At 71.5% G+C, this 52,167-nt stretch carries 64 protein-coding genes (2 of these 64 cut by a window edge); 15 read left to right on the top strand and 49 right to left on the bottom strand.

Translation table 11 applies throughout. The annotated features are described in order from the left end of the window. Positions 1–217, bottom strand: the 5' end (the start) of a protein-coding gene (gene cydC, locus VQH23_RS21230) for a thiol reductant ABC exporter subunit CydC (protein WP_338662661.1). It extends 1,439 nt beyond the left edge of the window; the window shows 217 of its 1,656 coding nt (coding positions 1–217); its start codon is at positions 215–217; its stop codon lies beyond the left edge, outside the window. Further along, complete coding sequence (gene cydD, locus VQH23_RS21225; RefSeq protein WP_338662660.1) at positions 214–1,896, bottom strand: thiol reductant ABC exporter subunit CydD; 1,683 nt, start codon at positions 1,894–1,896, stop codon at positions 214–216. The genes cydC and cydD overlap by 4 nt, the downstream gene beginning before the upstream one ends. A 148-nt stretch (positions 1,897–2,044) precedes the next feature. On the opposite strand from cydD, the gene VQH23_RS21220 reads away from it, so the two are divergent. Next, positions 2,045–2,950 carry a polysaccharide deacetylase family protein gene (locus VQH23_RS21220; RefSeq protein WP_338662659.1) on the top strand — a complete coding sequence of 302 codons (906 nt, stop codon included), beginning with the start codon at positions 2,045–2,047 and terminating at the stop codon, positions 2,948–2,950. On the opposite strand, the gene VQH23_RS21215 is transcribed toward VQH23_RS21220, so the two are convergent. Together VQH23_RS21215 and VQH23_RS21210 are read right to left on the bottom strand one after the other, a co-directional pair. Beyond that, on the bottom strand, positions 2,951–4,102 hold the full coding sequence (locus VQH23_RS21215; RefSeq protein ID WP_338662658.1) for a PrpF domain-containing protein: 1,152 nt from the start codon (positions 4,100–4,102) through the stop codon (positions 2,951–2,953). It abuts the gene before it with no gap. A gap of 4 nt (positions 4,103–4,106) precedes the next feature. Continuing rightward, on the bottom strand, positions 4,107–5,240 hold the full coding sequence (locus tag VQH23_RS21210) for an S-(hydroxymethyl)glutathione dehydrogenase/class III alcohol dehydrogenase (RefSeq protein WP_338662657.1): 1,134 nt from the start codon (positions 5,238–5,240) through the stop codon (positions 4,107–4,109). Positions 5,241–5,314: 74 nt separating this feature from the next. On the opposite strand from VQH23_RS21210, the gene VQH23_RS21205 reads away from it, so the two are divergent. Next, on the top strand, positions 5,315–5,725 hold the full coding sequence (locus VQH23_RS21205) for a PaaI family thioesterase (protein WP_338662656.1): 411 nt from the start codon (positions 5,315–5,317) through the stop codon (positions 5,723–5,725). Between the two features lie 243 nt (positions 5,726–5,968). Further along, positions 5,969–6,475 carry a ferritin-like domain-containing protein gene (locus tag VQH23_RS21200; RefSeq protein WP_338662655.1) on the top strand — a complete coding sequence of 169 codons (507 nt, stop codon included), beginning with the start codon at positions 5,969–5,971 and terminating at the stop codon, positions 6,473–6,475. Between the two features lie 164 nt (positions 6,476–6,639). Here VQH23_RS21200 and VQH23_RS21195 read toward each other — a convergent pair whose 3' ends face one another. Together VQH23_RS21195 and VQH23_RS21190 are read right to left on the bottom strand one after the other, a co-directional pair. After that, positions 6,640–7,902 carry a Y-family DNA polymerase gene (locus VQH23_RS21195; protein ID WP_338662654.1) on the bottom strand — a complete coding sequence of 421 codons (1,263 nt, stop codon included), beginning with the start codon at positions 7,900–7,902 and terminating at the stop codon, positions 6,640–6,642. Next, the gene (locus tag VQH23_RS21190; protein ID WP_338662653.1) at positions 7,902–8,348 is read right to left on the bottom strand and encodes a S24 family peptidase; all 447 of its coding nucleotides are present in this window, start codon (positions 8,346–8,348) and stop codon (positions 7,902–7,904) included. The genes VQH23_RS21195 and VQH23_RS21190 overlap by 1 nt, the downstream gene beginning before the upstream one ends. A gap of 210 nt (positions 8,349–8,558) precedes the next feature. Here VQH23_RS21190 and VQH23_RS21185 point away from each other — a divergent pair, with 210 nt between their 5' ends. Then, entirely contained in the window at positions 8,559–8,849 is a 291-nt protein-coding gene (locus tag VQH23_RS21185; RefSeq protein ID WP_338662652.1) for a hypothetical protein, read from the top strand. 744 nt (positions 8,850–9,593) lie between these two features. On the opposite strand, the gene VQH23_RS21180 is transcribed toward VQH23_RS21185, so the two are convergent. Next, a complete protein-coding gene (locus VQH23_RS21180; protein ID WP_338662651.1) occupies positions 9,594–10,406 on the bottom strand; it encodes a DNA adenine methylase in 813 nt (270 codons plus the stop codon). Positions 10,407–10,712: 306 nt separating this feature from the next. On the opposite strand from VQH23_RS21180, the gene VQH23_RS21175 reads away from it, so the two are divergent. Together VQH23_RS21175 and VQH23_RS21170 are read left to right on the top strand one after the other, a co-directional pair. After that, a complete protein-coding gene (locus VQH23_RS21175) occupies positions 10,713–10,913 on the top strand; it encodes a type II toxin-antitoxin system HicA family toxin (RefSeq protein WP_338662650.1) in 201 nt (66 codons plus the stop codon). Positions 10,914–10,915: 2 nt separating this feature from the next. Next, positions 10,916–11,605 (top strand): type II toxin-antitoxin system HicB family antitoxin, encoded by a 690-nt coding sequence (locus VQH23_RS21170; protein WP_338662649.1) that lies wholly within the window; start codon positions 10,916–10,918, stop codon positions 11,603–11,605. Here VQH23_RS21170 and VQH23_RS21165 read toward each other — a convergent pair. The 36 genes from VQH23_RS21165 to VQH23_RS20990 form a co-directional block, all read right to left on the bottom strand. After that, the gene (locus VQH23_RS21165; RefSeq protein ID WP_338662648.1) at positions 11,602–12,408 is read right to left on the bottom strand and encodes an N-acetylmuramidase domain-containing protein; all 807 of its coding nucleotides are present in this window, start codon (positions 12,406–12,408) and stop codon (positions 11,602–11,604) included. The two genes, VQH23_RS21170 and VQH23_RS21165, sit on opposite strands and share 4 nt — an antisense overlap. Continuing rightward, positions 12,408–12,902, bottom strand: a complete 495-nt coding sequence (locus tag VQH23_RS21160; RefSeq protein WP_338662647.1) for a hypothetical protein — start codon at positions 12,900–12,902, stop codon at positions 12,408–12,410. The genes VQH23_RS21165 and VQH23_RS21160 overlap by 1 nt, the downstream gene beginning before the upstream one ends. An 81-nt stretch (positions 12,903–12,983) precedes the next feature. Beyond that, on the bottom strand, positions 12,984–13,484 hold the full coding sequence (locus VQH23_RS21155) for a hypothetical protein (protein ID WP_338662646.1): 501 nt from the start codon (positions 13,482–13,484) through the stop codon (positions 12,984–12,986). After that, positions 13,484–13,825, bottom strand: coding sequence for a hypothetical protein (locus VQH23_RS21150; RefSeq protein WP_338662645.1), 342 nt, complete (start codon positions 13,823–13,825; stop codon positions 13,484–13,486). The genes VQH23_RS21155 and VQH23_RS21150 overlap by 1 nt, the downstream gene beginning before the upstream one ends. Next, a complete protein-coding gene (locus VQH23_RS21145) occupies positions 13,825–14,385 on the bottom strand; it encodes a hypothetical protein (protein WP_338662644.1) in 561 nt (186 codons plus the stop codon). Before VQH23_RS21145 ends, VQH23_RS21150 begins: the two co-directional genes overlap by 1 nt. An 8-nt stretch (positions 14,386–14,393) precedes the next feature. Beyond that, positions 14,394–15,536: a carbohydrate binding domain-containing protein gene (locus VQH23_RS21140; protein WP_338662643.1), complete on the bottom strand. Its 1,143-nt coding sequence runs from the start codon at positions 15,534–15,536 to the stop codon at positions 14,394–14,396. After that, positions 15,533–15,898, bottom strand: coding sequence for a hypothetical protein (locus tag VQH23_RS21135; protein ID WP_338662642.1), 366 nt, complete (start codon positions 15,896–15,898; stop codon positions 15,533–15,535). Before VQH23_RS21135 ends, VQH23_RS21140 begins: the two co-directional genes overlap by 4 nt. Positions 15,899–16,042: 144 nt before the next feature. Continuing rightward, positions 16,043–19,222: a hypothetical protein gene (locus VQH23_RS21130; RefSeq protein WP_338662641.1), complete on the bottom strand. Its 3,180-nt coding sequence runs from the start codon at positions 19,220–19,222 to the stop codon at positions 16,043–16,045. Between the two features lie 79 nt (positions 19,223–19,301). Then, complete coding sequence (locus tag VQH23_RS21125; protein WP_338662640.1) at positions 19,302–19,754, bottom strand: hypothetical protein; 453 nt, start codon at positions 19,752–19,754, stop codon at positions 19,302–19,304. After that, positions 19,754–20,605: a hypothetical protein gene (locus VQH23_RS21120; protein WP_338662639.1), complete on the bottom strand. Its 852-nt coding sequence runs from the start codon at positions 20,603–20,605 to the stop codon at positions 19,754–19,756. The genes VQH23_RS21125 and VQH23_RS21120 overlap by 1 nt, the downstream gene beginning before the upstream one ends. A gap of 1 nt (position 20,606) precedes the next feature. Next, positions 20,607–21,209 (bottom strand): putative phage tail protein, encoded by a 603-nt coding sequence (locus VQH23_RS21115; protein ID WP_338662638.1) that lies wholly within the window; start codon positions 21,207–21,209, stop codon positions 20,607–20,609. A gap of 3 nt (positions 21,210–21,212) precedes the next feature. Continuing rightward, positions 21,213–22,310: a baseplate J/gp47 family protein gene (locus VQH23_RS21110; RefSeq protein WP_338662637.1), complete on the bottom strand. Its 1,098-nt coding sequence runs from the start codon at positions 22,308–22,310 to the stop codon at positions 21,213–21,215. 4 nt (positions 22,311–22,314) lie between these two features. Next, entirely contained in the window at positions 22,315–22,761 is a 447-nt protein-coding gene (locus VQH23_RS21105) for a phage GP46 family protein (RefSeq protein ID WP_338662636.1), read from the bottom strand. Between the two features lie 19 nt (positions 22,762–22,780). Next, positions 22,781–23,314, bottom strand: coding sequence for a phage baseplate assembly protein (locus tag VQH23_RS21100; protein ID WP_338662635.1), 534 nt, complete (start codon positions 23,312–23,314; stop codon positions 22,781–22,783). After that, on the bottom strand, positions 23,311–24,477 hold the full coding sequence (locus VQH23_RS21095) for a phage baseplate assembly protein (RefSeq protein ID WP_338662634.1): 1,167 nt from the start codon (positions 24,475–24,477) through the stop codon (positions 23,311–23,313). Before VQH23_RS21095 ends, VQH23_RS21100 begins: the two co-directional genes overlap by 4 nt. Further along, entirely contained in the window at positions 24,477–25,040 is a 564-nt protein-coding gene (locus tag VQH23_RS21090; protein ID WP_338662633.1) for a hypothetical protein, read from the bottom strand. The genes VQH23_RS21095 and VQH23_RS21090 overlap by 1 nt, the downstream gene beginning before the upstream one ends. Next, a complete protein-coding gene (locus VQH23_RS21085) occupies positions 25,037–25,807 on the bottom strand; it encodes a DNA circularization N-terminal domain-containing protein (protein WP_338662632.1) in 771 nt (256 codons plus the stop codon). The genes VQH23_RS21090 and VQH23_RS21085 overlap by 4 nt, the downstream gene beginning before the upstream one ends. Next, positions 25,804–28,092 carry a phage tail tip lysozyme gene (locus tag VQH23_RS21080; RefSeq protein WP_338662631.1) on the bottom strand — a complete coding sequence of 763 codons (2,289 nt, stop codon included), beginning with the start codon at positions 28,090–28,092 and terminating at the stop codon, positions 25,804–25,806. Before VQH23_RS21080 ends, VQH23_RS21085 begins: the two co-directional genes overlap by 4 nt. Positions 28,093–28,191: 99 nt before the next feature. Next, entirely contained in the window at positions 28,192–28,518 is a 327-nt protein-coding gene (locus tag VQH23_RS21075) for a hypothetical protein (RefSeq protein WP_338662630.1), read from the bottom strand. Positions 28,519–28,522: 4 nt separating this feature from the next. Continuing rightward, positions 28,523–28,891: a phage tail tube protein gene (locus VQH23_RS21070; RefSeq protein WP_338662629.1), complete on the bottom strand. Its 369-nt coding sequence runs from the start codon at positions 28,889–28,891 to the stop codon at positions 28,523–28,525. Positions 28,892–28,894: 3 nt separating this feature from the next. Continuing rightward, entirely contained in the window at positions 28,895–30,373 is a 1,479-nt protein-coding gene (locus VQH23_RS21065; RefSeq protein ID WP_338662628.1) for a phage tail protein, read from the bottom strand. Further along, entirely contained in the window at positions 30,373–30,633 is a 261-nt protein-coding gene (locus VQH23_RS21060) for a DUF2635 domain-containing protein (protein WP_338662627.1), read from the bottom strand. Before VQH23_RS21060 ends, VQH23_RS21065 begins: the two co-directional genes overlap by 1 nt. 8 nt (positions 30,634–30,641) lie before the next feature. After that, on the bottom strand, positions 30,642–31,181 hold the full coding sequence (locus tag VQH23_RS21055) for a hypothetical protein (RefSeq protein ID WP_338662626.1): 540 nt from the start codon (positions 31,179–31,181) through the stop codon (positions 30,642–30,644). Next, a complete protein-coding gene (locus VQH23_RS21050) occupies positions 31,178–31,507 on the bottom strand; it encodes a hypothetical protein (protein ID WP_338662625.1) in 330 nt (109 codons plus the stop codon). Before VQH23_RS21050 ends, VQH23_RS21055 begins: the two co-directional genes overlap by 4 nt. 7 nt (positions 31,508–31,514) lie before the next feature. Continuing rightward, positions 31,515–32,546 carry a major capsid protein gene (locus tag VQH23_RS21045; RefSeq protein ID WP_338662624.1) on the bottom strand — a complete coding sequence of 344 codons (1,032 nt, stop codon included), beginning with the start codon at positions 32,544–32,546 and terminating at the stop codon, positions 31,515–31,517. Between the two features lie 105 nt (positions 32,547–32,651). Next, positions 32,652–33,041: a head decoration protein gene (locus tag VQH23_RS21040; protein ID WP_338662623.1), complete on the bottom strand. Its 390-nt coding sequence runs from the start codon at positions 33,039–33,041 to the stop codon at positions 32,652–32,654. A 16-nt stretch (positions 33,042–33,057) separates the two neighbouring features. Further along, the gene (locus tag VQH23_RS21035) at positions 33,058–33,771 is read right to left on the bottom strand and encodes a hypothetical protein (RefSeq protein ID WP_338662622.1); all 714 of its coding nucleotides are present in this window, start codon (positions 33,769–33,771) and stop codon (positions 33,058–33,060) included. Between the two features lie 36 nt (positions 33,772–33,807). Further along, positions 33,808–34,695 (bottom strand): S49 family peptidase, encoded by an 888-nt coding sequence (locus VQH23_RS21030; protein ID WP_338662621.1) that lies wholly within the window; start codon positions 34,693–34,695, stop codon positions 33,808–33,810. After that, positions 34,692–34,991 (bottom strand): hypothetical protein, encoded by a 300-nt coding sequence (locus VQH23_RS21025; RefSeq protein ID WP_338662620.1) that lies wholly within the window; start codon positions 34,989–34,991, stop codon positions 34,692–34,694. The genes VQH23_RS21030 and VQH23_RS21025 overlap by 4 nt, the downstream gene beginning before the upstream one ends. Next, the gene (locus tag VQH23_RS21020; RefSeq protein ID WP_338662619.1) at positions 34,988–36,625 is read right to left on the bottom strand and encodes a phage portal protein; all 1,638 of its coding nucleotides are present in this window, start codon (positions 36,623–36,625) and stop codon (positions 34,988–34,990) included. The genes VQH23_RS21025 and VQH23_RS21020 overlap by 4 nt, the downstream gene beginning before the upstream one ends. Continuing rightward, positions 36,622–36,879 (bottom strand): gpW family head-tail joining protein, encoded by a 258-nt coding sequence (gene gpW / locus VQH23_RS21015; RefSeq protein ID WP_338662618.1) that lies wholly within the window; start codon positions 36,877–36,879, stop codon positions 36,622–36,624. Before gpW ends, VQH23_RS21020 begins: the two co-directional genes overlap by 4 nt. A 7-nt stretch (positions 36,880–36,886) precedes the next feature. Continuing rightward, the gene (locus VQH23_RS21010) at positions 36,887–39,091 is read right to left on the bottom strand and encodes a terminase gpA endonuclease subunit (RefSeq protein WP_338662617.1); all 2,205 of its coding nucleotides are present in this window, start codon (positions 39,089–39,091) and stop codon (positions 36,887–36,889) included. Continuing rightward, positions 39,021–39,749: a hypothetical protein gene (locus VQH23_RS21005; protein ID WP_338662616.1), complete on the bottom strand. Its 729-nt coding sequence runs from the start codon at positions 39,747–39,749 to the stop codon at positions 39,021–39,023. Before VQH23_RS21005 ends, VQH23_RS21010 begins: the two co-directional genes overlap by 71 nt. A gap of 222 nt (positions 39,750–39,971) precedes the next feature. After that, a complete protein-coding gene (locus VQH23_RS21000) occupies positions 39,972–40,331 on the bottom strand; it encodes a hypothetical protein (protein WP_338662615.1) in 360 nt (119 codons plus the stop codon). Between the two features lie 4 nt (positions 40,332–40,335). Further along, on the bottom strand, positions 40,336–40,632 hold the full coding sequence (locus tag VQH23_RS20995) for a hypothetical protein (protein WP_338662614.1): 297 nt from the start codon (positions 40,630–40,632) through the stop codon (positions 40,336–40,338). Positions 40,633–40,677: 45 nt separating this feature from the next. Continuing rightward, complete coding sequence (locus VQH23_RS20990; protein ID WP_338662613.1) at positions 40,678–41,304, bottom strand: hypothetical protein; 627 nt, start codon at positions 41,302–41,304, stop codon at positions 40,678–40,680. Positions 41,305–41,315: 11 nt separating this feature from the next. Here VQH23_RS20990 and VQH23_RS20985 point away from each other — a divergent pair, with 11 nt between their 5' ends. Then, positions 41,316–41,540: a hypothetical protein gene (locus VQH23_RS20985; protein ID WP_338662612.1), complete on the top strand. Its 225-nt coding sequence runs from the start codon at positions 41,316–41,318 to the stop codon at positions 41,538–41,540. On the opposite strand, the gene VQH23_RS20980 is transcribed toward VQH23_RS20985, so the two are convergent. Both VQH23_RS20980 and VQH23_RS20975 read right to left on the bottom strand, forming a co-directional pair. Further along, a complete protein-coding gene (locus VQH23_RS20980) occupies positions 41,527–41,865 on the bottom strand; it encodes a hypothetical protein (RefSeq protein WP_338662611.1) in 339 nt (112 codons plus the stop codon). The two genes, VQH23_RS20985 and VQH23_RS20980, sit on opposite strands and share 14 nt — an antisense overlap. Next, on the bottom strand, positions 41,865–42,611 hold the full coding sequence (locus VQH23_RS20975; RefSeq protein WP_338662610.1) for a recombinase family protein: 747 nt from the start codon (positions 42,609–42,611) through the stop codon (positions 41,865–41,867). Before VQH23_RS20975 ends, VQH23_RS20980 begins: the two co-directional genes overlap by 1 nt. Positions 42,612–42,706: 95 nt before the next feature. On the opposite strand from VQH23_RS20975, the gene VQH23_RS20970 reads away from it, so the two are divergent. Continuing rightward, positions 42,707–43,000: a hypothetical protein gene (locus VQH23_RS20970; RefSeq protein WP_338662609.1), complete on the top strand. Its 294-nt coding sequence runs from the start codon at positions 42,707–42,709 to the stop codon at positions 42,998–43,000. A 286-nt stretch (positions 43,001–43,286) separates the two neighbouring features. Here VQH23_RS20970 and VQH23_RS20965 read toward each other — a convergent pair whose 3' ends face one another. From VQH23_RS20965 to VQH23_RS20950, 4 genes are all read right to left on the bottom strand, one after another. Next, a complete protein-coding gene (locus VQH23_RS20965) occupies positions 43,287–44,171 on the bottom strand; it encodes a DUF6362 family protein (RefSeq protein ID WP_338662608.1) in 885 nt (294 codons plus the stop codon). A gap of 582 nt (positions 44,172–44,753) precedes the next feature. Then, positions 44,754–47,351, bottom strand: coding sequence for a DUF927 domain-containing protein (locus VQH23_RS20960; RefSeq protein ID WP_338662607.1), 2,598 nt, complete (start codon positions 47,349–47,351; stop codon positions 44,754–44,756). Beyond that, complete coding sequence (locus VQH23_RS20955; protein WP_338662606.1) at positions 47,344–47,706, bottom strand: hypothetical protein; 363 nt, start codon at positions 47,704–47,706, stop codon at positions 47,344–47,346. Before VQH23_RS20955 ends, VQH23_RS20960 begins: the two co-directional genes overlap by 8 nt. Next, positions 47,703–48,116, bottom strand: a complete 414-nt coding sequence (locus VQH23_RS20950; protein ID WP_338662605.1) for a hypothetical protein — start codon at positions 48,114–48,116, stop codon at positions 47,703–47,705. Before VQH23_RS20950 ends, VQH23_RS20955 begins: the two co-directional genes overlap by 4 nt. A 629-nt stretch (positions 48,117–48,745) precedes the next feature. Here VQH23_RS20950 and VQH23_RS20945 point away from each other — a divergent pair. The 7 genes from VQH23_RS20945 to VQH23_RS20915 form a co-directional block, all read left to right on the top strand. Further along, positions 48,746–49,513 (top strand): S24 family peptidase, encoded by a 768-nt coding sequence (locus VQH23_RS20945; protein WP_338662604.1) that lies wholly within the window; start codon positions 48,746–48,748, stop codon positions 49,511–49,513. 79 nt (positions 49,514–49,592) lie between these two features. Next, entirely contained in the window at positions 49,593–49,829 is a 237-nt protein-coding gene (locus tag VQH23_RS20940) for a hypothetical protein (RefSeq protein WP_338662603.1), read from the top strand. Then, entirely contained in the window at positions 49,829–50,353 is a 525-nt protein-coding gene (locus VQH23_RS20935) for a hypothetical protein (protein WP_338662602.1), read from the top strand. The genes VQH23_RS20940 and VQH23_RS20935 overlap by 1 nt, the downstream gene beginning before the upstream one ends. Continuing rightward, entirely contained in the window at positions 50,350–50,727 is a 378-nt protein-coding gene (locus VQH23_RS20930) for a hypothetical protein (RefSeq protein ID WP_338662601.1), read from the top strand. Before VQH23_RS20935 ends, VQH23_RS20930 begins: the two co-directional genes overlap by 4 nt. Further along, entirely contained in the window at positions 50,724–51,098 is a 375-nt protein-coding gene (locus VQH23_RS20925; protein WP_338662600.1) for a ProQ/FINO family protein, read from the top strand. Before VQH23_RS20930 ends, VQH23_RS20925 begins: the two co-directional genes overlap by 4 nt. Continuing rightward, positions 51,091–51,744, top strand: a complete 654-nt coding sequence (locus VQH23_RS20920) for an MT-A70 family methyltransferase (RefSeq protein WP_338662599.1) — start codon at positions 51,091–51,093, stop codon at positions 51,742–51,744. The genes VQH23_RS20925 and VQH23_RS20920 overlap by 8 nt, the downstream gene beginning before the upstream one ends. Next, positions 51,737–52,167, top strand: the 5' portion of a protein-coding gene (locus VQH23_RS20915) for a phage Gp37/Gp68 family protein (RefSeq protein WP_338662598.1). Its footprint extends 400 nt past the window's final position; only the first 431 of its 831 coding nucleotides appear in the window; the start codon lies at positions 51,737–51,739; its stop codon lies beyond the right edge, outside the window. The genes VQH23_RS20920 and VQH23_RS20915 overlap by 8 nt, the downstream gene beginning before the upstream one ends.

The following is a 52,167-nucleotide window of genomic DNA, read 5'->3' as shown; positions in this document are numbered from 1 at the left end:
GGCGGATGAGGATCAGGGGGCGGAGCAGCAGCAGCGATCCCACCCCAGCGGCCAGCGTGCCCGTCGCCAGCCCGCGCGACACGCCGGCCCCGGCCAGGGCCAGCAGCGCCAGCCCGGCGAGCGCGGAGGCGCAGGCGGCCAGCACCCCGAAGACGAGCCAGCCGGCCCGCGCCCGCCAGAGGCCGAGCACCCGGAGGAGGTCGCGCGCCGCCCTCACGGCGCGGCCGCCCGGCGCGGCGGCACCGCGCGGCCGTCACGCAGCTCCAGCACCTTCGGGAAGCGCGCGCGCAGAGCGGCGGAGTGGCTGGCGATCACCGCGGTGCGGCCGGTGCAGAGGCGGCGCAGGCTCTCCAGCACCTCCGCCTCCGTCGCGGGGTCGAGATGGGCGGTGGGCTCGTCCAGCAGGATCAGCGGGGCGTCCCGCAGGAAGGCGCGGGCGAGCGCGACGCGCAGGCGCTGGCCGCCGGAAAAACCGTGCCCCCCCTCCCCTACGGTCGTGTCCAGCCCTCGCGGCAGGGCCTCCGCGAAGCCCATCACCCGCGCCGCGCGCGCCGCGGCTTCCACCGCCGCGTCGTCCGCCTCGGGCCGGGCGAGGCGGATGTTCTCGCGCAGCGTCGCGCGCAGCAGGACGGGGCGCTGCGGCAAGTAGGCGATGAGGCGCCGCCGCTCCGCCGGGGCGAGCGCCAGGGCGTCGCGCCCGTTCAGCGCGATCCGGCCGGAATCCGGCGCCCCGAACCCCATGAGCAGCTTCAGCACCGTGGACTTCCCCGCCCCGCTGGGACCGGAGAGGACGAGCGCCTCGTTCGGCAGGACGCGGAAGGAGATGTCCTCCAGCGCCATGGGGCGGGACGGGTCGGGCCGGTGGGAGAGGTGGTCCACCACGAGGGTCACGCTCGGCGGCACCTCCTCGAGGCGGAGGCCCGGCCCCTCATCCCCGGCCACCAGCGGCGCCAGGGCCGCGGCCGCGCCCTGGGCGGAGAGACGCTCGTGGTAGGCGACGGAGAAGGCGCGGAATGGCGCGAAGAAGGCGGGCACCAGCAGCAGGCAGAACAGCGCGGCCTGCGGCATGGGATGGCCGGTAGCGGCGAGGTTGCCGTGGCGCCAGGCGAGGCAGCCCAGCACCGCCGCTGCGATCAGCTCCAGCGCGCCGGTGGAGAGGAAGGCGAGGCGCAGCACCTTCATGGTGCGGGACCGCAGCTCCGCCGCCGCCCGGTCCAGGGCGCGCGCCTCCTCCTCCTGCCGGCGGAACAGGACGAGGGTGGGCAGGCCCCGCATCCGGTCCAGGAAGCGGCCCGAGAGCTGCTGCAGCGCGTCAAACTGCCGGCGGCTGGCCACCGCGGCCCCGATGCCGGAGAGCGCCATGCCCAACGGAACCAGCAGCCCGGCCGCCATCAGGATCACGCCGCTCAGCGGATCCGCCAGCGCGGCGGCCAGGGCGACGATGAGCGGGGCGGCGATGGCGAGGGCCGCGGCCGGCATCCACCGGGCGAAGTAGCCGTCCATCGCCTCCACCCTGTCCACGAGCAGGGAGGCGCCCTCCCCGGCCGGGCGGCTTCCCGGCGTCTCGCCGAGCAGGCGGGAGAAGAGGCGGCGGCGGAGGGAGGCACGGGTCGCCTCGCCGGCACGGGCGGCCAGGGTCTCCTGCGCGACGCCGAGGGCGACCTGCAGCATCGCCAGGGCGGCGGCGCCGGCCAGCACCTCCCAGCCCGCCTCGCCGAGGCCGAGCAGCGCGGTGAGGAGCCGCGCGACCAGCCAGGCCTGCGCGATCCCGCATGCGGCGGCCACAAGGCCGAGCAGGATGGGGGGAAGGAGGGCGGCGCGACCCTCCCTCGCCGAGGCGGCGAGGAGGGCGCGGGCGGCCGCCTGCTGAGGGTCTTTGCCGGCGCGTCTGGGCATCGCGCCGCGGTTCTAAGGCAAAGTGTCATGGGGCGGAATGCGGTACCTCCCCCTGCCCTGCCGATTACGGAGCGGGATCGCGGCGGGCGATCGCGGCGGGCGGCATGGCGCCTGCATCCCCGGGCGGCTCCCCTGGCGAGGCCCCGCGATGCTCCCCACCCATGGCCGGCACGGCTACCATCCCTGGCGCGGGCGGCCGCGATGGTCCTGGCCGGGTGAGGCGCGGCTGGCCGTCTATCTCGGCGTGAACCTGGAGCACTTCGCCTTCGGCGAGGGGCTGGGGGCGGAGCTGGCGCCCGGCGCTAACAGCGGCGGAGGGCCGCAGCCGGACGTGCTGAACCATGCCTGGAGGGACTACGGGAACCGCGTGGGCGCCTGGCGGATGATCGAGACGCTGGACGAGCTCGCCCTGCCCTGCACCGTGCTGCTGAACAGCGCGATGTACGACCACGCGCCGGAGCTGGTGGCCGCGCACCGCGCCCGGGGCGACGAGATTGCCGGGCACGGCCGCACCAACTCCGAGCGGCAATCCGTGCTGGCCGAGTCGGAGGAGCGGGCCCTGATAGCGGAGGCCACGGCGGCCATCGCGCGGCACGAGGGCGCGGCGCCGCGCGGCTGGCTCTCCCCCTGGATCGCGGAGAGCCGGGCAACCCCCGACCTGCTGGCCGAGGCGGGCTACCGCTACACGCTGAACTGGTGCAGCGACGACCAGCCGGTCTGGCACGCCACCCGCGCCGGGCGGATTCTCGCCGTGCCCTACCCGCAGGAGGTGAACGACATCCCCTCCATCATCGCCCGCAAGGACGGGGCGGGAGGGTTCGCCGACATGATCGTGGACGACTTCGACGAGCGGCTGCGGCAGGTGCGGGACGGCGTGGCGCAGGTGATGGGGATCGCGCTGCACCCCTACATCGTCGGCCAGCCCTACCGGATGCGGGCGCTGCGCCGGGCCCTGGCCCATGTGGCGGCACACCGGGACACAGTGTGGATCACCACGGCGGGCGGGGTGTACGACCACGCCGCCGCGCTGCCGCCGGGCCATCTCCCGGGTTGATCAGGCGGCGACGGGAACCCAGACCCGGCCGTCGAAGAGGCGCCGCGCCGTGCGGTAGAAGGAACCCGCGCGGGCGTGCGGGGTGCCGTCCGCGTCCCGCCCGACATCGGCGCCGACGGTGAGGATGCCGGAGGGCATGCCCAGCCGGATGGGTCCGCTCCCGGCGCCGGGCGCCAGGTATTCCGCCGCGATCGTGCCGGCGATGCGAGCGGCCACGGCGGTGCAGAGCGAGATCGTCAGCGGCAGGGCGCGGTGCGGCTGGCCGTTGGAGATGATCCGCGCCGCCAGGTCCATGGCTTCCATCGGAACCTCGGCCCCGGTCAGATCCCGGAACGGCGCCGGGGGGCTGACGAAGCCGACGAAGGGGATGGCGGAGATGCGCCGGGCCGCATCCGCATCCGGCGCGATGCCCATGGCGACGGAGGCGGCGACGCGGATCGCCTGCAGGCGGGCCATCACCTCCGCCCGCGCCTCGATCGCCTCCGGCAACTCCGTGCCGTCCAGCCCGATGTCCCGGGCGCGGACGAAGGCGCAGGCATTCGCGGCATCGACGAGGGAAGCCTCGATCCGGGAGCCGTCCTCCAGCGTCAGGACGTCGAGCGGCCGGCCGGTGGGCAGCAGCCGCCCGGTGCTGGCGCCGCCGGGATCCAGGAAGTCCAGCCGCACCGGCGCGCCCGTGCCGGAGACGCCGGGGATCGCGAGCTCGCCCGCGTAGCGCGGCATCCCGCCGGAGACCGCGAAGTGGGCGTGGATGATCTTCGCCGTGTTCGTGTTGTGGATGCGGACCGTGGCGTCCCCGTCCGGCACCCGGACCAGCCCCTCCTCCACCGCGAAAGGGCCGATGGCGGAGGACATGTTGCCGCAGTTCTGCCGCCACTCCACCCGTGCCTCGCGGATCTGCACCTGGGCGAAGGTGTAGTCCAGGTCCGCGTCCCCCCGCGTCGGCGGGCCGATGATGCAGGCCTTGGAGAGGGACGAGACGCCGCCGCCCATGCCGTCCAACTGGCGGCCATAGGGGTCGGGGCTGCCGAGGGCGGCGGTGAGGATCGGCTCCCACGCCTCCCGTTCCGCCGGCAGGTCCCGGGCGTGGAGCATCAGCGCCTTGCTCGTCCCGCCGCGCATGAAGACGGCGGGGATGGGGCGCTGGTCCATGGGGCTAGAAGGTCACGACCGAGCGGATCGACTTGCCCTCGTGCATCAGGTCGAAGGCGTCGTTGATGCGATCCAGCGGCATGGTGTGGGTGATCAGGCTGTCGATGTCGATCTTCCCCTCCATGTACCAGTCCACGATCTTCGGCACGTCGGTCCGCCCGCGCGCGCCGCCGAAGGCCGAGCCCTTCCAGACGCGCCCGGTGACGAGCTGGAAGGGGCGCGTGGAGATCTCCGTGCCGCTGGGCGCCACGCCGATGATGATGCTCTCGCCCCAGCCGCGGTGGCAGCACTCCAGCGCCTGGCGCATGGTGTGGACGTTGCCCACGCACTCGAAGGAGTAGTCGGCGCCGCCATCCGTCAGGTCCTGGATGGCCTGCACCACCTTGTCGCGCCCGACCTCGTCCGGGTTCACGAAATGGGTCATGCCGAACTTGCGGGCCATCTCCGCCTTGGCGGGGTTCAGGTCCACGCCGATGATGCGGTCCGCGCCGACCATGCGCGCGCCCTGGATCACGTTCAGCCCGATGCCGCCGAGGCCGAAGACCACCACGTTGGATCCCGGCCGGACCTTCGCCGTGTAGATCACCGCGCCGAGGCCGGTGGTGACGCCGCAGCCGATGTAGCAGATCTTGTCGAAGGGCGCGTCCTCCCGGACCTTCGCGACGGCGATCTCCGGCAGCACGGTGAGGTTGGAGAAGGTGCTGCAGCCCATGTAGTGCCACATCGGCTTGTTCGGCCCGCGCTCGGCAACGGCTTCGCAGGAGAAGCGGCTCGTACCGTCGGGCATCACGCCCTGGCCCTGCGTGCCGCGAATGGCCGTGCAGAGGTTGCTCCGCTGGGAGAGGCAGGTCTTACAGTTCCGGCATTCCGGCGTGTAGAGCGGGATCACATGGTCGCCCGGCCGCACGCTCGTCACGCCCGCCCCCACCTCGCGTACGATCCCCGCGCCCTCATGCCCGAGTATGCAGGGGAACTTGCCCTCCGAATCCAGGCCGGAGAGCGTGTAGGCATCCGTGTGGCAGACCCCGGTCGCCATGATTTCCAGCAGCACCTCGCCGGGCCTGGGCCCTTCCAGGTCCACGGTCTCGACCGTGAGCGGCTTATTCGCCTCCCAGGCGACGGCGGCACGGGTCTTCACGGCGCGGCGGCTCCCCTTCCGGATCGGAGGATGGTTCTATCCGCCGCGATGCCGGAGCAACAGGGGAACGGGACGTGACGCCGGAGAGGCTGACTGAACGGGTGCGGGACGGGGTGCCCCTGGCCGGCGCGCTGGGCATCGAGGTGGTCCGCGCGGACGCCGTCTCGGCGCTGCTACGGCTTCCGCCCTCCCCTCTCTCGCTCCGCCCGGGCGGCACGGCCTCCGGCCCCGCGCTGATGACGCTGGCGGACGTGGCGATCTGGGTGCCGGAACTCGTGGCCACCGATGGCGGCGATCCCACGCGCACCGCGAACCTGTCCATCGCCTTCCTGCGCCCCGCCGGCGACAGGGGCGTGCTGGCGGAGGTGCGGATCGTCCGCCGCGGCCGCAGCCTTCTCTACGCCGAGGTCTGGATGCGCGCCGAGGGCGAGGAGAGGCCCTGCGCGCACGTCACGAGCACCTGGATGCGCGCCGCGCCCGCTTAGCGCCGGGCGGGCAGGAACACGCCTGCGTGAAGGGGCACCGCGGGCGAGGCGGACGGCAGGAGCCCGGCGATATCCCGCCAAGGGCTTGCCGCACAAGGATGAAGCGATCCGTGAGCGACTCGGGCGACGAATCTGCAACCCCGGCGCGCGCCGGGCGCATCGCGGGCGGCGGCGCGGCGTTCCCGCCATCGACGGGTGCCTGTGGGCGCCCGGCCCAGCAACGAACTAGGTACGGAGCGAACAATGGCCGGCGTCAAAAGCCTCGACGACCTTTTCCTGACCACGCTGAAGGACGTTTATTACGCGGAACGCCAGGCGGTGAAGGCGCTGCCGAAGATGGCGAAGGCCGCCCACACCCCGGAGCTGCGCGACGCCTTCATGCTGCACCGGGAGCAGACCAATGGGCAGGTCGAGCGCCTGAAGCAGGTGTTCCAGGCCATCGGCAAGCGCCCGCAGGGCGTGACCTGCGAGGCGATGAACGGGCTGAACGCCGAGTTCGAGGAATTGCTCGAGGAGGCGAAGGAGCCGAGCGCCGTGCGCGACGCCGGGATCATCGCCTGCGCCCAGGCTATCGAGCACTACGAGATCGCCCGCTACGGCGCGATGCTCGCCTGGGCCAAGGCCACCGGCAAGACCGAGGTGGTGGAGCTGCTGAAGGCGACGCTGGAGGAGGAGAAGGGGACCGACGCGCTGCTCAACAAGCTGGCGAATGGGCAGGTCAACAAGGCCGCGGCGAAGGAAGCGGCCTGATCCGGAAGCCCTGGTGGCGCACCCTGAGGAAGCGTTCTTTCTCTCCAATATCAACGCCCTCAAGCGTCAAACCGGCGGTTTTTCGGAATAGCTGATCAATGACTTACGGGCCGTTTGGCAAACCTTCCGGGGAGTGCTTTCGGCCCCCTTTTTTGTGCGGCCGCTCAGAGCACCGTGGCTCCCATGATGTCCTCGATCCGCGTGGTGTAGCGGGGGCTTCGGCGCGCCGCGCGCGTGCTCCAGGCCCTCGTCATCCCCGTCGCCGCAGGCCGGAGCGTGCCGGCCCCGTGCACTAGGTTCACGGCGTCCAGCACCGCCATTACCTTTCGGGAGGCCTCAGGGCTCCGGGTGGCGAAGAGCCGGGCCTGCACCTCCGGCGCCGAGAGGTCGTTCAGCATCACCCCGGCCTTGAAGTATCGGCACCCGTCCCGCCACAGCGGCTCCAACAGCCGCACCGCCTCCCGGATCAGGTCCCGGGTGTCCGCTGTCGCCTCGATGCGCGCCCCGCGCTGCCCGCTGTGCCAGGGCTCGTCCGGCCGGTGCGGGTTGGTGTGCAGGAAGACGGTCAGGTGCCCTGCCTGCAGGCCCTCCGCCCGCAGCTTCTCCGCCGCCCGGGCGGCGTAGGCGGCGACCGCCTCCCGCATCTCCGGCCACGTCGTCACCGGCCGGCCGAAGCTCCGGGTGACGGCGATGCCCTTCCGGGTGGGCGCCATCTGAGCCAGCTGCAGGCAGCTCACCCCGCGCAGCTCTGCCTGCACCCGCGCCCCCACCACGGTCAGCATGTCGCGCACCAGCTCCGGGCCGAGGGCGACGAACTGGGCGATGGTGGCTACCCCCATGGAGACCAGCTTCTTCGTTGTCTGCCCGCCGATCCCCCAGACCTCCCCCACCTCCAGCTCCTCGTAGAGGCGGGCCCGGGCGGCGGGATCGCGCAGGTCGCAGAGGCCCTGCAGCTTCGGCCGGTCCTTCGCCACGCCGTTGGCCAGCTTGGCGATCGTCTTCGTCGGCCCCCAGCCGATGCAGGTCGGGATCTTCGTGATCCGGAGCACGTCCTCCCGCAGGCGCCAGCAGCGCAGGGCCAGGTCGCCGGGCATGTCGAGGTCGAGGAAGAACTCGTCGATCGAGTAGGGCTCCACCCGCGGCACGCGCTCGGCCAGCACCTGGTACACCCGCCGGCTCATGTCCCCGTAGAGGGCGTAGTTGGAGGAGAACCACTCCACTTGGTCCATGCCCTGGCGGTCCCGGATGAGGTGCCAGGCGTCCCCCATGCGGATGCCGAGGGCCTTGGCCTCGGCCGTGCGGGCGATCGCGCAGCCGTCGTTGTTGGAGAGGACGATCACGGGGCGGCCGCGCAGCGCGGGGGCGAAGGCCCGCTCGGCCGAGCAGTAGAAGCTGTTGCCGTCGATCAGGCCGTAGACGGCCGGCACTACACCTGGAACCGCACCAGGGAGCGGACGATGCCCCAGACCTCCGTGCCGGCGTCCTCGTCCACCAGCACCGGCGCGCCGCCCTCGCGCTTGGGGAGGAGGAACCACTGGCCGCGCCGCTCGCGCAGGGTGGCCAGGACGATATCCCCCAGAATCAGCGCCACGCACACGCGGCCGTTCCGCGGCGCCGCCGCGGCGTCCACCACCAGCACGTCGCCGGCGAAGATGCCGCGCTCCGGCCAGCTCTCCCCCAGCACGCGCACCGGGTAGCGGTGCGGCCGGCGGAGATCGAGGACCTCGGACAGGTCGATCGGGCCCTCGATGCTGTCCTGCGCGGGCGAGACGAAGCCGGTGGTGTTGCCCCCGTCGTAGGGGCGGTCGGGATCCTGCAGGGCGGCCTCCTCCGAGCTGGGGCGATTCGGAAGAGGTGAACGTAAAGAGAACATGGTGGGCGGGGGAAGAGGGTTCTTCCAGGCGCAAGGGGTGGGGGTCCGGGCAGCCACGGCGCCCAAGACCTGCGATGCTTCCGCAGCCGCAGCGATCCGAATCGGGCGCTGCCCGCAGCTCAGCGGTTCACCCCTTGAGAGTGGCGGCCCGACGATAGAATGGGTCCTTACGGCCTGGGCGGCGGCACTGCCGCCCGCTATTTCCCAACCATGTCCGACCCCGTCTACCAGCCGCCCTACAAGCCCGTCACCGCCACGCCCCTCGACCGGCCGGATCCCGCGCGGGTGGGGGTCACCCGCATGACGCCGTGCTTTGAGCATTTCTGCGCGGTGTGCGGGCGCGACGGGGGCTTTGGGTTTGGCTGCGACTTCATGCGAGTGGAGCCGGGATTGTGGGCCTGTTCCGAGCACCGGGACGAGGTCGAGGGGCGCTGGAAGCAGGGCGAGGTGGGGAAGCCTTCGCTGCCCGCTCAGGGCAGCCCGCCCTTCCGGGCCGGCTAGGCACCATACGCGCGTGTTAACGTTCCAGAGTGCCCGCCTGATCCTGTTGATCGGGCGCCGAGTGCAGCTAGGGGACTTCCTCCGAGCCGCCATCTCGTCTCGAATGAACTGAGGAAATCGGAGTCCGGAACCCAATCTCACGATGTGGCAGCGGGGCCGCTTCCTACAAAGCAGGACAGGGATAAGGCTTCATGAGCGGCTTGGCGGAGCCCGCAGCGACCACGAAATGTGAGGCCTGCGGCGGCATAGTTTCTACTGCGGCTAAGGCGTGCCCTCATTGCGGACACCCACGATCTGATAGTTTTGCAAATGCTAAGTCGGCTGGCATTGGCTTGTTTTGGAAGTTTGCTCTTCCAGCGGCTGTATTCGGAGGACTGGCTTATGCAGCCGTCGCCATCAACGGCGCCCCTCTATTCAGTTGCACATCTCGCGATGGACAGGCCGAGGTAGAGCGGACGCTAGCAAATGCGCCGTTCGGCAAAGTTATGGGGCTGAGCATAATCGAGTGGAGAGACGCGCAGGTCGTATCGGCGGAAAAGGATCTAAATCGCTGCCGTGCCACGGTCCGTCTTTCTAATACCGTGACATCGCCCATCACCTACAGCTTCAGCCGAAGAGATAAGCAAATCTGGGTAGAGGCTCAGGTTGAACGAGTTCTCTGACTTTGAAACAGCCCTGGCCAGAAATGCGAAAAGCCGCCCCGGAGGGCTCTCCCCCGGGGCGGCTTCATGGTGACGATGATGATCAGGCGGCCGGGCCGCTGATGAGGACCTCGCGCGCCGGCGGACGTCGGGCGGCGTGCTGGCCGACGCTGTAGGTCACGTCCACCTCCTCGATCGAGAAGCGCCCGAAGACCTCGCGCACGCCGGGCGTGTCGTTGAGGGAGAGCAGGAAGCGCCCCTTCAGGCCCGCCAGGGCATCGGCGAGCAGCTCGAAGTCGCCGCGGGCGAAGACGCCCTCACCGTAATCCGTCTCGCAGTCCCAGTATGGCGGATCGCAGTAGAAGAGCGTGCCCGGCCGGTCGTACCGGCGCAGCAGCTCGGCGTAGGGTAGGCGCTCAATGACGACGCCGGAGAGCCGCTCGTGCACCTCCTCGAGCGTGCTGGCCAGCTTCGCAACGTCGAAGCGGGCCGGGACTCCCGGGGTCACACCGAAGGTCCGCCCGCTCACCTTCCCGCCGAAGCACAGGCGCTGCAGGTAGAGGAAGCGCGCGGCGCGCTCGAGGTCGGTCAGGGTGTCCGGATTCGCGGCGTTCAGGCGCTGCCACTCCGACCGGCTGGTGAGCTGCCAGCGGAGCATGTCCATCAGCGGCACGTAGTGGCGCTGCAGGATCCGGAAGAGGTTCGCGACGTCCGTGCTGATGTCGTTGATCACCTCCGCCTTCGCCCGGAAGGGGCGCCGGAGGAAGATCCCGCCCATGCCGATAAATGGCTCGACGTAGGTGGTGTGCGGGATGGCGCCCAGGCGGGCGATGACACGGCGCGCCAAGTTGCGCTTGCCGCCCAGGTAAGGGGCGGGCGTTGCCGCCGGCGAAGCCGGCAGGAGGCTGGACTCCATGTTCTCTCGACGTTCTACTAGCCCCCTCCCCGGCCGGGGGAAGCGGGGCGGATTCTTCCGTGCATGGCCACCAACCATGCGGCTCGGGCGGTTGCAGCCGCCTGGGCCCCCGCGCCGGTGCCGGCGCGGCGGACGTCGCCGAGAGCCCCGATTTTGACCGGGGATCTCGGAGATTTCTAGTCAGCGATGCGCGGCATGCTGGGGCACTGCCCGGCTCGCGCGCGTAGACCGCCAAATCTGACGAAATAGCACACCCAATACACATCGACCCTTGCGGTTGGCTGGCATAGTGTGTATATAGTGTGCATGAGAACGAAAGACGTGATCCGGATGGTTGAGGCGGATGGGTGGGTCTGGGTGGCCTCGAAGGGCTCCCATCGCCAGTACCGGCACCCCTCCAAGCCCGGGCGCGTCACGATCTCCTTCCACGGTGGGAATGAAGAGGTCCACCCCAAGACCCTCGCCTCGATCGGCCAGCAGAGCGGCCTCAACCTGAAAGGGAAATGACCATGCCCCTGATCTTCTACCCCGCCATCATCGAGCCGAACCCCTCGGGAGAGGGCTTCGGCATCGTGTTCCCTGATCTGCCCGGCTGTGCCTCCGCCGGCGACACCGTGCAGCACGCGGCCGCGCAGGCGGCCGAGGCTCTCGCACTGCATCTGCAGGGCATGGGCGAGGACGGCGAGCCGATCCCCGAGCCTTCGGCCGTCAACGCCCCGCTGCCGGACTGGCTTGGCGAGCTTGAGCCCGGTGCCATCCGGGTGCTCGTGCCCGTCGAGCGCGAGAGCAAGACGGAGCGGCTGAACATCACGCTGGACTCGGCGCTGGTCCGCCTGATCGACAACGCGGCGGGCGGCAACCGTTCGGGTTGGCTGGCCGAGGCGGCGCGCTACCGGCTCGCCCCGAACGGTCCCTACCGGGTCCAGTACCTGGAACTGCACGGCAAGCGGATGCTGCGGGCACCGGGCAGACGGGGTGGCGGTGCCGCCACGGTCCGGGCCGACCGCTTCGACGACATCCACGAGGCGATCGAGCGGCTCGGGGAGCTGCACTGGCAGGAGCAGGCCACGATCAGCGGCCTGCGCCTGGTCCTGCCGAACGGCGACACGATCAACGCGGCGGATCTCTTCGCCTCGCGCCCTGGCGGACCGAACAGGGACCCGAGCAGTCCGCAGCGTGGCGCTGCCGACGGCGGCTAGAGGCCGAGGGCCCGGGCCGTAATCGGGCCCACCACCCCGTCCGCCTGCAGGCCGCGCGCGGCCTGGAGCTGCTGGACGGCCACCTCGGTTACGCGGCCGAAGACGCCGTCCACCAGGATGGCCGGGCGGTTCGTGGCCCTGTTCAGCGCCGCCTGCAGGCGCCGCACCGCGTCGCCCTCCATGCCGATCCGGAGCATGCCCACGATGGGCAGCGCCGGCGGTGCCGCGCCGGCCAGGTCGGCATAGACCGCGGCGAGCTTCTGGTCGTAGGCGTTCTGAGCGTAACTCGGCCCGTTGTACCGCCGCGCGAAGGCCGCCCAGGCTCGGGCGCGGAGAAGGGGCGCCAGCCCTCCGTGGATGAGGAAGGCGACGAAGGCGTCCAGCTGCCGCCCCTCGCTCTCCGACATGGCCGCCACGAAGGCCTCCACGTCCTCGAAGCCGCAGCCAGCGTGGTTGGAGCCGAGGATCTGCGGCAGGCCCCAGGAGGCGCTGGAGAGGGCCGCAGCGCGGTCCAGGGCGGCCGCCTCCTCCAGCCGGCCCCACTCCCCGGCCCCGCCCACGTAGAGCTTGCGGTTCCAGGGCTGCTGGGAGACCCGCGGGTGGGTCGCGTCCCAGCGCCGGCCGGTCGCCCGACTGAAGAGGTGCGCCTCGAACAGGATGCGCGGGCGCCCGTCGGCCAGGAAGCCGCCGGCGGTGCCGGTCTCCACCGTCAGTACCGTCTGCACGGTGGCCACGTCCACGCCCAGCGCCATGGCGGCGCGGGCGCGGTCTCCGGGGGTCAGCCCCTTCCCGTGCTCGGCCATCAGCCGGCGAGCCCGCGCAGGCGGTTCAGCGCGCCCGAGAGCGCGCCGGTGACGGCCGCCGCATCCTGCCCGCCGGCGATCGCCGCCCGCGCGCGCTCCTCGAGCACCTGGTGGGCGCTGCCGAGGATGAGGTTGCGCAGCTCGGCCGGGTCGGCGCTCTGCAGGACCTGCAGCGCGTGGGTGCCGGCGGCGGCCAGGTCGGCGGTGAGCCGCGCCTCGGCCTCGGAGATCTTCGCCGCCGCCTCCGGGTCCTCCTGGATGATCGTGACCAGGGTCAGCCCCGCGCGCCAGGCCATGGCGGAGAGGCGGTTGAGGGCGGAGCTCTTCTCGCGCTCGCGCGCCTCGGCCGCGTCGGCCTCGGCCTTCAGGGTGGCCACCTTGGCCAGGGCCGCGCGCTTCGCGGCGCGCCAGATGGCGCCGGCGCCAGCGGCGAGCAGCCCGAGCGCGATCTCGACGGCGTAGGCCTTCACCTGCACCAGCAGCATGGTCAGCATGGGGATCTCCAGGCCGCAGACGCGCGGCGCCGCCGCCGGCGGCTGCCGGCGGGTGGGTGGGCTCGGATTGGCGGAGGGGTGCTAGGGCGCGGTGGACAGCTGGACGGGCACCAGCAGCGCCTCCAGCGGCGGCGCCGTGTCTCCGGCCGGCTGGCGGCGCGTGGAGGGCATGCGCAGCACCAGGTCGCGCAGCGCCTCCAGACGGCGGTTCTGCAGGTCCTCGGCGGCCTCCTGCGCCCGCTCATGGGCATCCAGGCGCGTGCGCTGGGTCACCACCTCCCGATCAAGGCTGCGGACCTCGCCGAGGATCTTGTCGGCGTCGGTCCGGGCCTCGGCGCGGGCCACCAGCAGGGCCTGGGTGGCCCCGGACTGCCCCGCTTCCAGCTTCGTCATGCGCTCGGAGAGGGAGGTGTTCATCCGCTCCGTGGCGGTCGCCTGGTTGTCCATCTGCACCGCCAGCTTGGCGCGCCAGCCCCCCTCGGTGGCCAGCCAGGCGCCAAGGCCGACGAGGAGGGTCAGGATGGTCAGCCCGGGCGAAAGCCATGGCGACGGGCCGCGTGGGGCCGTGGGAGGAGCGGGCATCAGGCGGTTCCGTCGATCGAGGCGGGCCGGATGAGGCCCTGCTGCACGTGGTAGTCGTAGGCGTCCCGGCAGTGCCCGGGGCGCAGGCCGAAGCCGTCCACCGCCCGCACGCGGAGCGCCGCGCCGCGCTTGCCGCGCAGCCGGAGCTCCCACGACCAGGCGGAGAAGGTGGCGCGCCGCGGCCCGCCGGTCAGCGCGTTCAGGAGGCAGGACGCGCAGCTGCCGGTCTCGTCGGCGTAGGTGCTGCGGTTGGCAGCCAGGATGAAGGGGAGAGCGACGGCGCCGGCCACCAGGCCGGCCGCTAGGCCCATGCCCTCCACGAAGCGGCTGAGCGCGCCCACTACAGGGCGCCCCAGCGCATGAAGGCCTGATCCATGTCGGCCTCCGTCATGCCCCGCCCCGCCCCCAGCAGCGTCAGCAGCGGGTTGTCCCGGTCCACCTCGATCATCGCCCGCCAGGTGAGCTCGGCCGGGAAGGAGGCGCCGGCCGGCAGGGCGGAGAAGACCTCCTGCACGAAGCCGGGCACCGCGCCCGTCGAGGCCGCTGCCAGCGCTTCGGCCTCGGTGATGATGCCGTCGGCGGCCATGCCGAGGAGGAACTGACGGATGGTGAGCGTGCGCGGGATGTCCGCGAACACGCCGGTCACAGCCTCGCTCACCGAGCCCGGTTCCAGGAAGATCCCGGCCGGGGCCGGCAACTCCGTGCCCTCCGCGACGCGGATCAGCGCGAAGGAGAGGGCGCGGCCGGCGACCTTGCGGGTCTCGACGGGGCCGAAGGCGGCAACGCGGGGGTCATGCGGCGCGCCCTCGTCGGCGTACTCGGGGTGCCCCAGCGCGGCGAGCGCGGCGGCCATGGCGGCCACGGAGCCGGTCCAGCGGAGGTCGGCGTAGAGCGTGGACATGGTTTCTCCTATGCGGCCCTGAGGGCCTGGAGCTGCTCGTCGGGAAGAAGCACCCCGGGGTAGAGATCGTGGATGCCGAACTCTGCGGAGGCCGGGCTATTGAGCCCCGGATGGCCGTTCCCGATCAGGAAGCGGTTTGCCAGCGTCGTGCCGGTGAAGCCCTGGACGGGGCTGCCAGCGATGCTGGCCCGCACGGCGCCGGTCACGACGTCCCAGCCGATCGCGTAAGGGAAAGGCACGCCGGGCTGGATGGTCGCCATGTTGAACTGGCCGCCGCCGGTTCCGGCGCGGCCGAAGACGATGGTGTTCCCGCCGACCTCCTTGGCGATGTAGCTGCGGTTGGTGTTGCCGCCGCTGTCGAGGCAGAACAGCCCGAGATATGCGGATGCGGGGGTGTCAGCCGGGAACATGGCCGTGCCGACCACGGTGCCACGCTGCTGGGCTGAGGGAATGGCAAAGTTCAGCACGTCCATCGCGCGAGTGGCGGCGTCGGCCCCGGTCGGGATGTAGCTGGACGCCGAGGCGCCCTGTTCCAGCTGCATCCCCCAGAACTCCACCTGCCGCGCTCCTCCGCCGCCGGCGTTGGCCACGCCCGCGTTGCTCGCGCCGAAATTGCTCGTGAAGGTGAAGAAGTACCGCTGCCACTCCGGCGTGACCCGGATGCCCGTGCTGTAGACGTCGCTGCTGGCGTTGTAGATCTTAAACCGGAAGGTCTGCTCAACCGGCGCCCGCGCCCAAGCCGAGATCGTCCAGGTGCCATTGGCGGGCGTGCCGATGGCCTGGACCATCTGAGAGTTGCCGGCGCCGCCGAACTGCAGGGCCAGGGCACTGGCCGTGCCGTCCGGCGCAAGGCCATTGGTGGCGCTCTTGGCCGGGCCGTTCTGCAGGATCCACGCGGACTGCGCGAAGTCCTGCGAATAGCGGAAGATGCTCTGCCGCGGCGGCTCCATCAGGAGCCGTCGCGGTGCCCCCTGGAACCGAGGCACGTTCTCCGTCGCGTAGAGGACGGTGGCCTCATCAGGCGCGACGTACGAGCCGACCGATGCCCGGATGGCGGCCCCTGGGAGCGCGCCGGGGCCAAGGGAGCCTCGGCTGATGAGGCGAAGCGGGGCACGGCGCCGCCGCCGCATCAGCAAGATGAGGTCGCTCATCCCCCGATGTACCAGCCACCCCACGTCAGGGACCGCGCCCCGGAGAGCGCGGAGGCGACCCTGAAGCGAAGGAACCGCAGGCCCATCACGAGCCCCGGATCGACGGAGATAATTTGCCCCGGGGCTCCGCTCAGGGTGATGGCAGCGCCCGTGCGATCCACGACGTCGCGCCACTCGGCACTACCAGCCACCGGCATATCGTCGGTCACCGCCGCCTGGATCATCAGCGGCGTGCCCGCGGGCCAGTCGGTCGGGAGCTGCACCCAGGAGAGCGGACGCTGCTGCAGGTCGAAGCCGGTGCTCAGGGTCGCGGCGTTGGCAATGGCCACCGGCGATCCGGACAGGATGATGTTCTGCGGCATGCTGCCTCCAGAGGACGAGAGTGTCGGAAGTCTTAGTCCCCGCGCGCGCAGCTCGTAGCGGGCGGCGCAAGGCGTCTCGATCGAGGCGGCGTCACGCCCGATCTGGCCGAGCGTGGCGGGTGGGGCGCGTCACATCGCTTCCCCTCACGACATGACGAACCCAACCCGCCGAGCCGCCCAGCGCATGGCGTTGTGCACAGGCCCGTTCGGGGCCACGCTCACAGATCCCGACACCACCATGGCGCCCAGGTAGCCAAGGCTGGCGCCGGTTGGCACGCCCGACACGATGGTGCCCGCCACCATGAACTCCGCAGGCGAGAAGGCCCCGGAGGTGGTGGTGATCGGCGCGTCGATGATCGGCTTGTCGATGCCGTCCTGCAGGACCAGCGCTCGGCCGGGGGTGAGGACGATGGCCCAGGTGTGGGCCAGCCCATCCGGCGCGTTGGAGCTCTGGAGGGTCTGCACCGCACCCACCGGCCCGCGCAGCAGCAGCTGCCAGCCGCGCCGGAACTGGATGCGCGTCGTGGAGGACCCGCCCGTGCCCGCGCCCCACCAGCCGATGCTGGCCGACGAAGCGGACAGCGCGCCGGAGAAAACCAGGGCGACGCCCAGGGATTCGATGTTCCCCGTGGCGGCCGCGAGGATGGGAGACCCCGCCGGGGCGCGCAGCATGGGCAGGCCGGGGAAGCCCAGCGCCCGCTTGTCGGCTGTGTAGCCCTGGCCGGCGAGGATGGTCGGACGGTCGACGGCGGCGACCGCCACCAGCTTCCGGGCCGGGTCGTAGAGGTGGCGCAGCTCGGCCGCCACGCCGCCGCCGGCGTCGGGCGAACCCGCGGGGTCAGTGGCGTCGGCCGCGAAGATCAGGCCCGCGCCCAGGTCGGACGGCACCCACGAGAAGGGCGCGGCCGCGCTGACCGCGAAGGGCGCGGAGGTGGCAGCCAGGGCGGGGCTGCCCGGCGCCTCGGCGCGGAGCGTGTAGCCCGCGGCCACGGCCGGGGCCGGCAGGCTGTAGGCGGCGGCCCCGTTCGCCACGGTGGCGAAGACCTCCGTGCCCGGCACCTCGGCCCCCGCCAGCAGCAGCACGAAACGCACCTTCGCCACGTTGGTCACGCTGGCGACGGCCTGGACCAGCCCGCCGGTCTGGAGGTCGCCCGGCTGCGCTGCGAAGGTGATGGCCTGCACCGGGGCGCGGGTCAGCAGGTACTGCCAGGCCGTGCCGGTGCTGATGATCGTCTCGTCCGTCTTGCCGTCCGAACCCAGCTTGAGCACGGCGACATGGCCCGGGACGCGCGGCGGCGGCGGGAGCTGCGCGTGGGTGAGATAGACCCCCTTCTTCACCGTCGTGCCCTGGCCGTAATCCTCCAGGGCCGCCGGGGTCTCGTTCGGCAGCAGGCCCTCCGGAGCCAGGATGGTGACGTTCCGGCTGGTCGAGCCGATGTAGTAGGCTTTCACCGCGGCGGGGTTGTTACGGGTGATGTTCAGGCGCTCGATGCGCGTGCCGATCCCGCCCACGTCCATGACGGCGTAGTGGTCGCCCTCGAGCCCCTTATCCACCAGCTCCACGTCCTTCATGCCGCAGTTCGTGGAGCCGTCGCCGAAGCGCGCGAAGGGGTTGTTGAGCGCGGCGGTGCTGGTGCGGGTGATGCTGCCGCCCAGCATCACGCAGCGGTCGCTCTGCTTATAGGTGTTGAAGCCGGTCCACATGTTGTAACCGGGCCGGCCGACGATCTGGGCGTAAGCCGACATGTTCGACTGGAAGGCGCAATTCAGGCCCACGCCTGCACCGTTCGGCGCCGCCACGAACTTCTGCTCGGCGACGCTCCACACCAGCCCAGGCGCCATGTCGTGCGCGGTGAGGAAGATGTGGGCGTTCTCTCCGTAGGAGATATGGAGCCCCGTCTCCTGCGTGTGGGTGTAAAGGTGCGCCTCGATGTTACGCGTGCCGCGGAGCTTGTAGGAATCGCTGAACGGGCTGTTTCTCGTCCGCATGTGCACCACGCCGCGCTCCGTGAGGCGCATTGTCGGCGTGTCGTCCACCTCCTCGTCTGGGAACTCCGCGAGCGCGCCGGGATTGGTGTTGTACCAGGCGTGCGGCGGGCGGACGGCGCCGGTGGCCTTGTTCACATCCGTGCAGGTCACCGTGTCGAAGGCCATCTCCACATAGAAATCGGCAATGGAGGTGGTCAGGAATCCGAAGTCGCTGTTCCGCACGAACACGTCGCGGAGGTCGAGGCCCAGCAGCTGGTCCGTCGCCATGTTCACGGGCCGGGCGCGGATCGACACGGGGAAGTTGGTGAACCCCAGGTCGCGGCCACGGAAGCGGTTGCCGGTGATGTGCAGGGCCGCGATTTGGCCCATTGCATCGTTCAGCCCCTCGGTCGGGGCGCCGTAGGGCCAGTAGCCGCCGGGCTTCGCGGGGCTGGTCGGCTTCACCATGGGAAGCGGGTTCACGAAGCGCAGGCCGGAGAGATAGCAGTCCTCATCCATCACCCGCACGACGCGCATGCAGTAGTTCATCTGGATGATGGGCGAGAGCTTGCCGTTGCCCTCCAGCCGGCAGGGGCCATTGGTCTTCGCCTCGTCGTAGGTGACGAGAGGGCGGTACTCGGGGGGGAAGAGCACGCGGCTCCCCGAACGCACTGCATCCACCAGGGGCGCCGTGTCATCCGAGGCCCCGTCCATTTTGGCCTTGAAATCGAACTCGATGTCGAGGAACTGCCGGACCTTCCGCAGCATCGGCGTCGTGAGGGTTGGGATAAATTCGGAGGAGTACTCGGTCACGGCAGTCGCGACGTCGGCCGCTGCTCCCAGAACCTTCGCCCCCGTCAGCGCCAGAGACGAGCCATCGGCGCGGGACACCGCCACCTTGTCGGTCGGGAGCAGCTCGTCCGCCGGCTCCATGGCCTGCACGCGCTGGGCGCTGAGGACGCCGCCGCCGTAGGTCAGGACCGGTCCGTCGTTGCCCGCCAGCCACATCGGGCTGTCGGGCTGGACCCCGCCGTAGCCGGGCTGGACGTCGAACCGGCGCCACGCGATCTGGCGGGAGGGATTGCCGCACATCAGGCGCACGGCCCACGGCCCGGGCATGGTGACTTCGAAGGAGCCGCGCCAGGCGCCCGGTACCGCGGTGTCGGGAACGCCGACGACCTGGAGCTCGACGCCGTCCGGCCGCACCCACAGGAAGGTGACGTCGGTCGCGGCACTCGGGGCGCGCCGGGCATCGAAGAGGCGACCCTGGGCGTGCACGGTATCGCCGAGCCAGAGGCGCGGGCGCACGACGTCCGTATCGGGCAGAAGCCCGAGCTCGGCCGTGACTGCGGTCATGAAGGGGGCCTCGCAAGCGGCATCACCGCGCAGCCCAGAGGGCGCGCGGGGGTGCAGGCTCAGGAACTAAAGGGGGGAGTTAGGCCGCTAGGATGGCGTCGGCGCGCGCTCGGGTGAGCAGCCCTGCCGCCACCACGGCGTCCATGCCCGCGAGCAGGGTGGGGTGGTTGAGCTCCACCATCTGCGAGGCCGAGAGGTCGTCCAGGAACACCTGCAGCGTGGCATCGCCCGCTTCCAGCGCCTTCGAGGCGGCCAGGGTCACGGCCTTGCGCTCGTCCATCGTCCAGCGCTCGCGGAACTCGCGGGGCGAGCAGGTGCGCGGGGCGGAGAGCGGATCCGGGGCGGGAGGTGCAGAGAACGCCGCGCCGTCCCACAGCCAGCCATCCGTAACGCTCTGCGAGCCCGGCCCGGACAGCTCCACGAATCCGGGGAGCAGGTCCGGGTGGTATCGTTCCTCCAGCGGAGGGCTCTTCGCCGGGATCTTCACGATCTCGGCCACGACGCCGTCCCGCACATGGGCGAAAGTCTGCATCAGGCGTACTCCCAAACACGGACGAGGCCGGCGGCACCTGGCCCGCCGCTGGGTGCTGATGCCGAACCGAGCGACAAGACACCGCCCGATCCGCCAGTGCCCGGCGTCACGGCGCCGAAGCCGGAGGAGGACCCGCTCTGGAACGCGGCGCCGCCCCCGAAGAAGCTGGCGCCACCCTCTCCGGAAGTGGGGCTCACCCCGTAGAAGGCGGGCTTTCCGGTTCCGCCGGCGGCATTCGTGCCGCCATTGCCGGCAGTGCCCCCGGTCCCGGTTCCGCCGGACGCCTGGCCGACATAGGCCACCGTCGAGTTGCTGAGCGCGGCGCCAGTCACGCCCGCGCTGCCGCCGGTGGCCGACAGGAGCGCGCCGAACGAGCTGGTGCCGCCCGCCGCAGCCGGGCCGCCGCCTGCGCCGTTCGTGACGACCGCGCCCGAGAAGCCCGAGGTGAACCAGCCGCAGGCATAGCCGCCCGCCCCGCCCCCGGAGCCGGCCGAGACCTGGTTCGCGCCAGTCGGAGACGCGTTGCCGCCGCCGCCGCCACCACCGACGACCTCCGCGAAGACCTTTTTCGTGCCCTGGGTCGGGACGTAGGCGCCGGCGGGAAGGACACGCACGGCGAGCAGGCGCCCGACCAGTGCGTCCTTCAGCGTCTTCGTGCCGTCGATGGCTAGGCCGACGTCCAGGAGGAGCCCCACGAGCTCCTCCTGGATCATGTTCAGCCACCAGGCGCGGACACGGGTGGCCAGGGTGCCGGTCGCGGGATTGCCGCCGCGGAAGAACCCGACGGTGCCCGTCAGGGCTGGCATCGCCGGCTGCGAGGCGTCGGCGTAATCGTCCTGGATGCGGCGCATCTCAGCTCCCGTCGTAGGCGAAGATGAGGGTGGTGTGGCCGGGGCGGATGCCCTGCAGCCGGCATTCGAGGGGGGTGTTCCCCCAGGCGGAGAGCGGCTCGTCGGCCGCCGATTGCTCGGCGACGAAGTCCGTCGGGCTGGAGCTCGGCGCATGCACCCGCCACGCGTGCGCCCAGACGGGATCGTTGACCGCCTCGTCGGCTTCGAGCTCGTCGGCGCGAGCGACGCGGAACTCCTCGATCCTGACCGAGAAGCCCAGCTGCGCGGCCTGGCCGATGAAGTACCGGCGGGACTGCCCGCCCTGCGCGGCGAGGCGCGTGGTAACCTGCAGGCGCCGCTGCTGGAGGGTGTCCGGCATGCCCGTGCAGGCGTCCGGCAGGCGGAGCGCGGCCTCCCACTCGGGGAGCATCTGCAGGGCCGTCGCCGGGAATGCACCGGTGACCAGGGCGCGGGCCCGGGCGCAGAGGCGGGTAATGGAGGGGACGAGGCCGCGGGCGACCGTCTCCTGCCCCGTTCCGATGGCACGAGGCCAGATCGGGCCCCTGGGCATGAGGGCCTGCAGCGCGACCAGGTGGTCCGCCTCGGTCCGCTCGACATCGGCCACGGGTCAGCTCCAGGAGATATCGTCGGCGGTGACCGTCAGCAGGGCGCCCGGGTCGGCGGTGACCGACCCGGCCGGTGTGACGAGGGAGTAGGCCACCCCGCCCGCGCCGGCGGTGATCGCGCCCGTCCAGTCGGACTGGTGGACCGTGCCACCCGGCCGGGCCTTGCGGCGGAGCATCGCCTGCAGCGCCGTCAGCACGGCGGCCTGGTCGATGCTGGCCGAAGGGAGGATCCGCAGGGGGACGGCCTGAAAGACCGGCGAGACCACGTGCACCAGGGCCGTGGCGGGCCGGTCCGCTGAGATGGCGTCGGCCACCACCAGCTGGTCGCCCGTCGCGGCCGTGCCCCGGGGCTCGTCTGAGGCGACGCCGTCGCTGCCCTGGGGAAAGCCTCCGAAGGCCGCCCGGGCGTCGTCCAGCATGATGTGGACGACGACGTTGCCGTCCCCGAGGGAGGACGCCCAGGCGCGCGTGACGCCGGCGACGTCGCGGGCCCATCGGACGTAGTCCGAGAGGGAGCCGCCCTGGGGCGGGGTCGCGTAGCGCTCGAGCACCCGCGCCCGGAAGTCCTCCTCGAGTTCGGCATCCGCGCCGCCGGCGGGGGCGGTCGAGAGGGTGCCCGTGGAGGTCACGCCGGACAGGGCGCCGACAAGGGCGACCTCGGCGCCGAGCAGGGCATTGCCCGCCGCGCCGGCTTCCTCGGCCTCGATGGGCACGGTGGCCGTGCCGCCGGCGCCGATCGTCGCGAGCGCCGTGGTGACGTAGGCGACCCCGTCCGCGGTGCGCGCCAGGCGGATGCCGGCGGGGATGGGGCTGCCCGGGGTGCCGGCGAAGGTGGCGCCGCCGGCGGCGACGGAGGCCGCTTTCTGCAGGATCCCCACCAGGGCGCCCCAGGCCACCAGGAAGGCGCCCGTCGCGGTGAAGGGGTTGGTCTGCAGCGCCAGCCAGGCGAGGTAGCCGTAGACGCCGTCCACGAGCCCGGCGAGGACCTTGGCCATGATGGCCAGCGGCGAGGTGCGCAGAAGCACGCCGCCCACGGCGGCGGCCATGTCCGCCCGCGCCTGTCGCGCGAGCGCGGTCAGGGTGGGCCGCTCGTTGGGCATGCTCTCAGATCCCCTGCCAGGCCCATTCGGCCCTCAGGGCAGCCTCGCGGCCCTCGCCCTGGTGGATGGTGATGGAGGCGGCCATGCGGGTGGCGCCTACCCACCTGGTCTCGACCTCGATGCGGGCGGCGAGCTCGTCCTCCACCAGCCAGGCCAGGGCCTCGCGGATGTACCGCTCGGCCCGCCGGAGGGTGTCCGGCAGGTGCGCCGCGCGCCGCAGCAGCCAGAGCTTCGAGCCGATGGGCTCGCCGAGGGCGTTGCCCCACCAGCCGCGAGGATCCGTGGTTCCTGCCGGGAGAGCATCGTTCTCGTCAGCCCGGGTGTCGGTGAAGAGGGAGACCAGGACCGCCGTCTCCAGCTGGGGCGCGGTCAGCAGCTCGCCGTTGCCGGTCAGCTGCCAGTCCCCCTGGGTGCGCTCCTCGTCCCAGACGATCGCGACGTCGCCGTCCATGAGGGCTCCTGCGGGCGCCCTACGTCACGGGCGGGCCGGACTGGCCTCCGCCGGACTGGACGCCCCGGTGTTGGTGCTGCTGGAGGCTGACTGTCCCCGCGGTGACGTCGCCGTCGGCGGTGATCCGGCCGGTGCAGTGCAGCTCCGGCGTGTCAGCGGTGACTTTCGGCGCGTTCTGGATGGTGACGGGCTTGCCGCCGCCGTCCAGCACCAGGCCCGCGCGGGTCAGGTGGACCTTCTGGCCGGTGTCGTCGTGGAGCGCGACCTCGCCCTCTTCCAGCTCCAGCTGGAAGCGCCGGTCGTTCACCGCGATGATGATGCCCGAGGAGCGATTGCCGCCGAGGAACACGACCAGCGCGTCCGCTCCGACCTTGGCGCGCGACGCGACGCCGTACTGCTGCAGCGCCGGCGTGCCGTCGCGGATCTCGTCCCCGTCGAAGCGGGCCTGGTACCGCCGGACCCCCTTCCCGCCCATGGCCTGTGAGGCCGTCAGGCGGGCGATGCCGACGATCGACATCATCCGCCCGTAGAGGCGCTCGACCGTGCCGCTCACACCCCTGGTCCTGTCCCGCTCGTGCGTTGCGCGCCGCCGTCCCGGAGGATGCGGTCCTGGTCCAGGGTCTGCTGGACCTGCCAGTCGAAGGGCGAGAGGAGCACCGGCTCCGGCAGGAAGGCGTCCTCCGGCATCACTGTCACATCGGCGAAGGTACCGTCCCGGCCCTTGCGATAGGTGACCTCGGAAATCACCCACTCCGCATCGACCACGTGGCAACTCGGCACATGCACCGGCACCCGGTAGCCCGGCTCCCAGAGGCGCCCGGCCGCATCGCGCCAGCTCGGCACGACGATGGTCAGGGCCTGGGACCGTCCAATGCGCCGGGCGCGCTCCCAGCGGACCCGCCGCTCAGCGATATCCACCCCGTTCTGCATCGTCTCGGCGATGAGGATGAGGGGCCGGAACCGCTCCCCCGTGCCGGGCCGGTCGGTCCCTATGGTGCGGTCCGTGGCACGGGCGCGGAGGTTGTAGTCGGAGGAGGCAGAGGCCTGGGCTACGTCGCCCAGCGTCTCGGTCGGCATGTAGACCGCCTCGTAGAGGCTGTACCGCTGGTCGTCGGAGAAGGCGACGTCCGCATCCTCGACGTTGATGCCCTCGCGGAAGCCACTCGCGTGCCGGTCCTTCCCGAGCTTCGTCAGCACCAGGCGCCCGTCCGGCCCCTCGTAGGCGAGGAACTCGGAGTGCCGCGCCACGCGGTCGATGATGTCCCAGCTGCGCTCGGTGAGGATGACGTTGAACTGGGGCACCACGGCCCCGTCCCCGTCGCGCGCTTCCACCTGCAGCCCGTGCAGGCCGCAGAGGCGCTCGATGACGGCGCGGGTGGTGGCGTTGCTGATCTGGTTGGCGATGCCCCGCAGGTAGGCGGAGCAGTCCACCAGGTCCTGCGTCTTGCCGCGGCCGCTGACGGTGCGCCGCGAGCCCGTGCTCTTGTTCACCCCGGGCCGATACCGGTTGACGTAGCCGGTAATGACGGTGTCGCTGCCGAGCCGCACCACGCACGGCTTGCCGGGCTTGGCGATGACGATCGCGGGGTTGCCCCGGTCGAAGACCTTCAGGTCAAAGTCGGGCGGGGTGCGCTCGAGGCCGCGCGTCACGCGGACCTCCTGCCAGCCGATGTACTCCACCCCGTCGATCAGGAGGCTGAGATCGTCGGCGGCCATCAGGATCCGCGGACCCTGAACGTCCCGCCGATGAAGTTCGGGTCCTCCGCCGCGGCGTAGGCCGAGATCTCGTCCGCCCGGGAGAGGTCGCCGTAGAGGCGGTAGGCGTGGACCAGGGCCGGCATCGGCGCGGGCGCCTCGACCGTGCGAAGGCGCGGGAGGCTGCCCGCCCTCTCGCTCAGCAGCCGTGCCAGAGCGGTGCGCAGCCCGCGCAGCGCCGCGGCGGAGGCATCGTCGTAGGCGTCGGCCGCGATCACGATCTCCGCCTCCAGCAGGGCCGTGACGCGCTCCCGGAGCGCGACCGCTTCGTCGTAGGTGGGCAGGCTGGCGGCCGCGACGGCGCGGGCCAGGGCGGCCAAGGCGGCGCGGCGGCAGAGGGCGCTGCAGGCCTCCTGCACCCCGGTCATCGCCAGACCGATCGCGTCTCCCCCTTCGGCCACCGTCGGGCGATAGGCGCCTAGCGGCAGCAGCAGGCGGACGGCGTCGGCCGGGTCCAGGGCGAAGGCCTGCACCTGGCCGGCCAGGTCCTGCACGCCGTCGGCGATGTCGGAGAGGAGGGTCACAGCTTGTCCAGGAGGGCGGAGACGCGCGCCACGCCCCGGGTGACCCCGGCGCGGGCGCTCGAGAGCCGCGAGAGCGCGCCGTCGACGCTGGAGAAGGTCCGCGTGACAGTGCTGAGGGGGTTCCGGAGCCCGGACGCGAAACGCCCGAGCGTCTTGTCCAGGCCAGGCACCACGGCCCCGACGGCGCCGAGCGCGCTGCGGGCGTCGCCGATCAGCCCGTTGGCCGTCGACATCCAGCCCCGGACCGTGCTCTGCGCCTGGCGAACGACGTCCACCCCCTGCTTGAGGGCGTCGCCGGCCGAGCGGGCGAAGTCGGTGACCGAGGCGAGGTCGAGCTCGCCGGCCCACTTCTCGACGGTCGCGCCGAGGTCCTCGAGGCCGGCGAGGCCGCCGAGCGTGCCGCCCTTGCCTTCCTCCAGGAAGAAGAAGGCGCACTCGCAGACCCCGCCCTCGTCCCAGCGCCAGGAGGTCTCGAGCTCCTGGCCCTTGACGGTCAGGCTGCCGAGCGTGGGGTGGACGAGCTCGCCTTCCCCCTCCTGCTCGATGGCCTCGATCATCGCCGCCTCGCGGGAGATCGCGTCGTCGCCCGCCAGGAAGCCGATGATGCGGAAGCGGCGGCCGGCGCGGCCGAGGTCCTCGATCTCCACGGAATCGCGGAAGGCGAAGTCGTGGACGGCGAGGCTGCGGCCGAACCGGCCGGACGCCTCCAGCACGCCGAAGGGCAGGCCCCGCCAGGAAGCGGGGCGGAGATCTTCCAGCCAGCTCATGGCACGGCTCCCAGGTCCGGACGCACGACCCGCACCTGCCCGTCCTCGCTGCGTGCGGTGACCGTGGCGGGGCGATCGCCCTCCACGCGGACACGGAGGTCAATCTGCTGCCGCCCCACCGGGGCTGCGGCGGGCGACGGCGTGCCCGTGGCAGGCAGGGTGGACCGGGGCGGGGGGGGCGAGGCAGGCGGGGGTGCCGCCGCGGCGGCGGCGCCCCCGCCGCGCAGCTGGGGCAGCATGCCGGCGGCGGTGTCGCCGCGGGCATTCGCTTCGCCCAGCCTGCCCCGGGGCCGCTCGTAGTAGAGCGAGGTCACCTGGCCCGCGCCGGCAGCCGTCGTCTGACGGCGGAGCAGGTTGCCGGCACGACGCTCCGCCCCCTGGGTCAGCTCATAGTTGATGAAGTCGATCTGCTCCTCGAGGGAGCTGCCCTGGATCGGCTTGCCTGCCCAGCGCCGGAAGTTCTCCTGGCGGTCCGGGTGCCACTGCGCGATGCCGTAGGCCTTGCCGCTGTCGCCCACGGCCGCGTTGTCCAGGCCGCGGCCGCTCTCGTGGCGGAGGTTGGCCAGGATCCCTGCGGCCTGCTCTTCGGTCCAGCCATGCCCCTTCAGGCGGTCGAAAGCGGTGCGCTGCCGCGCTGTGGCCTCCTCGCCCCCGTAGGCCCGGCGCTGAGCGCCGTCGTCATCCTGCGCGCGGCGCCGATCCGGGCCGGATGCAAGGCCGGTGGTGCGCTCCGGGCGGTTCAGGACGCCGAAGTACATGCCGAGCCGCTCGCCGACCTGGCGCCAAGCCTCCCAGCCACGTTCCGCGTCGTCCTGCGGCGTGGGCTCCCGGGCGTCCTCGGCCCCGTAGAAGCCACCGGCCGTACCACGCCGGCCCATCCGGCCGCGGCGGGCGGCCTGGGCCTCGGGCGTCGCCGCGCCGCTCTCACGCCACATCTGCCCGGTGCGCTCGACACCGGCCACGGCGGCCGCAATTGCCGCGGCGGCGCCGAGCCCAGCCCCGAGGAGGAGCGGCCGGGAGAGACCGGCGGCGGTTGCAGAGGCGCCGGCCGCGCCAGCTGCGACAGCTGGGGCGGCAGCACCAGCGGCGCCGGCGGCAGCCGGGGCGGCGGCGGCGGCAGCGGCCGGGGCGGCAGCGGCGGCGCCTGCAGCGGCTGCGGGGAGGGAAGTGCGGGCCAGGCGGCTGGCTGCCCAGGTCGCGGCCTTGTAGGCGGCGGCTAGGCCCGTGACGCGGGCGGTGAGCCCGAGGATCGCGAGAGTCCACTTCGCCGCCATGGCGCCGGCCAGCACGGTCCCGACGGTCTCGAGGCTGACCACGTTCTCGTGGATCCAGCGGAGGCCGTTGCCGACGGTCTGGATGCCCTGCCCGATCTCGGTCCAGGGCACGGCCGCGAAGCCCCGGGCCATGCCCGTGACGGCCTCCCCGACCTTCAGGCCGATCCACTCGCGGTTCGTCACCACCCACTCGCGGGCGCCGTCGATCAGGGGGACCATGGAGGGCGCGAGCCGGGCGGCCAGCGTGTTCGCCAGCCCCTGCCCGGCCAGGGTGAGCTTGGCTTGGGCCTCCTCGAACTGGCGGGCGGCGCGGGCCCCCTCCTCGTTCGTGGCGCCGTAGCGCTCGGCCTCCGCCTGCAGCTCGCGGAGACCACGGCGGCCGCCGGAGAGGGCGGGGATCAGGCCAGGCGGGAGCCGCAGGGCCCCCATGACACGTGCCTGCAGGGCGGGATCGCCGATCCGCTGCAGGCCGTCAGCGACCTCCGGCAGGATGTCGGCCGCGCCGCGCGCGCGCCCGGAGGCGTCGCGCATCTGAATCCCGAGCATGCGGAAGTAGGCCGCGGCGGTGTCGTCCCGGCCGCCCACGGCGTCCGTGACCGCATCACCGAGGCTGACGAGGCCCTGAGCCATGTCCTCGCCCGAGGCGCCCGCGATCTTGGCGGCGGCCTGCAGGGAGGCAACCTGGCGCACCGAGGCGCCCGCGCGCTGCGACAGGCGGCCGAGCTCGGCACCGGTGCGTGCCCAGCCATCGGCCAGACGATAGACGCCGGTGATGGTGCCGGCGGCGGTGATAGCGGAGAGCGGGGGGACGATGGCGCCGATGGTGTCGGCCACGCCCCGCGCTTGGTTGCGGAGGCGGTCGAGGCCGAGGCCCCGGCCGATGTCCCCGCCCAGCCTCTTGACCGCGCCGCCCAGCTGGAGGGTCGAGCCCACCATCCGGGCGACGGGGCGCGAGTAGCCGTCCTGCGCCGTGATGGCGACGCTCAGCGCGCCGGCGGAGGCCGTGGCCATGTCAGAGGCGTCCCATCTCGGCGGCGCGCCTCTCCCACCAGAGGAGCTCGGTCACCGGCATATTCAGGCAGTCCCGCGGCCCGAAGCCGCAGGCGATCGTCACCCGCCCTGCGAGGCGTCCCCATCCGCCTTCAGGACGGGCAGCCTGAAACGGTCGAAGTACCGCTCCGCGAACTGGATGACCTGGGGCAGCAGCAGGTGCAGCACCGTGTGCGGCAGGGTGCCGTGCATGCGGATCAGGTGCTGCACGGTCTGGATGCCCGTCGGCTTCAGGGTCGCCTCGTCCAGGGACTGGGCGTTTGGCGGGGAGAGGATGACGTGGTCGTACTCCTTCCCGCCGAAGCTGATGGTCGGGAAGTTGATGCGGCGGGAGGGGATGGCCTCCACCACATCGACGTCATCGGCGGGGGTGTCGGTCTCGCTCACTGGATCAGGCCTCCGTCACCTGGGGACCCTCGAAGCGGAGCTCGATGGTCTGCTCGTCACCGTCGACGTCGATCGCGCCGACGCAGGCCATGTCGTTGCCGGTGGCCCGCTTGCCGTTCGTCAGCTCGAGCGAGACCGACACGCCGGCCATGTTGAGGTACTCCTCGGACGAGATGCCGGCGATGTTGCGCACCACGGCCTTGATGTGGCCGGTCTTGGGCTTGAGCTTCCAGCCGTGGAAGCCGTCCATGCCCATCATCGGCTCGCGCTCGTGCGTCGAGGTGCTGTAGCCGGTGCCGCTGACCACGGGCAGCGCGAGGCCGTCCACGGTCAGGAAGGCGGTACCCGCAAGGGCGTCCGTATCGAAGGCCATGGATCAGTTTCCCGTGGACTGGCGGAACTGCACGCGGGCAGCGAACTGGCGGAACTGGTCCACCGGGATGATCGGCAGCAGCCCGTCCACGCGGCAGCGGTTGGAGCTGTTCCGCTGGACGTCGAGCGCCTCGGCGAAGCGGCTGTACTGCTGCACCAGCCCCTCGTCCTGCATGGCGCGGTACTCGCTCAGCAGGAAGTCGCGGATGATGAGGCGGCTGATCCGGCGGGTGCCGGGCCGGGGCTTCTGCGCGTCGTCCACCAGCACGCAGCGGCCGAAGCGGCTGGTGATGCCGTTCTTCAGGCGGCGGATGGCGGCGGCGATGCAGTAGAGCCGCTCGGGGTACATGTAGCTGTCGTCCGGCGCACCCTGCCCGTTCAGGCGGTAGCCGGTGACCAGCGTGTCCGTCAGGACCGAGCCGTCGGCCTGCACGACCGAAGCGCCCATGCCGTTGTTCACGAGGGTGTTGCGGTCCCCCACCCCGAAGCGGAGGTCCGAGCTCGGCGGCAGCATGTCCACCGGCAGGCCGTGAAGCGGGATCCCCGGGTTCGCCCGGATGCTCGCCGCGCAGGCCCCGGCGAGGCTGGCCGAGACCAGCGGCGCGAAGGACGGCGACCCGTTGAAGGGCAGCGTCACCAGGTACTGGTCGTTGCGGTTGCCGGCGAAGGTCAGCGCCTGGGAAAGGGTGGCGCGGAGGGCCGCAAAGGCACCGCCGTAGAGCATCTTGTCCCAGGACCAGCGCGCGTCGATGTGGGCGCGCAGCGCGTTCAGGCTCGTCGTGTCCAGGTAGGGCAGGACGTAGAACTCGAAGGCCTCGTCGTTCAGGTTGGCCAGCGCCGTGACCAGGTCCGGGTTGGCGGTGCCACCGGACATCGCCGCGATCGTCATCGCCAGGCCCGCCGGGGCCACCTCGCCGCCGGCGGAGCCGAGGAAGTTCCGGACCACCTGGATATCGTTGCCGACCTCGCCCTTGTGGCGGGCGGTCAGGGTCACGACAGCGGCGGCCGCGGCGGCCGTCACCGGCAGGTCGCCGGCGGCGTTCACCGCGGCGGCGATCGCTGCCGCGATCTGGGGGAGCGTCATGGCAGGCGCGACTGCGTACTGCACCCGGCGCCCGGCGATGTAGAGGCTGTCCGTGCCGGCGGCCGTCGCAACCGCGGTGACGGTGATGGTGCCCGTGGCGGCGACGCCGGCGCCGTTGTCGGCCAGCGGCAGCACATGGGTCTCCCCCGTGGTGTCCCGCTTGCGATAGGCCTCGGCCTGAAGGGCCAGCATGGACCCGCGCCCGGCGCGCGCCTGGATCCAGGGCACGTTCTCCAGCGGCACCCGGACGCCCGGGGCGATGTCGGCCGCCGCGTTCTTCTGGCCGATGATGAGGGTGCGGAGGCTGCCGGCGGTGTTGGAGTTGCCCGCCGAGTTGTCCATCTCCGCGTAGAAGAGGGTCGTGCGGAGGTTGGCCGGGATCTGCGTGAAGCCGTCCATCAGGCGGGGTGCTCCTCGTCCGCCGGGGGCGGGGTGAAGACCGCCTCCGGGGCGGGCTCATCGGGGGTATCGGGGACCGGCTCCGGGGCCGGGGTGACGGAGGCCTCGGCCTCCGGAGGCTCGCCCTCGCGGGCATCCTGATCGCGCAGGATCCGGACCCAGTGCTCGGTGCGCTCGACCCAGCGGCCCTCGGGCGGCAGGAAGTCGTGCAGCACCGGGTCGGGCACGAGCGTGCCCTCCCGCGGGATGACGTAGATCATGGAGGCTCCTACGGGGCCGAAGGTGCCGGGACCGGGCGCAGGGCGAGGCCGAAGCCGTCGCAGCAGGCCGGGTCGGGCTGGATGACGTCGAAGGTCTCGGGCCAGATGAGCTCGAAGGCGACGAGACCGCGCCCGAGGGCGAGCTCCGAGCTCTTGGTGTCGATGCCGAGGGTGGTCTTCACCCCCTCGACGCGCTCGATGAGGCGGCCCGGGCCCATCTGCAGGTCCGCCGAGGTGAGGACCAGGTCGCGCACCTGGCCGGTGAGAGCCTCGAGCTCGGCTTCCACCTCCTCCTCGTCCCGGGACCGGTCGCGGACACGCGCCTCGACGCCGAGGATGAAGCTGGCCTGGAAGCGGCTCTGGGCGGAGGTGCCACCCAGTCGCTTCAGCTCCTCCTGCCAGCCGTAGACCAGCAGGAGGGACTGCTCCCGCTCCTGCACCGGCCAGGTGCGGGCCCGGTAGACGCGGCCCTCCACAAGGGTGGCCCCCTCGCGGAGGATCTCGGTTACCCGGTCCCGGACCACGGCACGGTGCACGGCGGTGCTCATCCGATGAGGCCCAGCTCCAGGTAGACCCAGCCCTGCCCGTCGGGCAGGTCGTCCCTGATGTCGAAGGTGAGGCCGCCGACGACCACGCGGTCCTTCGGACGGAATGCGAAGCCGGGCGGGAAGTCCGCCTGCCGAACGCCCAGCCAGGTCTTCGCGACGGAAGAGGGAGCGATCGCCCCCTCCATCATCACCTGCAGCTGCGTGCGATCGAGGATCCCGCGCAGTCCGGGCGGCAGCTCGGGCTGATCGCGGGGCTGGTACGTGATGGGCTGGCCGAAGGCACTGAGCAGCGCCCCCGTCATCAGCCCGTCCAGGTCGACGGGCACGACGCCGTCAGGCGCCGCGGCGGCCGCGCTGGAGCATCTCCGGGCGGGTGCAGATGTGCAGCGGGTAGGAGTAGGCCTCCGCCTGCACCCACTGGTCCCGATCCTTGTCGAAGACCATCTGGATGTAGACCGGCTTGCCGAGGGTGTTGAGCCACTGGAAGCTCTCGCCCGGTGCGAGCGCGCGCTGGAAGACGCCCGGCGCGCCGACGGGGAAGAACTTCACCTCGTTCGGCGCAACCGCGATCGCGGAGTTGTCGTCGGAGCCGCGGTAGTTCTGCCAGTCGATGTCGCCGAAGGGCATGGAGGAGAAGGCGGTGCCGCCCCGCAGCTCCACGGCCGCGTTCCAGTTGGCGTAGGTCTGCACCACGTCCGGGTGGCTGACCAGGTCGTCCCAGAAGGCGTCGCCGGCGATCGCGTGCACCCGGGTACCCGGCGTCCAGGCACCCTGGGAGGCGCGCTGCATCGCCCGCACCACCCCGGCGCACTTCTTCCGCAGGGTCCCGGCCGTGCTGGCGCCCTTCAGGTCGAAGGCGATCTCGTCGGGCTGGATTACCCCGAACTCGTCGAACCAGTCGTAGAGGACCGACCCGTCCGCATCGAGCAGCTTGCCCTGGACGGCGCCGAGGCGGTGCCGCTCCCAGGTGTACTCCATGTTGGAGGTCAGCCCCGTGGGGCCGGCCACGCGCCGCGCCACCTCGGTCTGCACCTGCATCAGCACCGTCTCCTCGCCGAACTCGCGGATGCCCTGCAGCTCGGAGGCGAAGATCGTGTCGGCGTGCGCCAGGCGCGGCACCTCGAAGTAGCGCATCTTGCGCTTCTCCGTCTTGCGCTGCGTCGGCGCCGTGCCGCGCTCGGAGGTCGGCACGATGACGAGGACGCCGTTGCGCTCCTCCACGGCGAGCGCCGTGGTGCGGATCGGCTTATCCTCGAAGATGCCCAGCGTGCCGAGGCCCTGGGGCTTGAAGGGAGTGCGCTCGACAGCCGCGGTCATCTCCACGGTGGAGAAGGCATCGGCCTTGAAGACGTTCAGAATGCTCATCGTGATGGGGGTTCCCGAGAGGGGACGGCCGCCGTCACGGCGCGCCGGGGACCGGACTGGCCGGTCGTGGAGAGGGCGAGCGCCCGCCGGCGGCGGGCACCGGGGTCAGCGGGCGACGATGGCCACGGCCAGGAGGTCGGCGAGCCCGGCGGTGCGGCCGGTCGCGTCCACGCTCGCGTCCCAGAGCAGCTCGGAGGCGTTCACCTCCGCCGCCCGGGTGACGGCGGCTCCGCGCTTCGAGCCGTTCGCCGGCACCGTGACGGTCGCGTAGAGGATGGCGGAGGCCACCTCGCTGCCGTCGGAGCCGACGTTGTCGTAGGGGACGTAGTTCCCGGTCGCGCTCAGCTTGGCGAGGACGGTGCCGGCCTGCAGCGTGACGGCGGCGCCGGTCTGGTTCTGCACCGTGATGGTGTCGCGGGAGCGGAAGCCGTTCGCCTGGGAGACCAGGAAATGGCCGGGGTAGAAGCCCTCGGAGAGGACGGGTGCGCTGGGCATGGTCGGTTCTTCCTGATCAGCCGCGGGGGGTGACGCCGGCGCGCTTCATGGCCGTGTCCCAGGAGGCGGCGGCCTGCTGCTTGCGGCTGGGGGCCGGCGTCTCGGCGGCGGAGGGGCGGTTGCCGAGGTCGGCCATGCGCTGGCCGAGCCCCGGGGCGGCGGCCTGCTGCTTCGGCAGGGTGCCGAGCAGCTTGACCGCCGCCTTGGCGCTCATCGTGGTGTTGCAGGCCAGGTTGGCGGCGGCCGCGGCGCGACCGGCGGCAGCCTTGGAGCCGAGGATGCGGGCACAGCGGGCGCGCTCGCGGGACCGGGCGGCGCGGGCCTTCGGGTCGCGGTCGTCCTTCTCGTCCTGCTCCTCGTCGTCGTCCTCCGCGTCCTCGTCCTCCTCGGCGGCGGTGCGGCGGCTGCGGGCGCGCTTGTCGTCTTCCTCGTCGCCCTCCTCGTCGTCGCCGTCCTCGGCCTTCTCGCGGTCCTCGTCGTCGCCCTCCTCGTCCTCATCGGAGGCGCGGCGGCCGCGGGCGCGCTTGTCCTCGTCCTCCTCGTCCTCGGACTCCTCGCGGCGCTCCTCGTCCTCGGCGCGGCGGCCCTTGGCGCGGGCCGGCGCGGGGGCGGAGGCCTGCGGCACGGGATCCATCAGGTGGGCGAAGGGTACGAGCGCCTCGGCGACGGAGGCGCGCGCGCGGGACGGGCGGCGCGCGGGCGCGGCCGCGGCCTTGGGCTTACGGGGCATGGAACCTCGGGGGGCTGGCGCCGGTGCGGCGCGGGGTCAGAGGGTGTTGAAGAGGGCGCGGAAGGCGGCGCCGGGGGACGCGACCGCGTCCGCGAGGCCCACCCTCAGCCCGGCGGGGCCGAGGAAGGTGCCGGCCTTCGTGGCCCGGACCTCGGAGGCCTTCAGGCCCCGGTTCCGCGCCACGGTGTCGATGAACAGCTCGCCCATCGTGTCGATGTCGGCCTGCATGCGGCCGAGGGCGTCCTTGCTCAGGGGCTCGTAGGGGTTCCCCTCGGCCTTGTGCTCGCCGTACCGGATCATGGTGACGGTGATGCCGGCCTTGCCCAGCGCCTGGGACATGTCGACGTGCATGCCGATGACGCCAATGCTGCCCGTGCCGCCGGTGCGGGGCACGGTGATGCGGTCGCAGGCACTGGCCAGGGCGTAGGCGGCCGAGAAGGCGTTCTCGTCCAGGATGGCCCACATCGGCTTCTCGCCGCGCAGCCCGTAGACGACGTCGACCAGGTCGAAGCACCCGGCGACCTCGCCGCCCGGGCTGTCGATGTTGAAGGCGATCGCCTTCACGTCCGGGTCCTGGAGTGCGGCCAGGAGCGCCGCCCGGATCCCGTCGTAGCCGGTCATCCCGGAGTAGGGCCGGAGGGTGCCGAGCTTCTGGACCAGGGTCCCGGTGACGTGGATGACGGCAATGCCGCCCACCAGGTCGTAGCCCTGGTCGCGATCGCGCCGCTCCCGCCGATCGGATGGCGCGCCGAGCTCCTCGTCCTCCATGGCCCGCGGCTTGAGCGAGATCAGCTCGCCGCCGCGGAACATGCTGGCGATGCCGAGCCGGTCCGCCAGGGCCGCCATCACCACCTCCGCCTTCTGCGGGTGGATGGCGATCGGGGTGTTGAAGAGGCGCTGCGCCAGGTGGGGGAAGGATGTCACCGGACGTTCTCCAGCGTATCCCAGCCCCAGGGGGCAGGCCGGCCGCCGAGCCGCTCCCGCGCGGTCACTAGCTCCGCCGGATCGCCCTCAGGGTGACGCGTGACGGAGAGGCCGGTCCGGATCGGTTCCAGGCCGCAGGCGTCCAGGCAGGTGCCCTCCCCGAAGCTGCGGAGCTCCACCAGCTCGCCGGCGACGAGCCGGGCCTGAGCACCGGCGGCAGCTGCGGGGCGGACGAAGGCGAGGAGCGCCGCGAGGCCGAAGGCCCCGCGGCGGCTCAGCACGGAGTGCGGCATCATCGGTCGTTCCTGCCGCCCTGCGGCTGGTTGGGCGGGCCGGCCGCCCACTGGGGCAGCGGCAGCCCGCGCTGCTTCATCATGCGGATCTCGACCTGGCGCTGGTCGAGGTTCTCCTCGTAGTCCCGGCCCTGCTCGGCGCTCTCCTGCTCGAGCGTGCCGAAGCCCGCCTCCATGCCCAGCACCGCGCCCTGGCGCTCCGCGACCGGGTCCACCCAGCCACGGGCCGGGCCGATCCAGTTGCAGCGCATGTACGCGGTCCGCATCTCGATGAAGGACGGCGCGCCGCGCGGCAGGGGCGCCCGGCCGGAGTCCATGATCTCCTCCAGCAGGCAGCCCCAGATCGGGTTGGCGAAGCCGACCGCGAAATTGTCGCGGCGGCGGATGAGCGTCTTCCAAGCCTCCAGCATGGCGGCCCGGGCGGAGGAGTAGTTCGTCTTCGAGTAGTCCCAGCTGACCTGCTCGGCCGAGAGGCCGGCGGTCGCGGCGAAGGCTCGGAGCACGTGGCCCTGGAAGTCCACGAACCCCGAGTTGGGGTGCGTGGAGGTAATGGCCTTCAGCTCCTCGCCCGGCGCCAGGCGCGGGATCTTCACCCCGCCGACGGCGATCGGGTTATCCTTGGCGTGCTGCATCCGCAGCTGCTGGTAGGCGCTGAGCTCGCCTTCGTTATCCTCGGAGTTGAGGACGTCCGTCTCGTCGTAGGGCGACTGGATGACGGTCGCGAAGATCGTCTGCAGGAGCATCTGCGCCAGCTCGGCGCGATCGGCCCGTGAGCCCATCTTCAGTCGCGAGAGGACCGGGGCGAGGATACCGAGGCCTCGATGCTGCCCCCGCCGGTCGAGCTCGCCGTCGTGGATGGTGACCGGCCTGCCCCACGGGGTCTCCCGCGGGAACAGATCCCAGATCATGCTCTCGATCGCGGCGAAGTTCTCGCCCTGGTGGGCGCGGCGGATGTGGTACCCCGTCGCTGCCCCCAGGCCGTCCAGCACGATGCCGGCCCGGAGGTTCGGCGTGTCGACCTGCTGGTAGGGGTTCGACAGCCGGTCCGGGTCGAGCAGCTGGACCGTCGTGTTGTAGCGCGCCGCCCCGTACCCGACCCGCTCCGGCGTCCAGAGCATGACGCCCAGGGCCTCTCCGTCGAGGATCTTGTGGCGCAGCGCCAGCCAGTACATCTGGGTCATGGTCAGCTGCCGGGCGGCGTCGCACCATTTCCCGGTGTCGTCCGCCCACATGCGGTACTCGGCCTCGACGGCCCGCCCGAACTCGTCGGCCCAGACCGCGTCGAAGCTCCGGCTGTAGGCCTGCAGGGCCCGGTAGTCGGGCTTGGCCACCAGCCGGAACTGGCTGCCGATCGCGCTGTCCAGGATGCGGGTAATGCCACCCGTAGCCCAGCCGTCGTTCCGGACCAGGTCGCGGGAGCGCGCGACCATGCGGTCGCGGTCCTGGTTGATCTCGGCGTCCGGGGAGCGCAGCCAGGGCTGCCACTCCGAGGTCTCCTGGCCGAAGAGGTTTGCCGCGTCGTAGGCGAAGCCGCCGGCCATGCCGCCCGGGACGTAGCCGCCGGGACCCTGCGCCCGGGGGCGACCACCTTCGGCCTTGGCGGCGGCGCGGAGGGCCTTCTCGCGCTTCCGGCTCACCGGAAGACCACGCTGCGGGCGCCGCGGCGAATGCCGAGCGCGGCGTTGATCTGCCGGATGAGGCCCCGGATCTTCTCATCGTCCGTCGGGGTGAAGGTCACGCTGCGCGCGCCGGTGCCCGCGGTGTAGCTGACGGCCACGGCCTTCTGGCCCGCCCCGAGCTCGATGAGCGCGCCCTGCAGCTGGGCGCGATAGCCCTCCAGGGCCCCGCGCGACATGCCCGCGAAGACCCCGACCTGGATGATGTCCGACATGAGGTCCTCAGAAAGCCCAGCGGCTGGCCCGGGCGGCCGGGCGCGGCGCGCGCGCGAGCGGCGCCGGCGGCAGGGGCGTGGTCGGGAGGGGCGGCGGGGGCGTGGAATCCGGCGAGGCGGCTTCCGCCTCCTCCTCCGGCATAGGTACGGCCGACGGCGACGGCGGCTCGATCTCGGGCCTGGGGCCGTCGTAGGGCAGCTGCGCCGCGGCGGTGATGCGGTTCAGCTTCTTGCCGAAGTGCAGCAGCCCCTGCAGGGCGGCGTAGGCATAGACGCGGCAGTCCAGGGCCTCGTTCCTCTTGTGGGAGGGGCACTCCCACACCCGGAACCGGCGGCCGCCCTCCTCCTTCAGCACGTTCCGCTCGGAGAGCATCTGCTCGTACCAGATGACGTCGCGGTCCTCGGGCACGTGCGTGAAGCCGGGCCCGTGCTTCTCGAAGGTCAGCCGGTGCCGGATGATGTCCTTCGCCGTATTGGTGCCGATGACGAAGGGCCGGTAGCTGGCCTTGCTCTTCGCCGTGGGTCGCTTGGCCGGCCAGACCGGGGAGCGCGCGCCGTTCTGCGCGCTCTCGCCCTTGATGCCCCACACCTTCCGGCCCAGCCGGGCCTTGCAGAAGGCGTAGGCTTTCTGGGTGTGGTGACCGCCCGTGTCGATGCAGGTGGCCTGCACCCGGAAGGGGCGGCCGTCGGCGCGATGGAACGTGCTCAGCAGGTAGGCGTCGACGCGCGTCCACAGCTCCTCGCTGTCGGGGTCGCCGTCGAAGACCTGGTAGTCGACCGACCAGGACTCCTCATCCTGGCCCCAGCCGACGATCTCCACCTCGATGCGGTCGTCCTGGACGTCCACGCCGGCGGTGAGGAGGCCGACCCCGAAGGGCACCTTCGCCTCCCAGGCCTCGCGCCTGGCGAGCAGTACGTCCAGCGCGACCGCCCGTCCCGCCGTCGGGCGGTAGGGGTTGCCGTCCTGGGTGTTCCACCAGACCTGCAGCTTGTCCTGGTTGCCCTGGGCATCCACCCACTTTGTGGCGATGTCGGACGGCTTGTCCTTCTGCCAGGGCGAATAGAGCTTCCCGGCCTGGAAGCCGGCATGCTTGTTCGGGACCGCCCAGCTGCCGCAGTGGCAGCACTTGGCCCGGTGCACGTCCCAGCGAGGCCCCTTCCAGCGGTCCCAGACGGCCTGCACGGCCCGCTGGTTGCTGGCAGGGTCCGACACCTCCTCGGCGCGCCAGGCGCGCTCGTAGGCGTCCAGCGGTGACTGGCGCTCGCCGCAGCACTCGAAAGCCTTGGTCTGGTGCCAGAGCGTGGTGGAGAGCGCCCGCAGGCGGTCTCCCTCGGACCACTCGCACCCGCAGGCCTCGCAGCTGATGGCGGCCTTCTCGGGCTTCCAGCCGGCCTTGCCGTCATCGTCCGGGAGGACGTGCCTATGGAAATTCGGGAACTGGCGGTGCCCGCAGTGCGGGCAGGCCAGGGAGGCGCGGCGCTGATCGCTCTCCGCGTAGGAGTCCGCGATGCGGCTCTCGTCCTCGACCGTCGGCGAGCAGGCGCGGATGGACAGCCAGTTGAGATCGAAGGAGGCGGTGCGCTCCTCGGCGATCGCGATCGGCTCGCCCTCGCGGGTGACCGGGTACTTGTCCACCTCGTCCGACATCAGGACCCGGATGGGGCGGCGCGCCAGGTTGTCCGGGGAGCCGGCGCCGGCGAGGGCCAGGAAGCCGCCGGGGAAGCTCTTGAAGAGCAGCGTCTCGTCGGCGTTCCGCGTCTTGCTGCTGCCCACCAGGTCCCGCAGGACCGGGGTGGACTTCACCATCGGCGAGATCCGCTCCTTCGAGAACTGCTCGGCCGCCGCCTCCTTCGGCTGCAGTAGCAGCATGGGGCTGGGGTCGAGGTGCGCGAAGTAGCCGAAGACGTTCTCGAGGAGCGCGGTCTTCATCAGCTGCGTGCACACCATCGCCGTGATGATGTGGACGCCGGGCTCCGTGACCGCGAGCATCGGCCCGCGGGCCACCTCCACCGTGGAGGTCTTCCAGCGGCCTGTGCGGGCGCCGGCCCCCTTGGCCAGGCGCCGGAAGCGGTCCGCCCAGTCGGGGACGGAGATACGGGGCGGCGGCGTCAGGCCCTTCCGGGCCGCCTGCCGCAGGCGATCAAGCTTCGTCCTCGGGCGGGGTAAAGTCGGGCTCGGGCTCCCCGAGGTCCTCGAGCTGCTGCTGGACATGGGGGGTGAGGGCCTCGAGCACGCGTCCGGCATCGATGCCGAGATCCGCGGCGATGAGCGGCGCAACGCGGGCCGGCCAGTTCATCCAGGCGTCCCGGAAGGCCCGGTACGTCTCGAACATGACGCCCTCGGCCACCGCGATTTCCACGACCGCATCCGCGTCGCGGCGGGCGGCGACCAGCACGCGGATCGCGGCGCCGGCGGCCTTCACCTGCTCGGAGCGAGCGAGGGCCGGGACGTTCCCGGCCAGCACGTCGCGCTGAAAGCCCTCGAGGTCGATCTCCTCGGCCGGCTCATCCTCGGCCGGCCGCGTCGGGCGGCGGAGCTCGCCGCCGTGCGGCTGCGGCTCCATCCGAGGGGCCGGGGCGGCCGGCGGGGGTGCGGACACCGGGGTGCGGACAGGTGCGGACACCGCAGGGGTGTCCGCACCTGTGTCCGCGGGGATGTCCGCAGGCGTGTCCGCACCGCTGGATGAGTGCCGGTTGCTCCTGCGCCACCCCGACCCGACGAGGGCGGGATCGAGCGTTCCGTCCCGGAAAGCCTGGAGTTTTCCGCCCTGGACCGCGCGGCGGACGAGCTTGTCGTCGCAGCCCTCGCGGCGGGCGAACTCGCGGATGGAGATTCCGCCGGGGGTGTCCGCGGACAGGGGTGCGGACACCTTTTTTTCTCCATAGCTGGGGGAGACGCGGGGCGCGAAGCGTCCCGTGCGAGGGGTGGGGGTCAGGAGGGACCCAGAACGGGGGGGGTGGGGGGCGGTCAGGCCCCCTCCTACCCCGCCCCTCGGGTCACCTCCCGACCCCTCGACGCCGCGCCCCGTGCTTTCTCCCCGTCGGCCACCCTCTGGGGCTCGGTCGGGAGGACGTGGGCGCGGCGTGTCTGGTCAGCTCGGCGTGGCGTGGGTCTGCACGATCCAGGCTTCGCCGTGGTGCTGGGCTGCTCGACTGGCGAAGATGAGCACCTGGTTCGCCGTGACCCGCGTCATGGCAGTGTCGATCACCATCGTCTGGAATGGCTCGGAGAACGCGGACAGCATCACGAAGCGGCCCAGGCCACAGAAGACGATGGGCTTGGGAGCCGGCTCCATCTGGGCCTGCTGCCGGTGCAGCCGCGCGACCTCGTCGTTGTCGCAGATGAAGAGCACCGGGCCGCGCCGCGCCGCCATGAGCGCATGGGCGAGAGCAGCCTCGGTCTTACCTGCGCCGGACGCGCCGACGATGGCCAGCTTGTGGAGGCGGCTCATCCGATCAGGCCCAGACGTGGCGGCCGGCCGCCCGGCGCTGTGCCTGGCGCTGCTGGTCGCGCTTGATGCGGCGATGCAGGCTGAGCAGCGGGCTGTCGATGCCGCCGCCGCGCCGGGCCACGCCGGACGCTGCGAAACGCCGGCGCTCCGCCCGGTTCCGCGGCACGCGGTCCAGGTCCTCCACGAGGCAGCTTTGCTCGGCCAGCGTCAGGCTGGCGCGGCTGATCATGAAGGCGAGTGCGGCCGCCTTCATCCGGCGCACGCGATTCCCGAGCCGCTGCAGCTGGAGCTGGAGGTCCATGCGCATCCTGATCTTCCCGATGATGAAGCTGAAGGTGCGCCCGCCTCAGCGGCGGGCGGTCGCGATCGCCTTGGCGAGCTGCTCGCGGAAAGCGGGGGCAAGGGTCGCTCTCACGACCTTCGCGGTGCGCGCCTGGAAGCCCAGGCGCGGCTTGTATTTCGCGGAGGGCACGAAGACGGCGAGCGGCTGCAGTGCCCCGTCGGCGAGGCGCCGCCAGAAGCCGCCGGTGCCTCCCTCGGACTTGCCGACGAAGACGTCCTTTCGGGCCTTTGCCGTGGCGAGGGCGCGCCGCGGCATGTTGCCGAAGGCGTTGCGCCGGATTGCGCGCGGGATGACGAGGGCCTGACCGCCGCCCGTGCCGCCGAGCTTCGAGGGCTCGGGCTGGCGCGTGCCGCCAGTCTCCTGCAGGCGCAGGTATTCGGCCTGTCGCTGCTTCGCGTAGACGCGCGCGACCAGCTGCCCCTTGCGGGCCGGCTGGACCGCGAACGCGTTCATGGTGAACGGGGTGGGGCGGTCAAAGACCGATGGGAGAGCTCGCCGGTTCGCAACCGCGGCGGTCTGCGCCACACTGGTGAGGGTCCGCGCAGCCGCGAACGGGACCTGGCGCTTGGCCAGGTCATCCAGTCCCCTGGTGAGAGGCCCGAAATCGGCCTTCACCTCCCCGAACTTCATGGAGGCCCCGCATGCATGACGAGCTGGTTGAGAAGGTCCGGGATTATCTCGCCCGGGATCTCGTGAAGTACTTCCCGTCCCACGCCTCGGAGATGCTGCAAGGTCTGGAGGACCGGATGCGCGAGCCCAGCAGGTCCGATCAGGAGATCGAGATGCTCTCCGAACTCCGGAGCAAGCTGAAGCTGGCGATGGACCCGACCCTGTCGTTTCCTGGTGCGACCGCTACTGGATCGTGAGGGTGGTGTAGCCCTTCCGGCCCTTCCGGCCCGGCATCACCTGGCCGACCATTTCCTTCGTGATGATTACGTTCGGCGTCGGCTCCAAGGCTTTCGTCTCGCTGCGGGTCACCACGTGGTTCCCGGCGATGACGCTCAGCGCGTCGCCGAGGCCGGCCAGGATGTCCGGCTTCAGCGCATCGCACTTCGCCTCGAGGGCGGCGATGTCGGCCTTGGCCAGGGCGTACTCCGCCACCTTCTTCACCAGCTTGGCGTCCTTGATGACAGGACGGGTGAGCGGCGCCGCCTTCGGGGCGGCGGTGGACTTGCGGGGCGCGGCGGCCATCAAGCGGCTTTCCTCTGCTGCAGCAGGCGCGAGACCTGCTTCGCGTGCCAGACCTCACCCCCGGAGGGCGGGCGGACGCCGCGGGCGGTGAGCGCCTCCGCGACCTGGCGGAGGCTGGTGGCGCCGGCGCGCTGGGCCGCCTCGATGAAGGGCCAGACGTCGGCAAGGTAGTCGACCGCGCGAGCGGTCTGCGCCGCGCGGCCGGCGCGCGACGAGGCGGAATCGATGCCCTTCTGCAGGCGCGGGGCTCCGAGCTTCACCCCGCGGGCCCTGGCCTGAGCGAGGGCGGCCTTGGTGCGCTGGCTGATCAACCCGGCCTCGAGTTCGGCCACGGCGGCCAGCAGCGTCAGCAGGAACTTCCCGGTCGGACCGGGCGGGATCTGGGGCAGGTCGCAGAAAGCGACGCCGGCATCACCGACGCCCTCCACGACCGAGAGGAGGAAGCGCGCGTTGCGCGCCAAGCGGTCAATTTTCGCGATCACCAGCACCGCGCGGCGGGCGCGGCAAGCGGCGAGCGCCGCGGTGAGCTGGGGGCGGTCCACCCGCTTGCCGCTCTCCACCTCCTCGAACTCGGCGGCGAGCTTGGCGCCGGGCTGCGATGCCAGAAAGGAGGCCACAGCCGCCTTCTGAGCATCCAGCCCCAACCCGCTACGGCCCTGCTGATCGGTGGAGACGCGGTAGTAGGCGACGAAGAGGGGTCCGCCCGCCGGGCCCTGTACGGGGCGCCTCAGCGTAGGGCGGGGCATTCTGGCGCTGTGACCTCCGCAAACGTCCGTTTAGGCCGTTGTCACACCTGGGTGGTGCGGGCAGGCTGACCGATGCAGTCCCAGAGGATTACAGCGTGCCCAGCATCACTCTCACGGCCAGCCGTGTTCGTGGCCTTTGTCTTCAGGCCGTCGCAGCCGTCCAGGATCGGATCGAGGAAGAGCAGAAAGCCAGGGTAGGCGGCTCTCCGGAGCGCCAGATGGCTGGCGTCCACGAGACGGCTCGGCTGAGCAAGATTCAAGGTCGGGTCGAGGAGCTCGCCTACGTAGCCGACTTGGCTTCGGGGATGGGCGGGGATGAGGTTGCGGTCGAGCTCGACCGAGAGGACCTCGCGTTGCTCGATTCCGCCCTTCGTCGTCCGAAGAAGTAGCCCGAGAGCGTCTCTCCGCCTCCACTTCGGAGGGACGTTGCCGACGCTGTGGCACCCGGCGAGCTGCGCGGAGCCGGAGCAGGTTCTGAGCGCCGGGCCGGGCACCGGCGTTCTTCTCGCTGTGGATGGGTCACCCCGGAAACGACGAAGCCCCCGGTCCTGGGGGAACCGGGGGCTTCTCTCGTGCGAGCCCCGACGCGCTGTCAGGACCCTCTCGGGGTATCGTGGCTTCGCCCTTACCCCAGGATGGGGAATCCGGGCAAGTGAAAAGTGAACAGGACGTAACTTAGGCAGCGGCGGCCGTCCGGCCCCACATCGCCCGAGCTGTCACCCCGTCCGGCGTGAAGCCGTACTCTCGGCCGCCTGGCTGGGCCGCGAGGATCCCAACGCCCTCCAGCACCACCAGCTCCGGCATGCCGAAGCCGCGGCCGCCGGCGATCGCGCGAGGGGAGCCGTCGGTCGGGAAGTGCTCCATGGCGGCCTGGCACCGGCCGGACATGCTGCCGAGGAATCGGGTGATCCGCTCGGCCCGCTCCGCCACGGAAAGGGTGATCGGCTGGTAGTGGGAGGAGCGGATGTGCGGGTCGCGCGCCGGGCCTGGCTCGGCCGGGGGCACGATCGGGGAGACCTCCGGGACCAGCTGCTTCGTGTTCAGCGAGCCGGCCACCTGGCGCATGCGCTGCCACTCTACGGCCCAGGCCTTGCCGGCGAGCTGCTGGGTGTACAGCTCCTGGCAGATCCAGCCGATCGCCTCGGCAAAGCGGCGCTGCACCGTCCGGTGCTCCATGCCCAACTTCTCGCCGATCTGGCGCCAGCTCAGCAGGGGCTTCTTCTGCCGGACGGAGATCAGGGAGCGGAGGAGGACGATCCGGCGGTGGACCACGTGCTCCACCGGGATGATCCCGATCCACTGGAAAGCCTCGTCCATCTGGTCGATCTGCCGGGCTGTCGGGACCTTACGCGGCAGGTCATCGTCCCCGGCCGGAGCCGCATCGGCCATGGCCAGGGCCTCGGCCGGCCAGTTGGTGCGGAAGCCCGCGGGGAAGCAGCCGCGCCCGGGCAGCGCACGGAGAGTGTCCGTGGCGTCGCAAAGCCGCATCTCGACCACCTCGGTGTCGTAGATGGGCCAGGGCAGCTCGGAGGCCTGGGCGGCCTGGGGCTGGGTCGTCATGGCGGCGTCGGCGCTCCCACGCGCGAAAAGGCGCCCGCGGAGGACCGCGGCGCCGGATGGAGGATCTGGATCGGAAGGGATGGCGCTGTGTTCGACAGCGCGGTCCTGAAACGACGATGCGCCCGGGTCCATAAGGCCCCCGAGCGCATCTCGCCGCAGCGTGGGGCCAGCCCTACCGGAAAATGGGGAATCTGGGCAAGCGCGAACAGGCGCGGCCACCAAGCAGCGTGCAACCTCTGGTACGTTCACTCGACCCCCGGGCGGCAGGCCCCCGCCCGGCGCCGTTCACTTTTCGTATCACGCCTCTGCGATCTGTGCAGCACATTCCTTAGGCATGGGTCGGTTCAGAGCCAGGATCCGCACCGCGACCTTTGAAGATTGGGTGTTACCGGTGTTCCCGGTGTTACCACATTGTTTTCTTTAGTTGAACCTGGGAACACCATGGCTCGAAGGCGGTGTTCCCGGTGTTACCTTCGGGCCAGAGAGGTAACACCGGGAACACCTAAAAACTCGGTCGGTGTTCCCGACTTTCTCAATTCAAAACAGGGCGGTAACACCGGATACACCGGTAACACCGCATTTTCAGGACCAGCGATCCTCGTCCGCCTCTTCCGCCCCCGGCTCGTCCTGCATGCCCAAGATCGCGCCACTAACCCGGTACACGCGCACGTTGCCCTCACCCGGCACCTTCACGACGTCCGACGACTTGCCCTTCCGCCCAGCCGCCAGAAGACCCTGGCTTGCCAGCACGGCCGCAACCCGTTTTGGGTCCATCCCCTTGCAGACGTCGTTGGTCCAGGCCTGGGGAAGGATGAGGTACTCCCAGCCGTCCCTGTCCCCCGCGGGACGCCGGCGCCAGCCCGCCCGATTCGTGGTGCGGAGCACCTCCGGCGGCGGCCCCTCGGGGTTGCCCTGCCCGTCCTGCCGCACCAGGGGGGTGAAACGGCTCTCGCCGTGCGCTTCGAGGAAGGCCTGCACCTGGCTGATCGCCTGCTGGTCCTCGGTGGTCCCGGCCCCGCCCCGCTCCCGCAGCCAGGTCTTGAAGCACTCCCCGGCCGCGCGCACCGCCTCGCCCTTCGGCCAGGGCAGCACCCCCCACTCCGTGGCCATCTCCCCCGCGAGAGCGATAAGGGCGAAGCGATCGGCCACGGAGCGGACCTGGCCCGCCGCATCCTCAGGGACGTGCAGCTTGGCAAAGCTGGCCTGGGCCCCCTTCACCCGCGCCTCGAGGTCCCGCTGCCCCGAAACCCGGGCGCGGACCAGCTGGGTGAGGAAGGCGCGCCCGGCTGTCCCGTAGTGGGTCCGCGCCTGCAGCTGCAGGTGCTTCGCCAGGTCCCCGGGCCCGGGCATGGAGTGCAGGTTCTGGAACACCCCCATCCCGGCGCCGGCATTCGCTGGCAGGTTGACTAGGCGCACCTCGAGGCCGGCCATCACCTTCCGTTGCGCCTCCGCCAGCTTCGCGGCCAGAGTGATCTCCCCGGTGGAGAGGAACATGGTCCGCCAGGTCCTCGTCCGCCGGGCGCCCCCTTCCTTGCCCGCCCGGAGCTTCCCGGCGCCGTTCGCCAGCATGTAGATCGTGTCCGCCACATCGGCCGCGCTGGCCTGTCCCATCTCGTCCAGGATTAGGGCGGTGTCCGAGGTTTCGGACGCGGCGCTCTCCAGGCCGTTGGCCGTGGCGCGCCACTGGCGGACCTGGGCGCCGCGGGCGCCCTTTCCCCAGACAGAGCCCGCCACGTAGAGGGTGGTGCTCTTCCCGGTCTGACTGTCGCCCACGATGTGAATGCCGCCGCTGTCGCCGCCCACAACGTCCAGCAAGGGGGTGGCCAGGGCGGTGCAGATGGCTAGCGCCAGCCGGTGATTCCCGACGGCGAAGGCCGCCACGTTCGTCTTCCAGCCTTGCAGGTCGCCGGTCGGGAGGAAGGCCCCGTCCGTCCCCGCGTGATCGGTCTGCAGGATCACGGACCCGGCCGCGGGGCCGAAGGCCTCCCCGCCGGGCAGGATGAAGACCGGCTTGCCCTGGCTGGTATGCCAGCCGGTCCGGTCCACGCAGATCAGGCGCCGCTTGCTCCGCACACCGCCGATGAAGTTCCGCAGCAGGGTCTTCGCCCGCCCGCTGGGGGAGCAGTGCAGCCCCGCATCCTCCAGCTCCTCGGCGATTCGGCTGCCGTCGGAGTGGACCAGCCGCTTCGGCACCGACCACTGGTGCTGGCGGCCGTCTCGGTCCTTCCAGCGGATCACGAGACCCCAGGCCATGCCGGTTCCGTCATTCGCCTCCCCCACCACCTCGAACGCGGCGGTGACGAAGACGGGGTCGGTCTTCAGGACCTCCCCGTCGTCGTTGACGGTCGTGCCCTCGTAGAAGAGGCCGCCGTCCCGGAAGACGTACCCCGGCGGCAGTTCGGGCGGGTCAGCGTCGATCGCCTCCTCCAGCAGCTCCGCCAGCAGCACCTCCGAGACCGTCTCCGGCAGGGTGTCGGCCAGGTCCCATCCCTCCGGCCACTCCCGGGGGACCTGGACGATGGAGAAGGAGGCCGCCTTCGTCGGGCCGCGCGACGGCCGCGCCATGGCCGCCGCCTCGTTCACGTACCGCCGGCCCGGGTCATCCTGGTCCGGCCAGGCCACCACCTTCCTGCGGTGCAGGGGGCGCCAATCCGCCTTCTTTGCCTTGTTGCTCCCGCCCTGGCTGGCGATGACGACGTAGTCCGGGAAGCGGAGCCGCGCCGCCTCCGCCGTCTTCTCCCCCTCGACCAGCAGCACGGGCGCCTCCGGCCGTGCCGCGAGGTACTGCAGGCCATAGAGAGGAATCGGCGCCGCCGGGGCCTTCATGTGCCAGCGGGTCTGGTCCTGGGGGCGGCCCTGCCGGTCCGTCCACACCCGCCGGCCGTGGCAGAAGGGGGTGACGTCCTTGTGCAGCTTCTCGCCGACCTGCTTCTCGAAGCGGGCGACCACGAAGAGCAGGCAGCCCTGCGCGTCGCGGTACTCCCACATCGCCACGGCCTGCCCGAGTTCGGGGTGGTAGAGCTCCGCCAGCTTCGGCGCGGGCACCATGACGGGCATGCGCGAGGGCTGCCACTCCTCATCCCGCTTCTTCGGCGGCGTCTCGTGCGCGTGGCCGTTCAGGTCGCCGAGCGGAGCGAAAGGGTCGGTGCCGCTCTTGGCGGACTGGTGGATTTCAGACATGGCGACCCCCCAGGTCGATGCCGAGCATGTCGGCGAGGCGCCGGGCGGCTTCGCCCTGGCTCAGGTTGTGGATGGCGGCTGTGAGGCTGATGACGTCGCCGCCGCTGGCGCCGTCAGCGGCGAAGTCCGCCCATTTCCCCGTGACGAGGTTCACCTTGCAGGACCGCCCGGGCTGGCCGGTGAGATCCCCGCAGACCCACTCGTCCCCCTCCTTCCGCCCGCCGGGGAGCCAGCGGGCGCACAGGTCCGGCAGCCGGTGCAGCGCGACCCGGTTGACGGCCTGGAAGTCGATTGGGGGTGGGGACTGCGGGGCCGCCTGACGGCCGCGCGGGCCGGGTGCGTGCCCCCGGGTCATGGCGACCGGCGCCGGGGCTCACGCCCGCCGCGGCCCGAGGGGGGCTTGGGGCGCGCGGCGGACGGTCCCTCGCCCTTCACTGCGGGGGCAGCGGGCGAGCTCGGGGAATTGTTGCGGGCGATGGCTCCGGCAATCCGGGCAACCTTGCGGAAGCTTTCGGCCGCCTCATCGGCTTCGCGCTCGGTGTCGAGAGCATCGGCCGGGCAGATGCTTCCGTCAGCCAACCCGTCAAGGAACGAGACAGAGACATCTGCGCCCTCGCGCGCGCTCTCAGCAATGGCCGCGGCGAGCTCAGTGTCGTCAGCCGGCTCCACGAGAAGGATCGTGTAGCCGCACATCAACGCGATTTCGCGTAGCAGCGCCGGCTCCTTCGCTCGCGCGACGAGATCAACCAGCACGTCGACCGGCATGTAAGAATCAGGCTTGTGGTGGTTCGCGTAGTCGGAGAGCTGGGATTTGCCAACACGGGTCACGGTCTCGCCGGCGAGACCGCCTCCGACATGTACGACTAGATTGCCGGTAGCGGTCTTCAGCGCGGATAGCCGCTCGGGCGTGCAATGCCGGACCGGACTGATTCCGGGTGCAGAGCGTGCACGGCGGCCGCATCCTTGCCGCATGCGATCATTCATGACCGACGCCGCCGCACTGGAGAGCACACGACCGGAGCGCGCTTCCCGGTTCGTGCGAGCCGTAGGGGCTGAACAGGCAGCACTTCAGATCGGCGAGGACGAGGGCTCGAGAGGGGCCATTTCGTACGCGCCGGCCAATGGTCCGAAAACCATTGCGTCGCTCGTTCGAGAACCGTCGCGGAACAATCACCGCCTTCGCGGATGCGACGGAAGAAAATCCCGGTTCCTCCCACGAGGGAGCCGATCCGGCTTTCGGACAGCCCGGTGGAAGCGGCATACGCTTCGGCAAGGCTGAGAAGGTCATGGCGCCAGTTCATACCGACATGGTGCGTACTACGGTACGCGTTAGTCAAGTGCCGCGTGCTATTGTCCTCGCGACCGCTCGGCATGCGGCGCGTACTATGGCACCCATGTCGATAGAGACTCTCATCGCCCGCTTAGAAGAGCGCGTGAAAGTACTGCGCGCCTCCGACCCAAAGTTTTCAGAGCGCGCTTTCTTGCGAAATGCCGAACTAGACGAAGCTACGCTTCGGCGCATCCGAGATAGACGGCAGGTCCCAAGTCCTGCTGTTCTGGCCCGTCTTGAGGGTGCTTTCGGTACTGCCCCTGGATACCTCATTGAGGCCGTCACGGGCCGCACGGCCGTGGCAAACTCTCTCGCTCTCGAGGCGGTCTATGTTCGTGGCGCTGTGCAAGCGGGCGTCTGGCGGGAAGCGGTTGAGTGGGCGTCGGCCGAGTGGTTCCCGATCATGGTGCCAACCGACAAACGCCTGCCCGCGAACGTCGAGCGCTTCGGTCTGCTAGTACGGGGCAACTCGATGGATCGGCTCTACCCCGAGGGGACCGTGGTCGTCGTCGTGCGCTACCACGACCTGAGACGGCAGCCCCGGCCGGGAGATCGCGTGGTCGTGCTCAGGCGGAACCCTCGGACTTTCGAGTTTGAGGCGACCCTGAAGGAACTGCAGATCGATAAGGACGGGCGAGTGCTTCTATGGCCCCGGAGTTCGGCGCCGGAGTTTCAGGCGCCCTTCATCATCCATGGTGAGCCACAGGTAAACCGCCTCGAAGGCAGCTCACCCGCCGACTTTGTTCCGAACGAGGGAGAGGACAACGCAGAACTCATAATCACAGGGTTCGTGATCGGAAGCTACCGGCCGGAGGACACCGACCCACTATAAGCGCGTACTGTGGTACGCATTTTCTGCTTGACGAGTACGAAGGTACGCAACAGGCTGGGGCTTCACCAAGGAAGTCCCGATGCCTTCTCTGTCCCCACACCTGCCCAACAACCGTCTCCCGCAGCGTGGAGCTGCGCGCCGGCGCTGCGCTGAGCCGAAGCGCGAGCTCGACCACGACCTGCGCGTCGAGAGTGGCGGCCAGGGCTCCGTCCGCCTGGTCATCAACGGCACCGTCGAGGCGCTGACCGCGAACGAGGCCGCCCGCTTCGGCGCCATGATCATCGAGACCGCGCGCCGCGCGGGGGCGGTCGGCTGATGCGGCCGACCTGCTCCACCCCCGAGCGTGACGAGTTCCTGCTGGCGAACTGGTCGAACCTCGAGCTCTCGCTTGAGGCCCTGGCAGCCCGGATGAATGCGATGCCCGGGCCGCAGATCGCGGGCGGCACCACGGTGTCCTCCATGCGCAAGCGGCTGGGCCTGCCCTCCAACCGGCGGCCGGCGCCTTCAGCTCGTCGCCCGTCGCAGGTGCGCGCCGCGACGGTGTCCACCCGCGGGCCCGCCCTTCACGGCGCCTCCGGCGTCAAGGGCACGTCGCTCTCCACCTCGGAGAGCGGCGCGGACCTTCCGGCCGACAACGGCGACCGCGCCGAGGCCGAGGAGCTGTTCGAGAGCGGCCTCTTCGCTCGCGCCGTCGCCGCCCAGCTGCAGGTGGACGTGGGTCTCGTCAGCTGCTGGTACTTCGCCTGGAAGAAGCGCCGGCCCGCGCAGGCGGCGCAGCGCGCGGAGGGCATCGTCCCTTCCAACCCCGCGCCCGCGAGCAGCAGGGGCATCGCGGCATGATCGCGCAGGACCTCGTCCAGGCCGCCGATCTGGCGCTCTCCATCGTGCACCACCGGCCCAACCTGCTCACCGTCGCCCTGGACCGGCTGGCGGATGAGACTGACCGCCTCCTGGAGCTGGAGGGCGCCTCCGCCGGCCCCCTCCGGGATGCCGGGAAGCGCATCGCCAACCACCTGATCGTGGCGCGCGCCTACCACCGGGTCGCGCCGGACCAGGTGCTGGAAGCGCTGGACGACATCCGCAGGCAGGCCACGCTGGTGCTGCGACTGGTGGAGGTCCTCCCCCTCGTCCCGCCGCCTCCCCTTCCCGCGGCCTGGAACGCCCCGCCGCAGGGCCGCCACGGCCTCTACGTCATCCCGGGGGGCCGGGCATGAGGCGCCGCTTCTACAACACCTGGAGGGCGGACCGCGCCCGACTGGCGGCGGTCTACCCCGCCGCCTTCCCGGGGCGGAACCAGGACCGCCCGGCGCTGTCGCGCGGGATCCGCGACCAGCTGGTCGCCACAGGCATGATGACCCGACGGCAGGCGGGCGACTTCCTCTCGGAATGGACCCGCCGCCCCCGCTACCTGCAGGCCATCGTGCAGGGCGGCCGGCGCGTCCACCTGGACGGGCGCCCGGCCGAGCACATCACCGAGGGCGACCAGCGCTACGCCGCCCGTGCGCTCGAGCAGCTGCGGTACGTCGGCCACGTCTCCCGCCGCCCGCGCCAGCCCGGGGCCACGATGGAGGCCGCCCATGTTTGACGGCGCCGCCCCCGGCGACGGGCCCGCCCTCGCCTACACCCCCGACCTCCTGCAGCACGCCGGCGTGGCCTCCTGGCCGTTCGGAGAGCTCCGGCGGGGCTGGTACCGCACCATCCTCGCGGACCCGCCCTGGGCTTTTCGGCTCCACTCCGACGCCGGAGACGCGAAGAGCCCGCAGCACCACTACAACTGCATGGACCTGGCCGACATCCAGGCCCTGCCCGTCGCCGACCTCGCGGATCCCGAGGGCTGTGCCCTGGTGATGTGGGCGACGGCTCCCATGATGCCGCAGGCCCTGGCGACCCTCGCCGCCTGGCACTTCGCGTTCAAGACGATGGGCACCTGGGCGAAGCGCAGCCGGACCGGCGGCGCCTGGGCTTTCGGCACCGGCTACGTGTTCCGCAGCGCGGCGGAGTTCTACCTGGTCGGCACGCGCGGCCGGCCGGAGCTCGCTGCGAGGAACGTACGCAACCTCATCGTGGCGCCCACGCGCGAGCACAGCCGCAAGCCCGACCAGCTGCGCCACGACCTCGAGCGCCTCTTTCAGCCCCCGCGCGCCGAGCTCTTCGCGCGCGAGGCGACACAGGGCTGGGACGCCTGGGGCAACCAGGTCGGCAAGTTCACCCCGGAGGCGGCCCATGGCTGAAGCAACTGGCATCAGCTGGGCCACCAGCACCTTCAACCCCTGGATCGGCTGCACCGCGGTCTCGCCTGGCTGCGACAACTGCTACGCGGAGACGCTGGCCACCCGTCACCGATGGGTGGAGTGGGGCCCGCACGCGCTCCGCCGCCGCACTAGCTCGGCCAACTGGGCCAAGCCCCTCACCTGGAACCGCAAGGCGGCGAAGTCGGGCCAGCCCTGGCGCGTCTTCTGCAGCAGCCTCGCGGACGTCTTCGACAACCGCGCCCCGGAAGGCGCGCAGGAAGACCTCTGGGCGCTGATCCGCGCCACGCCGTTCCTGACCTGGATGCTGCTGACGAAGCGGCCCGGGAACATCGTGAAGATGCTCCCCCCGGATTGGGGCTCCGGGTGGACGAACGTGTGGCTGGGCACGACCGTGGAAAACCA

It is taken from the genome of Pararoseomonas sp. SCSIO 73927 (genome assembly GCF_037040815.1).
GTDB lineage: Bacteria > Pseudomonadota > Alphaproteobacteria > Acetobacterales > Acetobacteraceae > Roseomonas.
Note: the sequence above shows the minus strand (reverse complement) of the source record. Positions and strands in the feature narration are given on the sequence as shown.

What these genes read in the sequence shown, in the direction of transcription:
- VQH23_RS21035 (WP_338662622.1), bottom strand. Translation starts at nt 33,771, where the DNA reads ATGCCCCGTAAGCCCAAGGCCGCGGCCGCGCCCGCGCGCCGCCCGTCC.
- VQH23_RS21220 (WP_338662659.1), top strand. Translation starts at nt 2,045, where the DNA reads ATGCTCCCCACCCATGGCCGGCACGGCTACCATCCCTGGCGCGGGCGG.
- VQH23_RS21145 (WP_338662644.1), bottom strand. Translation starts at nt 14,385, where the DNA reads ATGTCCACGCTCTACGCCGACCTCCGCTGGACCGGCTCCGTGGCCGCC.
- VQH23_RS20975 (WP_338662610.1), bottom strand. Translation starts at nt 42,611, where the DNA reads ATGCCCCGCCCTACGCTGAGGCGCCCCGTACAGGGCCCGGCGGGCGGA.
- VQH23_RS20960 (WP_338662607.1), bottom strand. Translation starts at nt 47,351, where the DNA reads ATGTCTGAAATCCACCAGTCCGCCAAGAGCGGCACCGACCCTTTCGCT.
- VQH23_RS21025 (WP_338662620.1), bottom strand. Translation starts at nt 34,991, where the DNA reads ATGATGCCGCACTCCGTGCTGAGCCGCCGCGGGGCCTTCGGCCTCGCG.
- VQH23_RS20995 (WP_338662614.1), bottom strand. Translation starts at nt 40,632, where the DNA reads ATGGACCTCCAGCTCCAGCTGCAGCGGCTCGGGAATCGCGTGCGCCGG.
- VQH23_RS21170 (WP_338662649.1), top strand. Translation starts at nt 10,916, where the DNA reads ATGCCCCTGATCTTCTACCCCGCCATCATCGAGCCGAACCCCTCGGGA.
- VQH23_RS20955 (WP_338662606.1), bottom strand. Translation starts at nt 47,706, where the DNA reads ATGACCCGGGGGCACGCACCCGGCCCGCGCGGCCGTCAGGCGGCCCCG.
- VQH23_RS21105 (WP_338662636.1), bottom strand. Translation starts at nt 22,761, where the DNA reads ATGGACGGCGACGTCGCGATCGTCTGGGACGAGGAGCGCACCCAGGGG.
- VQH23_RS21190 (WP_338662653.1), bottom strand. Translation starts at nt 8,348, where the DNA reads ATGTTCTCTTTACGTTCACCTCTTCCGAATCGCCCCAGCTCGGAGGAG.
- VQH23_RS21155 (WP_338662646.1), bottom strand. Translation starts at nt 13,484, where the DNA reads ATGCCCGCTCCTCCCACGGCCCCACGCGGCCCGTCGCCATGGCTTTCG.
- VQH23_RS21200 (WP_338662655.1), top strand. Translation starts at nt 5,969, where the DNA reads ATGGCCGGCGTCAAAAGCCTCGACGACCTTTTCCTGACCACGCTGAAG.
- VQH23_RS20935 (WP_338662602.1), top strand. Translation starts at nt 49,829, where the DNA reads ATGCGGCCGACCTGCTCCACCCCCGAGCGTGACGAGTTCCTGCTGGCG.
- VQH23_RS21125 (WP_338662640.1), bottom strand. Translation starts at nt 19,754, where the DNA reads ATGCAGACTTTCGCCCATGTGCGGGACGGCGTCGTGGCCGAGATCGTG.
- VQH23_RS20965 (WP_338662608.1), bottom strand. Translation starts at nt 44,171, where the DNA reads ATGACGACCCAGCCCCAGGCCGCCCAGGCCTCCGAGCTGCCCTGGCCC.
- VQH23_RS20945 (WP_338662604.1), top strand. Translation starts at nt 48,746, where the DNA reads ATGTCGATAGAGACTCTCATCGCCCGCTTAGAAGAGCGCGTGAAAGTA.
- VQH23_RS21110 (WP_338662637.1), bottom strand. Translation starts at nt 22,310, where the DNA reads ATGCCCAACGAGCGGCCCACCCTGACCGCGCTCGCGCGACAGGCGCGG.
- VQH23_RS20980 (WP_338662611.1), bottom strand. Translation starts at nt 41,865, where the DNA reads ATGGCCGCCGCGCCCCGCAAGTCCACCGCCGCCCCGAAGGCGGCGCCG.
- VQH23_RS21130 (WP_338662641.1), bottom strand. Translation starts at nt 19,222, where the DNA reads ATGACCGCAGTCACGGCCGAGCTCGGGCTTCTGCCCGATACGGACGTC.
- VQH23_RS21055 (WP_338662626.1), bottom strand. Translation starts at nt 31,181, where the DNA reads ATGAGCACCGCCGTGCACCGTGCCGTGGTCCGGGACCGGGTAACCGAG.
- gpW (WP_338662618.1), bottom strand. Translation starts at nt 36,879, where the DNA reads ATGTCGGACATCATCCAGGTCGGGGTCTTCGCGGGCATGTCGCGCGGG.
- VQH23_RS20930 (WP_338662601.1), top strand. Translation starts at nt 50,350, where the DNA reads ATGATCGCGCAGGACCTCGTCCAGGCCGCCGATCTGGCGCTCTCCATC.
- VQH23_RS21120 (WP_338662639.1), bottom strand. Translation starts at nt 20,605, where the DNA reads ATGCGCCGCATCCAGGACGATTACGCCGACGCCTCGCAGCCGGCGATG.
- VQH23_RS21085 (WP_338662632.1), bottom strand. Translation starts at nt 25,807, where the DNA reads ATGAGCTGGCTGGAAGATCTCCGCCCCGCTTCCTGGCGGGGCCTGCCC.
- VQH23_RS21185 (WP_338662652.1), top strand. Translation starts at nt 8,559, where the DNA reads ATGTCCGACCCCGTCTACCAGCCGCCCTACAAGCCCGTCACCGCCACG.
- VQH23_RS20920 (WP_338662599.1), top strand. Translation starts at nt 51,091, where the DNA reads ATGTTTGACGGCGCCGCCCCCGGCGACGGGCCCGCCCTCGCCTACACC.
- VQH23_RS21040 (WP_338662623.1), bottom strand. Translation starts at nt 33,041, where the DNA reads ATGCCCAGCGCACCCGTCCTCTCCGAGGGCTTCTACCCCGGCCATTTC.
- VQH23_RS21080 (WP_338662631.1), bottom strand. Translation starts at nt 28,092, where the DNA reads ATGGCCACGGCCTCCGCCGGCGCGCTGAGCGTCGCCATCACGGCGCAG.
- VQH23_RS21045 (WP_338662624.1), bottom strand. Translation starts at nt 32,546, where the DNA reads ATGAGCATTCTGAACGTCTTCAAGGCCGATGCCTTCTCCACCGTGGAG.
- VQH23_RS21000 (WP_338662615.1), bottom strand. Translation starts at nt 40,331, where the DNA reads ATGAGCCGCCTCCACAAGCTGGCCATCGTCGGCGCGTCCGGCGCAGGT.
- VQH23_RS20990 (WP_338662613.1), bottom strand. Translation starts at nt 41,304, where the DNA reads ATGAAGTTCGGGGAGGTGAAGGCCGATTTCGGGCCTCTCACCAGGGGA.
- VQH23_RS20940 (WP_338662603.1), top strand. Translation starts at nt 49,593, where the DNA reads ATGCCTTCTCTGTCCCCACACCTGCCCAACAACCGTCTCCCGCAGCGT.
- VQH23_RS21140 (WP_338662643.1), bottom strand. Translation starts at nt 15,536, where the DNA reads ATGAGCGACCTCATCTTGCTGATGCGGCGGCGGCGCCGTGCCCCGCTT.
- VQH23_RS21070 (WP_338662629.1), bottom strand. Translation starts at nt 28,891, where the DNA reads ATGGCCTTCGATACGGACGCCCTTGCGGGTACCGCCTTCCTGACCGTG.
- VQH23_RS21060 (WP_338662627.1), bottom strand. Translation starts at nt 30,633, where the DNA reads ATGATCTACGTCATCCCGCGGGAGGGCACGCTCGTGCCCGACCCGGTG.
- VQH23_RS20925 (WP_338662600.1), top strand. Translation starts at nt 50,724, where the DNA reads ATGAGGCGCCGCTTCTACAACACCTGGAGGGCGGACCGCGCCCGACTG.
- VQH23_RS21215 (WP_338662658.1), bottom strand. Translation starts at nt 4,102, where the DNA reads ATGGACCAGCGCCCCATCCCCGCCGTCTTCATGCGCGGCGGGACGAGC.
- VQH23_RS21165 (WP_338662648.1), bottom strand. Translation starts at nt 12,408, where the DNA reads ATGGCCGAGCACGGGAAGGGGCTGACCCCCGGAGACCGCGCCCGCGCC.
- VQH23_RS21135 (WP_338662642.1), bottom strand. Translation starts at nt 15,898, where the DNA reads ATGCCGCAGAACATCATCCTGTCCGGATCGCCGGTGGCCATTGCCAAC.
- VQH23_RS21095 (WP_338662634.1), bottom strand. Translation starts at nt 24,477, where the DNA reads ATGGCCGCCGACGATCTCAGCCTCCTGATCGACGGGGTGGAGTACATC.
- VQH23_RS21175 (WP_338662650.1), top strand. Translation starts at nt 10,713, where the DNA reads ATGAGAACGAAAGACGTGATCCGGATGGTTGAGGCGGATGGGTGGGTC.
- VQH23_RS21010 (WP_338662617.1), bottom strand. Translation starts at nt 39,091, where the DNA reads ATGTCCAGCAGCAGCTCGAGGACCTCGGGGAGCCCGAGCCCGACTTTA.
- VQH23_RS21065 (WP_338662628.1), bottom strand. Translation starts at nt 30,373, where the DNA reads ATGGACGGCTTCACGCAGATCCCGGCCAACCTCCGCACGACCCTCTTC.
- VQH23_RS20985 (WP_338662612.1), top strand. Translation starts at nt 41,316, where the DNA reads ATGCATGACGAGCTGGTTGAGAAGGTCCGGGATTATCTCGCCCGGGAT.
- VQH23_RS21160 (WP_338662647.1), bottom strand. Translation starts at nt 12,902, where the DNA reads ATGCTGACCATGCTGCTGGTGCAGGTGAAGGCCTACGCCGTCGAGATC.
- VQH23_RS21180 (WP_338662651.1), bottom strand. Translation starts at nt 10,406, where the DNA reads ATGGAGTCCAGCCTCCTGCCGGCTTCGCCGGCGGCAACGCCCGCCCCT.
- cydD (WP_338662660.1), bottom strand. Translation starts at nt 1,896, where the DNA reads ATGCCCAGACGCGCCGGCAAAGACCCTCAGCAGGCGGCCGCCCGCGCC.
- VQH23_RS20950 (WP_338662605.1), bottom strand. Translation starts at nt 48,116, where the DNA reads ATGCCGGTCGACGTGCTGGTTGATCTCGTCGCGCGAGCGAAGGAGCCG.